This is a genomic window from Lactobacillus sp. A27 (assembly GCF_016742815.1).
Taxonomy (GTDB): Bacteria; Bacillota; Bacilli; order Lactobacillales; family Lactobacillaceae; genus Lactobacillus; species Lactobacillus gallinarum.
Window position 1 is genome coordinate 1 of sequence record NZ_JAEHNT010000050.1, and the last position, 44,811, is coordinate 44,811.

Sequence of the window (44,811 nt, forward strand, 5' to 3'; positions counted from 1 at the left end):
TAAATAAAAGAACTTAAATAACCGTCTCAGTATAACAGTAACTGGGACGGTTTTTAAGTACACTATTTTATTTGACGCTTACTTTTATACTTTCAAATTTATTATAATAATATATCTACAAAAAAGAGCAGATTTTTTAATCTACTCTCTAATAATACTTTTTAAATATGCATGTACTTTCTGTTCTTCTGTCTTCATTTGAGTCACAAAATCTGTATAATCTTTATAATTTTGAGGTATCTTTAGACTTATTTTAACTACCTGCGCACTATACCCCTTCAATGCACCTATTACATTTAAATTAGTTTCATACTTACTAGGGTAAATTACCCCTATATTTTTAGCTGTAAAAAGATAACCATATGATATAAGTTGTCTTAAATCATCAAGCCTTAATTTTTGATCATCATATATTTTATATTTTGCATCTAATACAATATGTTGATTTTCATTTAAAAAATCTGGGCAACATTTTTGATATTCATTTTGATCATAAAGGTCTTGATATACAGATATAAAATCTGATTGCTTTCGATTGTCTAAATGAATAAACATATCACCTAATACGCTAGTTAAATAATTTTCCCATAACCAAGAAACATCAAACAAAAAGCCTGTTATAGAGGAATTGCCCAGATTCAATTTAATACCTCTATGCCGTAAAATCAACAAACAAATTAATTGTAGATTTCTATATTCTTTAAAATATATTTGATGAAATGGATGCCGTAAATTATAATTAATAATTTGTTTTCTTTTTTTAAAATTATAATTGGGTGTTAATTTTATAATCGATCGAATATTATTATGTGTTAATTTATCAGCATTCATAATAATTTTTCTATCATTAGAATTACGTAAATATTCGATAGTGTGACGAACTAATTCAATTAAAGGATTATCATCCGTTAGTTCTCTACTTGTATACGCAATTTTATTTATAAATGGTATATCATCCTTTATAAGCCGAGAGAAATCAATGGTTCCTCTAATATTTAAATCATTATACTTAAATGTATTATATTGTTTAAATATTCCCTTTTTTAGCGCTTCATTCAAATAATAAGGAAAAAGATATTGTACTAAATACCAAACCGGTTGCTGCCAAAACGAATCAATATCTAAATTTGTTAGGTTTATGGAGATTGCCTTTTGTATCAAATAAATCAAAAAATAATCTTTAGCTTGTTTCTCATTAGCAAACCGGGAATGTATTTCTAATCTTTCAGTATTATATCCTAGAAAACCTATTAGATTTCCGACTTTTATTTTGGATCCATATTCTGCAAATAACCTACTTTTTTTATTTAGATCTTCACTATCACTTAAAGAATTAGGAAAGATAATAATATGTTTCTTATATAAGTCTTGAACAGTTTGATTTTCCAGTTGAACTAACAACTGAGGAATATCTTTGTTAAAGTCTTCTCTGTTATAAAAATTATTATCTTCAATTCTCATAAGCTGTTTCCAATTTTTTTAAAACTTCTTGCTCTTGTTCATTATCAAACAGATAATCTTTCAATAATGGCTCTAAATAATCTGTCCATAAAATTTCATAATTATAATTTAAGTCAGCAAGATTTAAGAAATAACTAGGGCCAATCTGATAATCTTCTGATAAGTTATCAGTTCTAGCAATTTGATCATTAAGTGATTGTACACGTTGTTTTGCTTCATCTACTTTATCAGGAGCCAATACATCCAACATTGCTAAAATATCCGGATCATTTGCTTTTAGCGTTATAAATCTAAATCGTCTTCTGGTAGCAAAATCAAAACTATCAATTGAACGATCAATATCATTCATCGTACCAATCAAATACAAATTATCTGGAATATAAAATTGCTTTTCATTTTTATAAAACGAATTAGTATCATGTAAATTACTATATTGAGTTTCAATTGCTCCTTTTTTCCCACGATAGCCTGGATCCAATGCATAAAACAATTCACCCAGAATTTTATTAATTTCTCCACGATTGATCTCATCTATTACGAATACAAATTTCTTATCCGGATTATCTTTTGCATTTTTTACAAATTTTTCAAAAATTCCTGGTCGTAAAGTGAATTTTAATTCATTATTTTCTCCAAGCGTGGGACGTAATCCCTCTACAAAATCTGTATAGTCATAACTAGGGTGAAATTGCACAAATGCAAATTGGTTACTATCACTTAAGTGCTCCAAATCTGTTCCAATTAATCCAGCAGCTACTACTTTGCTTAAATATGTTTTTCCAGTACCAGGTGCTCCATGTAAAATAATGTTTTTAGAAGCAAGAAGATCATCACTTATCCTTTGAGTTAGGTTACTAATAATAGATTTATACTCGTAATAGTAATCCCAAAAATTTTTTGCAATGCTAATAGTATCTCCCCGCTCTGGCCATGAATTTGTACAATTTACAGTTCTAACAATTTCGTTAGAACTACTGTCAGCATAATTGGGATGTAACTCTAAAGTTAGTTTTCGTGTATTTGTATAATAAACGATATTAAGTAATTCATCATTTATTGTACAATTACTGGTAATAATTATTTTATTATCACGAATATAATTAGAGCTATACACTAAATACCAGCTGAAATCAAAACCATTGTATTCTTTAGTACCTTTTTTTACACTTACACTATCAAATACTACATCATACATTTCTGAATTTAGCTGCAATATACCTTGTTCATCTGTAGGAAAACGTCCACCATAATTTTCATCACAAATTTTTGCACACGTTGTTATATCATGAATCAAATTACTTATATTTTGAACTCTTATATCATTATTATTCATTGTTTTCACTTTTTCATTTTAAATACTTTACTACCATGTCTGCATGTTAATTATGAAACTGTCAAATTTTTTGTGTAAATAGATTTTTCTCGTAGATCGATTTTTTAATCTTTTATTTAATCAAAGTAGGATTCTAAGGTATCCTGAACCTGACCAAAACCTTTGTGGATTCGATTGAAATAGCGTTCGTTGTAGCTCATTGCCTGAATGCCAATAAAAGTATCAAGCAACTGTTCAGTTGGGAACTCTGCTTTAAGCTTAGCTTTACGCTTGATAACGTTGTCAAAGGATTCGATCATATTGGTGGAGTAAATTGAGGTCCTGATTTGTTTAGGATAGTCATAAAAGACCAGCAGATCAGGTTCAATCCCCTTGAGGTTTCTTATGACATGGTTGTACGCTCTGTTCCACTTGTCATAGAAGGCGTGCAAGACTTTGATCGCAGCTTCTTTATTTGGCTGTTGATGAATTTGCTCGAATTCATTCATGATCGTTTCGCGATCATCTACGCGTACTTTAGCGCAAATATTGCGCATGACATGAACTAGACAGCGTTGAAAATGAGCTTTCGGATAAGTCTGCTCCAGCACTGTCTTCATGCCCACAACGCCATGAAAGAAAGAGCTCAACCTGTTCTAGACCGCGAGACTTCATGTCTTGAAGCATTTCCGTCCAATTCTCGACGTTTTCGCTGGGAGCAATGCGGTAATCGATGACTTCCTTGTGGCCATCAGGCTTGATGCCAATGGCAATATAAACTGCTTCACGATCAAGGGTTACGCGACGCAAAGGAATGTAGGTAGCGTCCAAATAAACGCAGAAGAACTTGTCACTGAGTTTGCGCTGATGATAGGCCTCGACTTTTGGAATCACCTGCTTGGAGATGTTAGATACCTGAGCTGGGCTGTAATGACTGCCATACATCTTTTCAATCAAGTCGGCTATTTCTCTGGTGGTTATGCCTTTAGAGTAAAGCTTGATGATCATATTTTCCGACACATCTGCATGCTGCTTGTAGTCAGGCAGCGTGTGCTGATGAAACATGCCGTTGCGGTCCCTAGGCACCTGAATTTCAATCTCGCCAAATTACGTATCAACTTTGCGGAAGTAAGCACCATTGCGTGAATTGCCTGTATTCCAACCAGCTCTGGCATAAGGATCATAGCCTAAAAACGCAGTCAGTTCAGCCTCTAATAGGTCATTAACTGCTTACTGGAGTTCTTTGCGCAATAAATCGTTTATTTTGTCTTGATTGAATAGAGCTTGTGCCATATTTTTGGTAAAATCATTCATGAAGGAGTTCTTCTTTCTGTATGTATTTTTTGTTCAAACCAATCATACAAGAAAGGAACTCCTTTTTCTAATGTTTTAAGAAATTAATTTAAGGAATCATTCATCCTTACACAAACTATTTTACGGTCTCTTAATTATAGTAAATATATACGAATAAATTAGATTTATTATTCTAAAAATATAACTTTAAGTCATATAATTAATTTCAAAACGTTATTCAAGCTTAGATATAAAAACACGATAAATTTTAGTAATAGATTTCTACAATACTCTATCACCCCCAGTTTTAATTTTATATAAAAAAGCAATCAAATTAATGATTGCTCTCTCTTATCTGTTTACAATTTTAGGTTCAACCCATTTTTTAACAAATAATATATCGCATAAGCCAAACACTAAGTTAACTATTAATAAAAGAAGATCATCTAACCAGATTGGATCATATGACTGAAGTACTTTATTAGTATCAACCAAGTTTTGTAAGTGAGAAAGGACGATTAACCAAACATAAACAGCAATAATTACTAAAATCGCCATGATCAAAAGTCTAATCCATAAGGTGCTCTTTACAGGGAGTTCATTAGAAACAATTCTTGAAACAAAGTTGGCAAAACTTACAAAGAAATAAATAAACAAAATAACTAATACTACAAATAGCCAATAGAATTCAAAAGATACATTGATTCCTGGCACATTTGGTGTAAGAGGAGATAAGCCAAATTGACTAAATGCTTCTGCCACACAATTTGGTCCCATAGTAGGAATAAGCAGAAGAATATTTATAACTTGTTGCAATAAGAAGAAAACACCACATGCAATTAAGCTACTGAATACATTAGCTAAATAAGTCTTTCTTTCATCTACAGCAGCTAAGTGCCAAGTTTGACTCATATTAATCTTTTCGTTTTGCCAGCAAGTAACTGCACAAAAAGCAATATCAAAATAAATAGTTAAAGTAGCCATATTATAGCGCCAAAAACTACCTAAATTATGAGTCGGTGTATAAAAGAAAGTTAAATCATAATTACCGGTTCCCCAAGCGAATATTGAAAGAAATGCTATTGTAAACAAGTTAATGACGAAAAGTAAATAAATATATCTACTTTTCTGTACCCACATTTGTTTGAAAAGATTACCAAAATTAGTCAACTCATCCATCCCCTTCTAACGATTAATGATTTTAGGTTCAACAAATTTTTGAATAAGAAGACAATTGATGATGCCTAATAAAATTGAGCCAATCCAATATTCAAGTGCAGCCAAACCAATGTTGTCCATATCAATGGTTTCAGAATGTGCCGCTAAGTGATTATAATAAATGGTCATCATTTGATCATTAATTTGCATTGCGATAATCACACCAACAATGACCAAGATCGCCATTACAACTAATCTAATCCCAGTCGTATTTTTTACTGGCAATTGATCAGTGATAGTTCTAGTTAAAAAGTTGATCAAACTGACAAACGCAAAAATAATCAAGCAAAGACCAACTAGAGCTAATAGTTCTTCAATTAAAGCCCAAGCACTTTCAACAAAAGATATGTTTGCACCAAAACTTGTACCAGAAAATGGATTAATATGATGACTATAACTGTCAATAATTAGTACGATCAAACCGATTACAACTTGAATCACGAAAATATAAGCACACTCAACTATGCTAGAAATAATATTAAAGATCCAAATTTTGCCGCTGGAAGCTGGAATTAATTGCCAAGTTTGACTCAAATTAATTTTTTCATTTTGCCAACACATTAAACCTAAAAAAGTAATGTCTACAAAAAACGTAGTTAGCACGCCTAGCCCTAATATCAAGTCCCAAATATTATCATTTCCAGCAAATACACTAGAAATATTATTAATAGGATTACTATTACCTCTAAAGATGATTCCCATCAGAAACATAAATGCTACAGCAAAAACTTGCACTAGTAAAACCAAATCAGCATAGCGACGTTTTTGCAAAAACATTTGTTTAAATAAGGCTTTATTACTTGTCATAATCAGCCTCCATTAATTTTGCTTTGCTTCGACGAACTTATTCAAAAGCAAAATATCAATTAAAGTTACAATCACATCAAAAGCTAGAAATTCAAGCACAACCGACCATACTCCTGAATCACTGGACCCAAAATCAAATGGAGTAAATTGGCCAATTACAGAAAACAAAGTGCTAGCTGCATATCCTAAAAGCCAAATGATCATGACAGTAATGATCAATCTTACCAAGAACATTAATGCCTTACTTGAACCACTTGGTAAGAAGTCCATAATGCTTCTACTACTTAAATTAATCAGACTAACTACTGCGTACCAAGCATAACCAAGCAAAATAATTAGTAACAATCCGCCTAATAATTGACCCCAATCTTGAGCACTGAAATCAAAATGACTTCTTTGAAGTGCTTCTTTAATTTCTTTACTTGATAAAAGCAAAGGCAAAGAGGTAACTACAGAGGTGGCAACTTCCAAAATTCCAAGCCAAATATAGGTGATGAACGCCGTACCAAAGTTGCTAAGTAAAAACTTAGTATCACTGATTGGAATTAAACGCAATGTTTGGCTACGATTGATTCTCTCGTTTTTTACTGAAGAGATAATCCAATAAACAAAAGCTGCTACAAATGATGTCATAAGCATCATTATTGCAAACATGAATAAAAATTCAACGATAGGATTAATTGTCTCTCTAGCTCTTCCCACTACTATTTCTTGGGAATGACCACCAACAGAGACAGTCATCATAACTGTAAAGCACAAACTTGCAAAAGTCTGGATTAAGTAGATCAAATAAACTGACTTGCTTTTTTCTTGAAACATTCTATTGAACAATGTGTTAAAACTAGTCATTATTCATCATCCTCATCTGCATAAAAGCTTTCATAGTATTCTTCAATTGACTTGTGGTTTTGTCTAATATCATCGGCAGATTTATGTTCTAGAACTGTATGATCTTTTACAACAACTACTTCATCAAGCAATGATGAAATTTCGTTGACAAAGTGATCTGAAATTAAAATTGTGGCCCTTTCTTCTTTCCAAAGAATAATAGAGTTGATGATCTTCTTACGTGCCATCGCATCAATTCCACCAAAAGGTTCATCAAGTAAGTACAAATCAGCTTTGCGTGCAAAGGTCAATGCAATAATCAACTTTTCTCTCATACCACGTGATAATTGACTGAGTTTCATTTCTGGATCAAGCTTCATGAACTTACGTAATTCAGTAAATTCATTTTCATCAAAATCTTGAAAAATGATGGCATAAAACTTAACCACGTCCTTAATCTTAGTGGAGTCACTGAAACCAGTTAAGCCATCAGTAAAGGACAATTTAGCCTTTCTCTCGGCTTCTTTAGTTGAACCTTCAAGATTGACTTCACCGCGATAATTCTTTGCGACGCCGGCAATAATTCGCATCAGAGTCGTCTTACCAGCACCATTTTCACCTAATAAAGCAACGATTTTACCTGAAGATAGATTTAAATTTACATCTTTTAAAATCATCTTCTGATTCTTTTTATAAGATAAATCTTTGACCTGTAATAAATCTGACATTTTACTCCTCACTTTCCTTTAAATACTTTTCCAAAACTGTCACTAAACTATCTCTTTCAACACCTAACTTAGCCATATTCTGAACAAACTCATCTAATTGATTATCAATCAATGTTTGCTTAGTTTTGGCTAATAATTCTATATCTTCAGTAACAAAATTACCTTCGCCTCTCTTAGTGTAAAGAATGCCTTGATCGTTCATCTGTTGCAAAGCACGTTGAACTGTATTAACGTTAACTGTCAATTCAAGTGCTAACTTTCTTACAGATGGGATTTTCTCTCCTGCTTTCATCTTTCCCAAAGCAATTTGACGATATAAATATTGTTCAATTTGAAGATAAATGGGAATATTATCTTTAAATTCCATTTACTCACCTTCTGTTTTTAGCTGTATTACATATCTATTACACTAATAATATAACTATCTTTTTGCCTTTTTGCAAGCATTAAATTTGTTTCACAATTTAGAAAAATAATAAAAAAAGCTTACACATCCTATTAATAAAGGATGTATAAGCTTTTAATAATAGCAGTGAATTATTTTTATAAGATAAAGTTCAAAACAATTCATTGGTTTATCAATGATTTCATGTTGTTTAAAAGTATATATTTTAAATGATTATGACTAAAATAGTTTCACTACTTAGCTCTTTCCGCATTTAATTCTGCCATCTTAATCATGACATCGACCGCTTTATACATTGATTCAAGCACAGTATATTCGTAGCGGCCATGCATGTTTTCTTCACCGGCAAAAATATTAGGACATGGCAGACCCATGTAAGTTAATTGAGAGCCGTCTGTACCACCACGAACTGGATCTTCATTAACTTCTAAACCTTCTGCCTTGTATGCATCCCTAGCTAAATCCACAATATCCATGTGCTTCTTCAATTCATCAGCCATATTGTAGTATTGATCATTCATTTGAAGCTTAATACGTTCAACGCCAAATTCATCGTTCATCTTTTTAACGATTGACTTGACCAAATTCTTACGGTCTTCAAGTCCATCACGTTCAAAGTCACGAATAATGTAATCCAGATGAGCGTTATCAACAGTACCATTAAAACTCAACAAATGGAAGAAACCTTCACGACCATCGGTGTGTTCTGGACGATCGTGTTCAGGTAACTGATTATGAAAATCAATTCCGACTTGCACAGCGTTAGTCATTTGGCCTTTAGCTACAGCTGGGTGAACGTTAACCCCTTGAATATCAAGGCTAAATTGTGCTGCTGAGAAAGTTCCCCAGTCAAGCTTACCAGGTGCTTCACCATCGACAGTAAAGGCAAAATCGGCTCCGAAATCTTTTACATCAAAGTGTTCAGCACCAGTACCAATTTCTTCATCTGGAGTAAATGCTAAGCGAATCTTGCCGTGCTTAACTTCTGGATGATTCATTAAGTATTCCGCAAAGGTCATTAATTCAGAAACACCACACTTGTCGTCCCCACCAAGCAAGGTATCGCCTGAGGCAGTAATTATAGTTTGACCCTTGTAATTCTTCAAGTGTGGAAAGACCTTTGGATCAAGGTAAAATTCTGAATCGCCTAATTGAATTTTGCTTTCACCATCGTAGTTCTTATGAATTTGTGGCTTAACATTTTCTGAATTAAAGTCAGCTGTATCACTATGTGCTAAAAAGCCCATGACAGGCACATCATAATCAACGTTTGAAGGAATTTCAGCGATTACACTACCTGCTTTTTGGTTGTAATGAATGTCACTTAAACCTAAGTCTTCAAGATCCTTCATAATGACGTTCTTTTGGAAGTTTTCTTCTCTTTCAGTTGAAGGAAAACGGTCAGAATGTTCATCTGAACGTGAATTTACTTTTACATACTTTAAAAATCTTGGCAATAAGTTTGGGTATTCCATTTACTCTGTCCTCTTTCTACCTAAAATAAATCTTGAAATGGATTGGTTGAAACTTCCGAAAATTCAACACCAACATTCCAATTATTTTCTTCGTTCCATTTCTTGAGACGATCATATACCTTATATTTAAACAATTTTTCAGTATAATGACCAGGGTCAACAACTGTTAAGCCTGATGAAATCATATCATGACCTACGTGATAGTAAACGTCACCAGTAATAAAGGCATCTAGATTATCATCTAAAGCGCTAGTCCAATATTTACCACCATCACCGCAAATAAAACCAACAGTAGAAATTTGTTTTTCATTATCTGCAGTAATCAGTCTAGCCATCTTAATGTTCATTTTATCTTTAACATAATAGGCAAAATCATAAGCTGACATTGTTTTAGGCAACTTACCTTTACGTCCCATTGCAATGCCATCATCATCTAAACAAAATGGCTCTACATCTTTTAATCCTAATTCTTCAGCCTGCCAATCGGCAGAACCATTTTGAGCTTTATCAGAATTGGTATGAATTGAATAAACAGTAATTCCATTTTTGATAATCTCGCCATACATTGCATTTTGCGCATTGGCAAAGTTCAAATTGCGAGCTGGTCTAAACATTACTGGGTGATGACTAACAATAAAATTAATACCTTTTTTGACAGCTTCTTCAACTACTTGCGGACGTACATCTAAAGTAGTCATTACTTTAGTAACATCCGCATCCATTGAACCAATTTGCATGCCAACAGGATCGCCCTTAGAAGCAATGTCTTCTGGGAAATCTTGTCTCAAGCGTTCTACTATATCTTTAACTTTAGTCATCGCTTAATTCCTCCTTAATCAGTTGAATATTATGTTCAACTTCATTAATACGGTCTTCATCTTTCTTGCGTGCTTTATTCAAATTTTGCAGCAATTTTTCATAATATTGCAATTGCCCTTGCCACTTTTGATAAAAGACTGGATTTTTTTCACGCATGATAAATGGGCCAAAGAAAATCTCTTTTTCAGTTAAATCATGCTTGTCTGAAGTTAATCTTGCCTTAATTAATTCATAAGTGTGGCCTGCTTCCGCAATTAACTTTTCAGCTACAATTTGATAATTATGCATCATTAGCCAATTACGTACGCCTGCTTCACCGATATTAGGCTCAAGCACTAAATTCTTAAATTGAAAATCTTTACTCCAAGCTGTATCTAAGATATCTACCATTAATTTACCGCCCATACCAGCAATAACAACAGTATCTACTTGATCTTGATGAGTAATAGTCTCCAAGCCATTGCCTAAACGCGTTTCAATTTGGTTACTTAAACCTGCCTCTGCAATATCACTTTTAGCATTTTCAAGCGGACCTTCAGATACATCACTTGCAATGGCAAATTTTATTTTTCCTGATTTAACTAATTCAATTGGCAAATAAGCATGGTCGGTTCCAATATCTGCAACTTTGCTGTCAGGATCAACCATTTTTGCCAGCGTATTTAATCTTAAGTTCATTTAATCCTCCATAAAGAGTATGTTTAATCAAATTTTAGCATATTTAGTAGTTGTTTTTAGTCATGTTTTGCTATAATCGTACAGAGAAAGTGGGTTTTTGCATTGAAAAGAACTGAAACAGTAACTTTAACTAACATGTGCATGATCAAAAATGGAGATAAAATTCTAGTTTTGGACCGCAACGATCCAGTTTGGCCAGGTCTTACATTTCCTGGTGGTCATGTCGAACCACATGAGTCTTTTTGTGATTCAGTTATTCGAGAAATTAAAGAAGAGACAGGACTAACAATTTCTCATCCACGACTTGTTGGAGTAAAACAGTTTTATGATCACAATCATGAGCGTTATTTAGTTTTCTTCTATACTGCCGATAAATTTACGGGGACAGTCAAGGCATCAGACGAAGGGACTTTAACTTGGATGACTAAAGAAGAGCTGCAGCAACATAAACTAGCTTATAATTTTGATCATGATTTACCAGTGTTCTTTGATCCCAATGTTAGTGAACATATGCTTGATGGAAAACGAGATGAACTTTTTTAGATGAAAAAAACAGAAAGCAAAGTATCGCTTTTTATTGCATTAATTGCAATTATTATTTTTGCTTCGGTACCGCTTTGGCACTTTGATTTAAATGCCAATAGACCTCAGACTCAAGTCGTAAAAAAGAAAAAGCCTAAAAAGAAGAAAAAAGTAGTTCATAAGGTTACCTGGGGTTATCCTTTTAAACGCCTTTACGAAAAGAAAATAAAATTTAAATCAGGCCAAAAATTCGGTGAAACTGACGTAATTAGACGTTACTACCCTACTAAGAGTTACTTCCACGATGGTTACGACTTCGGCTTCAGCGAAGTAGGACACTCCACTGTTTATGCTGTGCATGCTGGGACAGTTCATAAAGTTAAGTATGCTCCAGGCCTTGGCTTATATGTTTGGGTGATTTCTGATGATGGCTATGTAGAAATCTATCAAGAAGGTTTTCTCAGCATCACAGATATTTACGTAAAGAAGGGCCAAAAGATTAAGTTAGGCCAAAAGATCGGTCGCTTAACCGGTTCTCACATCCACTTAGGAATAACTAAGACAGACAAGAAATACATTGATAAACATGGTGTACCATGTCGCTACTACTGGAAAGACAATGGTACTTGGCTCAACCCAATGAAGATCATTGAAGATGATATCGCTAAAGGAAAAGTCAGCAAACAATAAAGCAAATCAAAAAAAGACGTTAAGCAAATGCTTAACGTCTTTTTTATAGATCTAGATAATTAATCCATAAAGTCACGCAATTGATTTGAACGACTTGGGTGACGAAGCTTTCTTAAAGCCTTAGCTTCAATCTGACGAATACGTTCACGAGTTACGCCAAATACCTTACCTACTTCTTCCAAAGTACGAGTACGGCCATCATCAAGACCAAAACGCAAACGTAAAACATTTTCTTCACGGTCAGTCAAAGTTTCAAGTACTTGTTCAAGTTGTTCCTTAAGCATCTCATAAGAAGCATGTTGTTCTGGACTAGTTGCATCCTTATCCTCAATGAAGTCACCTAAGTGTGAATCATCCTCTTCACCAATAGGAGTTTCAAGAGAAACTGGCTCTTGTGCAATTTTAAGAATATCACGAACCTTATTGGTTGACATATTCATTTCAGCACCAATTTCTTCTGGAGTTGGTTCACGACCTAAGTCTTGTAACAATTGACGTTGAATTCTAATCAACTTGTTGATCGTTTCAACCATGTGGACAGGAATTCTGATTGTACGAGCCTGATCTGCAATAGCACGAGTAATAGCTTGTCTAATCCACCAAGTAGCATAAGTAGAGAACTTAAATCCAAGACGATAATCAAACTTATCTACGGCTTTCATTAGCCCCATGTTACCTTCTTGAATCAAATCAAGAAATGACATTCCACGTCCCACATAACGCTTAGCAATAGAAACTACCAAACGAAGGTTAGCTTCAGCCAATTCTTGCTTTGCTTCTTCGTCCCCTTCTTCAATTCTTTTGGCAAGTGCAATTTCTTGATCAGCAGTAAGAAGAGGTACACGTCCAATTTCTTTCAGGTACATCCGCACTGGATCGTTCATTCGAACGCTGGATGGTGCAGACATATCTTTTAATTCAGCCTTTTCAACATCTTTTTGTTTCTTTAAGGCTAGTCGTGATGGATCCCCATTCTCATCTACAATACTAATACCGTTATCTTCAAACTCTTGTACTAGTTGATCGACAGCCTTACCCTGCAAATTATATGGCTTAATCAGACGAGCAGTGAAATCTTTTTCTGTGATTATCTTGTCTTTTTTAACGTCCTTAACGACTTTCTTAACCATCTTGTCTAAAGATAGTTTTTGTGTAGTTTCTTTTTCTGCCACTAAAAAGCCTCCTTAATTAACCTAAGATTCTCTTCAACTCAATAATTTTTTGAGTAACTTCTATTGTTTTTTGAACATCTTCTCTGCGCTTAGCATCCTGCAATTGATTTTGAAGCTCATTCAGCTGGGAATAAATGCTGCGCTTTTGAAGTGCAAACACGTGCTCATTAATTTCTTGAATTGTAAAATCCTTCGGCATATGTGCTAGTTCAGCATCTACTATTATACCTTGAAGTTGCTCAGGAATAAAATCTAAAAAACTATCAATTTGTGGATTCTCATGCGTTGCAGCAAATTTTAGCCATAACTGGGATAAAGTTTCATAATCTTGATCAGGAAAATGAAACTTACCTTCCTGTAAATACTGTTGAGCATTTGCCGAATGAATAAATAAATAAAGCAAACGTGACTGACTGGGATGTTTTTGCACTTCTGTTTGCTGAATCGGCAATGTGTCTACACTCGTAGCAGGATCACCAAGATTTAAATCATTTGGTTGTTGAGCATAATAATCACGATTACGAGTTCGAGTATGACTGCGAGCACGATTATTTTTCCGCCGCTCACGAGCTAAGTTAGCTTTTAAAGAATTAAGCGATACACCAGCTGATCTAGATAATTTTTCCAGATACATATCTTGTTCAACTGGGTTTTTAACCTGACCAATTTCTTTAACTGCTTCATTTAAATATGTAATTTTTTCGCGATCATTATCTAAATTGTATTTCTGAGCTAATCTCTTAAGAAAGAAATCTGTAGGAGTTAAAGCACCCTTTATTTCTCCTCGATACTTCTCAGCGCCATATTTTCTTACATATTCATCTGGATCAAGCTTCTCTGGCAGGACAACAATTCCTAAATTAAAATTGCCGTCTTTACTAAACATTCGTGCTGCACGTTCTTCAGCGTGAACCCCCGGATCATCACCATCATAATTGACAATAATATTTGGAGTTACACGACGCAACATGTAAACTTGATCATCAGTCAAACTAGTCCCCATTGAAGCAACACCGGATTTGATTCCAGCTTTATAAGCAGCAATTACATCCATATACCCTTCATATAGAACTAGATGATCTTCACTACGAGCCGCTTTTTTGGCTTCCGCAAAATGAAATAAAACTTTAGACTTAGTAAAAACTTCAGTCTCCGGACTATTCATATACTTAGCTTCAGTTTTATCATTTGAAATTCGACGTCCAGAAAATCCAATAGAATGACCATTTTCATCTTCTAGAGGAAACATAAGGCGATCGCGGAAACGATCAAATAATCGACCGTCCTGAGTTTGTACAAATAAACCACTTTGCGCTAATTCGTTATCCTTATACCCCTTACCTCTTAGATAAGTTATTAAAACATTATCTTCTTTAGGAGCATAGCCTATTTTAAAATGCTCAAGTGTATCAGAATCTAATTGACGTTTTTTTGCATATTGCAACCCCCGCTCACCAGCTTTGGTAGTTAACAACACACGATGATAAAAGTCTACCGCGTCCTTATTAATACGCATAATGGGACTTAATTTTGTTCCACCATTTGCATTATAACCAGCTGGCATTGCAATGTGAGCAAATTCAGCAACTCGTTGAACACTTTCAGGAAAAGTTAGATTGTCTTTATACATTAAAAACTTAAAGACATTGCCACCCTTACCGCAACCAAAGCATTTAAAAAACTGTTTTTCCTCGTTCACCGTAAAAGATGGTGTTTTTTCCTGATGAAAAGGGCAAAGACCGATATAGTCTTTGCCTTTCTTTTCAAGTGAGACGTATTGGCTGATTACATCCACGATATTAACGTTACTGCGAACTTCCGCAATAAAATCTTCAGGAATTCGTCCAGCCATATGAAACACCTTTTCTATCTAATTATTTAATAACCAACTTACTCAAATCGCCTAAACGATCAGCTAATTCACTAATAGCAAACAATTGAGCTAAACGATTATTCTTAACTTTTTCATCTTTATCCATAATCATATTAGCTTCGAAGTATTGATCAATTACTGGTTGTAAATGAACAAATCCTTGGTACAAATCAGCTAAGCTGTCAATATTTTGTAAGTTTTGAACACCAGCATAAAGTTCTTTTTCACTATTATCAACAAATAAGCTTTCATCAACAGCAACCTTGCCAGTGAACTTAGCCTTCTTCAAAATGTTGTTAATTCTAGTCAAACTTTCTACCACTGGCTTAAATTCTTCATCATCATGGTGAAGTTGCAATACATTAGCAGCAGCTAAAATTTGACTTGGATCTTGTTGACTTGAAGCAAGAACAGCATCAACAATATCATACTTAAATTTATTCTTTTGTAAGTATTGCTTTACACGATCACGAATAAAGTCGGCTATTTCTTGTTCAGCATCGCCCTTAGGAAGCTTAGCTGGAGTTACACCACCAAGCATGTTAATGATTTCTGGTAATACTTCATTAAATGGAAGTGACCATTTTTCATTAAGCAAAATTCTAACAATACCATAAGCATAACGACGAAGTGCATATGGGTCATTAGATGATGTAGGAATCATACCTGCACCAAAGAAGGTAATGATAGTATCAATCTTATCTGCAACTGATAATAATGAACCTACTGTAGTTTCTGGAAGTGGACCTTCTGCTGTAGCTGGCATGTAGTGTTCTTTAATAGCAACTGAAACTTCTTCATCTTCGCCAGCAAGACGAGCATAATGCATCCCCATTACACCTTGAAGTTCTGCAAATTCACCTACCATTTGAGTTACTAAGTCAAACTTGTAAAGTTCACTTGCACGATCAAAATCAGTAACTACATTTTCAGGTAAATTCCAACGCTTTGCAAGGTAATCACCAATCATGCGAACACGTTGCATCTTTTCAGCCATTGAACCAATCTTATCGTGGAATGAAACATTCTTAAGACGATCAACAAAGTGGCTGAGTGGATACTTACGGTCTTCATCATAGAAGAATTGAGCATCGTCTAGACGAGCAACCAATACCTTCTCGTTACCAGAAATAACGTTGTCAAGGTAATCCTTGTTACCGTTACGAACAGCGATAAAGTGGTTAATTAACTTGCCATTTTCATCGTAAACTTCGAAGTATCTTTGGTTATCCTTCATTGAAGTAATTAAAACTTCATCAGGAATGTTTAAGTACTTTTCATCGAATGAACCAGCAAAAACAGTTGGATATTCAACAAGGTAAGTAACTTCTTCAAGTAAATCTTTATCTGGTTTAATTTGCCAATGATTCTTCTTAACCAATTCGTTCATTTGGTTAACAATCATGTCTTTACGTTCTTCTGCATTAGCGATTACGTATTGATCCTTCAATGCGTCTTCATAGTCGTCAGCATTAGCTAAGACAACAGAATCACCTAAGAAGCGGTGGCCTTGAGTCTTACGACCTGCAGTAATATCCAAAATCTTAACAGGAATTACATCGCTACCAAATAATGATACAAGCCAGTGAATTGGACGAACAAATTCAAAATCATTTGAATCCCAACGCATCTTAGTTGGGAAAGTCATTGCCTTAATAATATCGCTCATGCCAAGCAAGATATCGCTAGCTTTTTTACCTTCTTTTTGTACGTGAACGTAAGCATATTCAGTACCCTTAAGTTCTTCGAAGTAAATATCATCAGTAGTCATACCTTGACCGCGAGCAAAACCTTGTGCAGCCTTGGTCCAATTACCATCAGCATCTTGGGCAATCTTCTTTGCAGGACCTTTTTTAATTTCATCGATATCATCTTGCTTTTCAGCTAAGTCTTCTACCAAAAGAGTTAAACGACGTGGAGTTGAAAAAGTCTTGATATCTTTGAACTTTAAGCCATTTTCTTTTAAAAACTTTCTCGTTCTGTCAGCTAATTGCTTAACGCTGCGTGGAACAACGTGAGCTGGCATTTCTTCAGTACCAATTTCAAATAAATAATCTTTAGCCATTTTCTACCCCCGCTTTCTTATCTTCTGCACTCTTAAGTAATGGGAAGCCGCGCTTTTCACGTTCTTCGACAAACTTAACAGCAACTTCGTGAGCCAAGTTTCTAATTCTTGATAAGTAACCAGCACGTTCAGTTACTGAAACAGCGCCACGAGCATCAAGCAAGTTGAAAGTATGTGAACACTTCAAGATATAGTCGTATGCTGGGTGTACAAGATTTTGACTAAGTAAACGCTTAGCAGTTGATTCATAAATATCGAAGAATTTAAGAAGTTGTTCTTGATCTGATTCTTCAAAAGCATACTTAGAATGTTCATATTCGGGTTGCTTAAAGATATCGCGGTAAAGTACGCCGTCGCCCCATTCAAGGTCAAAGACATTGTTAACGTCTTGAATGTATGATGCAAGTCTTTCAACACCATAAGTAATTTCACTCATAGTTGGCTTAACATCTAATTCACCAACAACTTGGAAGTAAGTAAATTGGCTAACTTCCATACCATCAAGCCATACTTCCCAACCAACACCGGCACAACCCATTGATGGATTAGCCCAGTTGTCTTCTACGAAACGAATATCGTGTTCCAAAGGATCGATACCTAAAACCTTCAAACTGTCTAAGTAATATTGTTGAATATCCTTAGGAGCTGGCTTAATAACAACTTGGAATTGGTGGTGTTGGAATAACCGGTTAGGGTTTTCACCATAACGACCATCTGCAGGTCTTCTAGAAGGCTCTACATAACAAGCTGCCCATGGTTCTGGACCAACTGCACGAAGAAAAGTGTAAGGACTCATAGTACCTGCACCCTTTTCAACGTCATATGAAGGCATAATCATACAACCTTTGGAGGACCAGAATTGTTCCAGCTTAAAGATCATATTTTGAATGTTTAATTTCTTATCTGCCATTTTCCTTAATTCTCCTCCTGCGCTAGGCCATAAAAAAAGCCTATGCAAAATTTTGCATAGGGACGAAATATTATCGCGGTTCCACCCTAATTCAGGAAGTATTCTTCCTGCACTTAATTGAATATGACTAGAGGTGCCTTTTCCTAATATGCCCTTCCACCTATCGACACTCGCTAAATTAGTACTTTTTTAAATCCTCATCATCGTCAAATACGTGTTTATTTTAACACATGAATTAGGTTAAAACCAGACTTTAAAACAGCTTTATTTCATCTAAAAATTTTTTAGTTTTCAGATTTAAATCGATTGTTTCTCTATAGATACGATCAATTGCTTTACGAGTTGCTTTTTTAGTCTCAGCATTTAATTCAATATTGCCCAACCGATTAATAGGTAAAAGTCCGATTGTGCGCAATACTGCAGTCTGCTTAGGCATTAAATGCAGCCGACTATTTACTACTGCAAAATGATCACTGCAAATAATTCCGCCTAATTTAATCGAATAATCAAATGTACCTTTTTCCTTGCCACAAATAACGCAATGACGCAATTCGGGCTCAACTCCAAAAGCACTTAACATTTTCATCTGTACGATTTGCGTAATCATTTCATTATCTACACCAGCATCAATCTTCTTCAGGGCAAAAACCGCTAAGTCATAATATTTACCAAGAGGTTGATATTCGACAAAAGCGTGATCAATTAAGTCAAAAATAAAAGAAGTGTAAGCATTCTTCGTCAAGTCACGGTACAAACCGTCAAACTGCTTCACTTCTTTATATGTACGCAGATTGCTTAAACCATGACCGTTTGTATAAATGACATATGTACCCATTGAGAAATTCAATGTCGCTGCACTCAATTGTGATTTTGGTCTCAATGCCCCTTTCACAATCAATGTAATAATGCCATCTTCTTTAGTCATGATCTTAGCTAATAAGTCTGCTTCTTTATATTTTTGCCTTTTAAAAATGATGCCCTGAACTTCTTTCAGTTCACGTGCCATCAACTAAGCTCCTTCTTGTCGTAGCCAATAAGTTTCAAAAAGCTTGGATCTGAACGCCAATTGTGTTGAACTTTAACCCAAAGGCGTAGATTTACTTTTTCACCAAGTAAATGCTCTATTTCTTTACGTGAATTAATACCGATCTGTTTGAGCATTTTACCACCTTTACCGATAATAATGCCTTTTTGACCATCTTTCTCCACATAAATAGTAGCTTCTATTAGTAACTTGCCATTTTGATGCTTATTCATTTGATCAACTGCAACTGCGGTAGCATGTGGCACTTCCTGGGAAGTTAGTCGCAGAATTTGTTCACGAATAAGTTCGGCTACCACAAAATATTCTGGGCGATCTGTGATCTGGTCAGCACCATAATATTGTGGGCCCTCTGGCAAATACTTATTAATTGTATTAAGTAAATCTTCAATACCAATACCCTGAGTAGCAGAAATTGGTAGTATTTCTTTAAAACCCTCAAGTTTATGATATGAATCCATAATTGGCAAAAGTTTATTAGGATGAATTTGATCAACCTTGTTAATTACCAAAAATACTGGTACCTTAACTTCTTTTAACAAGTTAGCAATATATTGATCACCTTTACCAATTTCCTCAGGTTCAACCATGAATAAGACTAAATCAACGTCATTCAAACTAGATAAACTAGCCTTATCCATATAATCGTCAAGTTTTGAATGAGGTTTAAAGATACCTGGCGTGTCAACAAATACAACTTGCATTTTATTTGAAGTATAAATACCTGAGATACGATTACGCGTTGTTTGTGGCTTACTTGATGTGATTGCTACTTTTTGACCTACTAAATAGTTCATTAAAGTTGATTTACCTACATTTGGTCGACCAACTAAAGCAACAAAGCCAGATTTAAATTGTTTTTCTTCCATCTATTTACCTCTGCCTTCATCTAATTGATCAGGATATAATGGCAACCCATATTCTTCCAATACCTTTCCTTGAATGCCAAACATTTCTTTCGCTTCATCTGGCTTGATATGATCATAGCCATTCAAGTGCAAGAATCCATGAACTACAGTATAACCAAATTCTCGGTCAAACCCAGTGCCATATTCCTTGCTATGACGTTTGATGACACTTGGACACATAAACAAATCCCCGATATCTTCTTGAAAATCAGGATCATCCTCAAAGGCAGCTAAGTCAATTGAATCCTCACCATCTTCAATTGCAAAAGAAATGACATCTGTTGGACGATCTTTATCACGATACTTCAAGTTAATTTCGTGACTACGATCTTCGTCAACAAAGTTAATACTCATTTCTAAGTTATTATCTTTGCCAATTTCTTTTTTGGCTAAAAGCAAAAGCTTCATAATCCAGTCTTGCCAGTCGCGTTTTTTATCATCTAAAAAACCAACTTCATCATTATAGGTAATATCAATTGGATCCATTTTTAGTGTTTAGCGTCCTCTTTTTCATAAGCAGTAATAATTTTGGCAACTACAGGGTGACGAACAACATCCTGTGCAGAAAAGTTGATGAATTTGATTTGGTCGATGTTCTTCAAAATTCGTCTAGCATCGATTAAACCGCTATGCTGTCGTCCCGGCAAATCGACTTGAGTCATATCTCCGTTTACGACCATCTTGGAGTTAAAACCAAGACGTGTCAAAAACATCTTCATTTGTGCATCAGTAGTGTTTTGGGCTTCATCAAGAATTACAAACGCGTCATCAAGCGTACGTCCACGCATATAAGCAAGTGGAGCCACTTCAATTACGCCACGTTCCATTAAGCGGTCAGTAGTATTAGTACCAAGAATAGCGTACAAAGAATCGTAAATTGGTCTCAAATATGGATCAACTTTTTCCTTCAAGTCGCCAGGCAAAAATCCAAGTGATTCCCCTGCTTCAACGGCTGGTCTAGTCAAAATTATTCTGGAAACTTCGCCCTTTTTGAATGCAGCAATTGCACACACAACTGCCAAGAAAGTCTTACCAGTCCCAGCTGGCCCTATTCCAAAGACAACATCAGATTTATCAATGGCCTCGACATAACGCTTTTGACCCATATTTTTCACCCTGATCGGTCTACCTTTAGCATCCCGAATCAAGACTTTCTTATACAGATCCGCAAAGTACTCTGTGGTACCCTTGTCGGCCATCTTCATCGCACTAACCGTATCGGGCGCGCCAACGTTAACGCCGGCATTCACGACACTGTCAAGTGCCTTTAAAACAGCGACGGCTTTCTTTACGTTTGCCTCATCATCCCCTGCAATAACAATGTCATTGCCAGTATCGGTAACGGACAAATCATAGCCTTCAGAAAGAAGCTTCAGATTTCCATCATTAACTCCAACTAATTTTTGAATATTCTCTGCTTTTTGAGGTGTAAAAGTTGTTTGAGCCAAAAAGACCCGCTCCTTCTTGTTACTACTAAACTTAGTTTAGTTGATCACGAACTGCTTGAGACGCAGCCTTACCATCGGCACGTCCCTTGATCTTTGGCATTAATGCTTTCATAACCTTACCAAAATCAGACTTGCCTTTGGCACCAACTTCATCAATCGTTTCCTTAACAGCAGATTCCAACTCGTCCTTGCTCATTTGTTTAGGCAAGTACTTTTCAACTACTGCTAATTCTTTCTTAGTTTCTTTCACTAAATCATCACGTTTAGCTTTAGCAAACTCTTCGATTGATTCTTCTCTTTGTTTCTTTTCGCGATTAAGAACAGTTAATTCTTCATCTGCATTCAAATCATGTCCCAACTTGATCTTTTCATTCATCAAAGCAGATTTGATCATGCGGACAGTGTTAAGAGTTGTCTTATCGTGATTCTTCATGGCTGTTTTCATATCAGTCATGATCTTATCTGACAAACTCAATTTATAATTCCTTCTTTCTATTAAAAACCCAATAATATTATAGCAAACTATGTACATAACTATTAAGTTTTCAACGGAATATATTGAAGTTTTTTGCATAAAAAGCAAATATTTTGTCTTATTTCAATGATTTATGTGCGGAAAGCAAAAAATCTCAGGAAAAAACCTGAGATTTACAATTTATTCTAAATATGAATGCCTAAAGTAAGTCTTGCAACTTGACTCATCATTTTAGGTGTCCATTGAGGATAGTAGACTAATTTAGCTTCACACTTTTCTACTCCATCAACTTGAAGTGCAGCTTTCTTAATCATATCTTGCAACAATTCAATAATCGGACATCCCATCGTAGTTAAAGTCCAATTAATATGGCAAACATTTTGATCATCAACTTCAACTGAATAAATCAAACCCAAATCAACTAAACTTACACCTAATTCAGGATCAATTACATTTTTTAAAGCATCATAGACTGCTTTTTCTTTTGGCAACAGACTTTCTTCACCCATTAGCCAATTGCTCCTTCCATTTGAAAACTGATCAAGCGATTAAGTTCTACAGCATATTCCATTGGCAATTGCTTAGTAAAAGGTTCTACAAAGCCCATAATAATCATCTCAGTTGCTTTTCTTTCTGGAATTCCACGACTTTCAAGATAATAAAGTTCTTCATCCGAAATTTTTGAAACTGTTGCTTCATGTTCCATTGCTACATTGGAATTTTCAATTGAATTAGTTGGAATCGTATCTGACGAAGACTTATCATCCATAATAATTGTATCGCATTCAACATGAGACTTAGAACCTGAAGAATTCTTACCAAATGTTACGCTACCACGGTAATCAGTTGAACCGCCACCTTTAGCAATTGATTTTGAAACGATTGAACTAGATGTATTAGGTGCATTATGAAGCATTCTTGAACCGGAATCTTGGTGAATGCCTTTATGAGCAACAGCAATTGAAAGCATAGTGCCACGTGCACCTTCCCCATTTAAATAAACACTAGGGTATTTCATGGTAACTTGGGCTCCCAAATTACCATCGACCCATTCCATCGTTGCATGACTAGCAGCTACTGCCTTTTTGGTTTCAAGACTATAAACATTATCCGACCAATTTTGAATAGTTGTATAGCGGCAATAAGCATCTTTTAAGACGTTCACTTCAACACCGGCTGCATGAAGAGAATCTGATGAATACTGCGGAGCAGTACATCCCTCAACGTAGTCAAGACTAGCTCCTTCATCAACGATAATTAAAGTTCTTTCGAATTGTCCTGAATTTTCAGCGTTCAATCTAAAGTAAGCTTGAATTGGAGTTGGTACTTTTACGCCTTTTGGCACATAAATAAAGGACCCACCGGACCATACAGCACAATTTAAAGCCGCAAATTTATTGTCCGTTGGCTTTACTAATTTACCAAAATACTTCTTAAACAATTCAGGGTATTTCTTTAAAGCTGTATCAGTATCCGTAAAGACAATCCCCATCTTGTCGAATTGTTCTTTCATGTTGTGGTAAACCATTTCTGATTCATATTGTGCACCAGATCCAGCCAGATACTTTCTTTCTGCTTCAGGAACACCTAACCGCTCAAAAGTTTCTTTAATTTCATCTGGCACATCGTCCCAATCACGATACTTTTTCTTTGTATATTTTTGATAGTAAAGCATATCGTCTAAATTCAAATCAGATAAATCAGGACCAAAATCAGGCATTGGCATCTTCTTATATATTTGATATGCCTTTAAACGGTAGTCGAGCATCCACTTAGGTTCATTCTTTTCCGCAGAAATCTTTCTAACAACTTCTTCAGTTAAACCACGTCCTGTAGAGTATTCCGGCTGAATATCATCATGAAAACCATACTGATATTCTTCATCTTTCACTATATCTTCTGCTTTAGTCATTTCTATCCTTTCTTAAGAAGTGCTTGTTCTAGTGCCCACCAGGAAATCGTGGCACATTTGATTCTGGCAGGAAATTGCATCACTTGTGTTAACACTGCCGCATCGCCTAATTTTTCTATCTCATCAGATGTGTGTTCTTTTCCAATTGCAAGGTCTGAAAAGATTTTCGTCATTTCTAATGCCTCAGAAACGCTTTTATCTTTAACACTTTGAGTCAACATACTAGCCGAAGCCTGACTAATCGTGCATCCCGAACCCGTAAAAGATACATCTACGATTTTCTCATTCTGTACCTTTACAAAAATATTAACCGTATCGCCGCAACTTGGGTTATGGACAGTTTGCATTGCTGTAGCCTCCTTCATCTCTTTTTTATTACGGGGATGACTACCATGATCAAGAACCAGAGCTTGATAGAGAGTACGTAAATTATTTAGTCCCATTGAAAAACTCCTCTGTTTCCGAAATACCTGCAATTAATTGATCAATGTCTTCCTTATTATTATAAAAACTAAGGCTAGCTCTTACTGTAGATTCAACACCTAATCTACGCATCAAGGGCTGAGCACAATGATGTCCCGCTCTTACCTCGATCCCTTGCATATCAAGTGCTGTAGCCACATCATGAGGATGAATATTTTTCAAATTAAATGAAAACACCCCTGTATGGTTTTCTTTTGGGCCATAAATAGCGATAAAATCTAATTTCTTTAATTTTTGCATCAAATACTTGCTTAGCTCTTTTTCATAAGATTGGATCTCATTCATACCAATATTTTGCAAATAGTCAATAGCATAGCCTAAGCCAACTGCACCAATTATGTTAGGCGTCCCTGCTTCAAATTTTTGCGGCAAATCCGCCCATATTGCATCGTATTTAGTTACATTACTGATCATTTCACCGCCCAAACGATATGGTGGCATTTGATTTAATAAATTCTTTTTACCATATAAAACACCGATCCCTGTTGGTGCGAGCATTTTATGACCAGAAAAAGCATAGAAATCTGCGTCCATCTTTTGAACATCAACTGGGAAATGACTCACGGCTTGTGCACCATCTACTACCACTACAGCTCCAACTTGATGAGCTATCTTAATTACTTCCTCAATAGGATTCATCATTCCTAATATATTAGAAGCATGGGCAATTGCCACAATTTTAGTCTTGGCGGTTATCTTTTTCTTGACATCATCCAAATCCAGAGTCTGACTTTCAGTCAAATCAATATATTTAAGGATGGCACCTTTTCTTTTCGCCAATTGTTGCCATGGTAAGAGATTAGAATGATGCTCCATTATGGTTAACACAATTTCATCCTGTTCATGAATGTTTTGTTCGCCGTAAGTTGCAGCTACCAAGTTCAAACTATCTGTACAACCACTAGTAAAGATTATCTCATTTGTATCAGCCGCATTAATAAAGCTCGCAACTTTCCCTCTGGCCTCTTCATATTGCTTAGTTGCATTAAAGCCTAAAGTGTCAACACTTCGGTGCACGTTAGCATATGAAGTTTGATAAAAACTGTTGATTTTATGCAAAATTGGCACAGGCATTTGCATGGTAGCGGCATTATCCAGATAAGCTAATCTATTGCCATTAATCTTTTGTTTTAAAATAGGAAAATCATTTCTTATTTTTGTAATAGCTTCTTTGTCCATTAATCAATTTTCTTTCCAAAATTGCGAGCATTCGATCCTTTACTTTTCCCTTAGGAATGGCACCAAGTACTGGATCTAAAAAGCCATGGATAACCATTCTTTCAGCTTGAGCGTAAGGAATGCCGCGACTCATTAGATAATTCATCTGAATTGGATCAACCGGGCCAACACTAGCCGCATGCGCTGCAATAACGTCATTTTCATCAATCAACAAAAGTGGGTTAGCATCCCCTTGTGCCGTATCAGACATCATCAAAACACGATTTTGTTGATCAGCTTTTGATCCATGCGCTCCGTGAACAATTTGGCCAATTCCATTAAAAATCAATCTAGAATCTTCAAGCAAAACTCCGCGTTGATTAATTAAGCCGGTTGAATGAGGTCCACGATTAATTACTCGGTTATTGACCGCAACTTTTTGATTTCCAGTCGTAATAGCAATTGCTTTTGAATAAGCATAACTGCCTTCACCTAGAAGTTCTGAAGCTAAATCTCCGACTGTGTTACAGTCATTCATAAAAGCAACATTCCATTCAATATGAGCATCTCGCGCCAAATTAGCGCGGCGATTGAAGTAAAGTGTAGTATTTTCTTCCATTTCATCAAGCGAAGAAAATTCAACGTTGCTTCCAGCCACAGCCTGAACTTCAACAACTAAATTGGCTAAATTTTTCTCATGACCAACTGTAGACAGATGCTGGATAAACTTAGCTTTACTATTTTTGCCAACCACAATTACAATGTGTGAAATTAAAGCACTTTTGCTCATACTATTTTGGACAAGTTCAATTTCAATTGGTTCCTGTATTTCGACATTATCAGGAATATATAAGAAAAGGCCGTTGTTCATAAAAGCAGTATTGTATGCTAGCAACTTATCTTCATTAAAATGAGAAACTGAATTTAAATATTTTTGCACTAGCTCAGGATATTGCTTACTAGCCTCGAATATATCTTGGCAAATGACTTTATTTTCTTCTAACTCTGAATTATCGCTAATTTTTAAAGCAGACTGTTCTAAAGCAAAGTCATTGTTAACAGTTAGTGGCCAATCTGAGTACTTAAATTGCTGCATCTTAGGTAGTAGCAATTTTTCAATTAAATTAAAAGCTTCTAAGCGCTCATTAATAAGCCAATCAGGGTCGTTATATTTTGAACTTAGTTCTTGAAAAGTAGTTTTAGAAAACATTTTTATCCCCTAATCTTCATCAACCAATTTAATATCAAGACCTAGTTCATCACGAAGACCTGCATAACCTTCTTGTTCAAGCTTTTTAGCCAAATCAGGGCCGCCGTCTTTCACAACTCTACCGTCCATCATGACGTGAACCACATCTGGAACGATATAATTTAATAATCTTTGATAGTGAGTAATCATTAGGGCACCAAAATTATCACCGCGCATGGCATTTACACCGCGTGAGACGACACGAAGCGCATCGATATCAAGACCTGAGTCAATTTCATCAAGAATGCCAAAAGTTGGCTTAATCATTAACATTTGCAATATCTCATTACGCTTTTTCTCACCACCGGAAAAGCCTTGATTAAGATATCGTTCAGTCATTGAATCATTCATATCAAGTAAAGCCATGTTCTTATTAAGCTCTTTAATGAAATCCATGACAGGAATAGGATCATCTTTAGGTCGACGTGCATTAATTGCTGCACGAAGGAATTCAGCGTTTGTAACTCCAGGAACTTCAGCTGGGTATTGCATTGCTAAAAAGAGTCCTTTTCTAGCCCGTTCATCGACTGCCATATCAAGAACATTTTCACCGTTTAACAAAATTTGACCTTCAGTAACACGATATTTAGGATTGCCCATGATTGTTTCAGATAAAGTTGATTTACCTGTACCATTTGGTCCCATAATGGCGTGGATCTCGCCTGTATGCATAGTAAGATTTACGCCTTTTAAAATTTTCTTGTAGGCTTTTTTTTCTTCGTCTTTAACTTCAACATGTAAATTTTTTATCTCTAAAGTTGCCATTTTATCTCCCGAATTCTAAAAAAATACATCTCTAACGTTAACGCTAATTGGAATTGTTTTTAAGACTTGACTTTTAAAAAATATTTGCTTCACCTACAAGATATAGTGAGCACTGGCAACTTTGATATCTACATATAGTTATTAACTCATTTGATAAAAAAACACAGTATCGAAATACCAATTATTTCAATACTGTGTTTATCAAATATTTTTGAAAATAAAAAGCTCACCCATTCCCGGGTGAGCTTTTCAGATTATTAATAATGTCTACGCTTGCGTGCAGCTTCTGACTTCAATTTTCTACGAACACTTGGTTTTTCGTAGAATTCGCGCTTGCGGTATTCTTGTAAGGTACCACTTCTTGAAACGGAACGCTTGAAACGACGAAGAGCATCATCAATAGACTCGTTTTCGTGAACGATTGTCTTAGCCATGTGTGATCCCTCCTTCCATTTCTTGGCGTTACGCCATACATTTACTTAAATTATACCAAACAAATCTTAAGGGTCAATACATTCTTATAATATTTTTTATAAAATCCGGGATATTTTTAAGCCCTTACATTTTATCAGTTTTATTTAGCCTTAAATTTAAATCTAATCATTCTATATAATTGTTACATGTTAGCTTAACGAATTTCATTGTTAATCCGCTTTCATTAATAGTATAATTATTTCAGAAAGAGGTGCTATTATATGGCAGAAACAAAAGACCAAAATGAAGTAAATATCATCATTATTTCAGATGCCGCTGGTGATACTGCATTCAGCAACGCTACTGCTGCTGCTGCCGAATTTCCAAAGGCCCAAATTAATTATCGTCGTTATCCATTTATTACTAGCAAGGATAAACTTGATGAAGTCTTGGAGGAGATCGAAAAATATCCTAATTTAGTGATCATTTATAGTTTAGTAAAAGATGAGATGCAAATGCCCGTAATTAAATTTGCACGTGAGCATAACATTCAATGCGTTGACATCTTTTCACCAGTAGTTGAGGCAATTCAACAAACTACTCATATGACTCCTGATCAAAAGATCGGAGCACAACACAGCTTAAACCAAAAGTACTTTGACAGAATTTCTGCAATGGAATTTGCCGTAATGTACGATGATGGTAAAGATCCAAAAGGATTCTTAGAAGCAGATGTAGTGTTACTTGGGGTATCACGTACTTCAAAGACTCCACTTTCACTATTCTTAGCTAACAAGAATTTAAAAGTTGCTAACTTACCTTTAGTTCCAGAAACTCATATTCCAAAGGAAATCTACGAAATCGATCCTAAAAAGATTATCGGTTTAACCAATGACCCATCTGTTTTAAACGAAATCAGACGTCAAAGAATGATTGCTTATGGTCTAAACCCTGATACTACTTACTCCAACATGGATTCAATCAACAAGGAACTTGAATCAGCTCAAGAACTTTACAAGAAGCTAGGCTGTTACGTAATCAATGTTGCTCACCGTTCAATTGAAGAAACAGCAGCTCTTATTCTGGAACACTTGGGCATTGATGACTATGCAAAATAATCAGATAACTAAATAATTTCAAATCACTCTTGAAGTTCTTTCAGAGTGATTTTCTTTTGGACTAATTTTAACTTATATACGTTAGAAAGAAATTTGTAACTATCTCGTAAAACAAATGCGCTACAATAGTCTAGATCATATAGAGAGGATAAATAATCAGGCGCAACCTGAAATTACTATAGATGAAATTTCGTAAAACAATTATTACTTTATTGGGGACAGTTTTAGTAGGTTCAAGTTTTAATATTGCAAATGTCGTGTCTGCAGACACAGCGGAAGACTCTTCCCTTGCAGTCACTACATAAAATGTTAAAGAAAAGAAAACATATAAATGGTGCTATCCATTCAAAGCTTGTGAAAAACATGGCGTGCGTCCAATGTTTAAAGCTCAAACTTTTGGTATGACTGATTATATGCGTTCTTCTAACCCACCTTATTATTTTCATGATGGTTGGGACTTTGGTTATTCTGAAGTTGGACGTTCTAACGTTTATGCTATTCACGCAGGTACTGTTAAAAAAGTTGCTTACGGTAGCGGACTTGGTTGGTTCATTTGGGTAATCAGTCCTGATAAATACGTTGAAGTTTACCAAGAAGGATTTACTAAAAAGAAAGACATTTACGTTAAGAAAGGTCAAAAGATTAAAGCCGGTCAAAAGATTGGCAAAATGACCGGCTCTCATTTACATTTAGGATTAACTAAAACCAACAAAGATTACATTAATAAACATGGTTTCCCATGCAAAAACTGGAACGTTGATAATGGCACTTGGCTAAATCCTATTAATGTAATCAAAAAATATTATAATGAAAAGAAATAGTACTTAACATAATCACGGATATTCAAAGTAAAAATTTCTATACTCGGCAAATAAAATATTTGTAGTATAGGAATTTTTTATTGGTCCCTGACACAACTTTTGTTAAACTTAGTATATCATTCATTAAACATAATTTCGTTGTACAAATGTTGCATAATATTTGTCGCAACTAAAAAGGAACATATATGGATCAATTAGATAAATTTAACAGACGCTATAATTTTCTTTCAAAATTATCTGCTGCTTTCTTTTATTCAATTGCTGTTGCTATTGCATTGAATTTTTTCTGGACACCTGGACACATGTATTCATCCGGGATCACAGGATTTGCTCAGTTAATCAACACAGTCAGTGAACGTTATCTTCCCTTCACATTAACAACATCATTTATGTACTTTATATTGAACTTTCCATTATTCATTTTGGCATGGTTCAAAATTGGTCATAAATTTACATTTTTTACTATTGTAGCCGTTGTTTTAGGTTCGTTCATGATGCATTGGATTCAGCCATGGCAAATGCGTCTAGACCCACTTGTCTGTGCCATCTTCGGTGCTTCAATTAATGGTATCGGTACAGGTTTAGCACTTAAAAATGGAATTTCAACCGGTGGTTTAGATATTATCGGAATTGTCATCAGACAAAAAACTGGGATTAGCTACGGTAAATTCAATATCTTTATCAATCTAATCATTATTGCCGCTGCTGGTTACATGTTCGGTTGGACACGTGCTTTATACTCCGCCTTAACAATTTTTATCAATGGCCGAGTAATCGATGCTGTCTATACGCAACACCAGAAGATGCAAGTAATGATTGTAACTCAGCATCCCCAACATATTATCGATGGTATTCAAAGCCGGATGCACCGCGGGATAACTATTTTGCATGATGCTGAAGGTGCATATAGCCATATTGAAAAGACTGTTTTGATCACGATCATCGATCGTTACGATATGTATGACATTCGTCAAATTGTTCAAAAAGCAGATCCATATGCCTTTATGAGCGTAAGTGAAGTTGAGAAGGTCTATGGACGCTTCAAGGAGCAAGAGATTGTTTAAATACAATTTATTAATAAGCCTATATTGGTTAGATATCGCCAATGTAGGCTTATTTTATTTATTCAATTTCTTCAAAAGTTTGCCCCTTTTCTGCCGCTTCATTTAATTAAAGTTTATAATTTAGTTAAATAGAAAGGCGGATTTCGATGAGTTCATATTATCAATTAGTTTGGCGAGAAAATGAGTTAGAGTCTTATCCTACAGATAAGCTAAACTTTATTTTCAATATTATTAATCGTCCCTTCCCCGTTAGTTACAGACAGCTATATCCTAGTAGAATCGAATGGCAAAAAGCTGTTAAAAAACACGAAGATTTAATTAAAAGAGTTAAAAATATTATCTTAAAACGTAGCGATGCTCATGATATAAGGCAGGCATGGCTCAAGCACCATCGTGAACAAGCAGATACTACTAATGGCTTTACAATTGAACAATTAGCTAACAAATTACCTCACATGGCTAATCAACTTGGTGCATTTATGGAAATTGAAAATATTGAAATAAAATATTTTGATGATGACTTTAAACCTAGATACGATCTCTCCGATTTTCAAGATATTACTATAGATAATTACCCAAGTAGCGGCTTCAAGAAAAATGGCATGACCAAAGAAGCTTTTCTTAAACTTTATCCTCAAGTTCCAGAAAATAAATTAGATGAAGTTCTAGATATAGCCGATTGTGAATTAGAAAAAGAAGATAATACTGTAGTTATTCCATATTGGTACGCTGTCAATGCCAAACGAGTACTTGTAGACGGCGATTCATTTATCGAAACTTTCGATAATTAAAAAATGACCTTGATTTTAGTTAATCAAGGTCATTTTATTAATCTTCAATTATTTGGACGCCATTATTATCTGGTTTAAGTACTAATGTCTTATCTTTTAATCCGTGTTTTCTCAAACCTGATAAAAAGCCTTTAACATGTTCATCTTCAATCCAGGTCATAATCGTTGAACCTGCACCACTTAAATATGTTGCTAAAGCATGCTTTTGATGTGCAACCTCACGGACTTGCAAAAGCTCTGGTACAAGCCGTTCACGATACTTTTCATGAAAAACATCATTTTCCATGAGCTCGCCTGCCATTTGATACTCTTGTGTAAATAAGCTTGCTACCAGAGTATTAGCAATAGCTGAACCATGTGTAGCTGTCTTAAAATCCAGATGTTCAGGCAAAACATTACGTGATTTCTTTGTAGGCAAATTATATTCCGGCACATAAGCCACCAAAGAGAAATTAGGCAACGGTGCTTTAATAGTATCAAAATGATTGTCAATTTCCGTTCCAATAATTAAACCACCTAAAATTGTTGGCGCAATATTATCTGGATGGCCCTCAATTTTTGCTCCAATTTGTACTTTTTCTTTATCTGACAAATTTAACTTACCAAAATGATTAGCCAATTCAATTCCTGCAGCAATTGCACTAGAGCTGCTTCCTAAGCCATGCGCTAATGGAATATCACTTTTTACTCGTAAATGAAGAGGTTGCAATCCTGGATAAACTGTTAAAGCCGTTTTCACAATTAAATTATTTTCATCATGGGGAATATCTGGCATCACATGATCCACCTGAAAATGATCAGAGATGTTTAATACTTCCACTTCTAAATAAAGCGATACGGCCATACCTAAAGAATCGAAACCCGGTCCTAAATTGGCAGTTGAAGCTGGTGTCTTAATAATCATTTTTATAACTCCTCCATTATAAAATCTTATATTTGGCCATTAGTTTTACATTAGCAGCGCTCAATTTCTCTAATTGCAGTTGATTAATAGCCTTAGTTATTACGATAGTTCTATCCTCTATTTGCTTTAATTCTTGAATCTCTATCCCTAATTCATCAAGAATATTAGTCAAATGAGCAACTTTTTCTTGTTTAAACGATAAATAATATGGATTTTTAATATCTTTAGTAATAATCAAAGAATCTTTACTAGAAAATCGGTTGAATAATTGGCCATTAGTTTTATTAACCAGATTTTTAACTTCACTAACAATATCATTCATAACCGAATTGGCAGTGGCTAAACTACCTGCTCCCGGTCCGGTTAATAATGCCGTTCCCAAATTTCGACTTTTAATTTGTAAAGCATTAATCTCATTTTCTATATTTGCCATTAAGCTATCTGCAGGCAAAAGACACGGAGCAACTTCTACAAATAATTTATCCGCCACCTTTTTAGCAATGCCAATTAGCTTAATCGGATATCCCAATTCTTTAGCTTGTTGCAAATCAAAGTCTTGTAAATGGTCTATTCCCTCAACATTGAAATCAGTAATCTTAACATGTGCACCAAAAGCAAATTGACACAACAAAATCATTTTATATGCAGCATCTTTACCTGTGACATCATTAGTTGGATCTGCTTCCGCAAAACCCAGTTCTTGCGCATGTTTCAAGGCAGTTTCGTAGCTTAGTCCCTTTTTATTCATTTGCGACAAAATATAATTTGTTGTGCCATTAACAATACCTTGAATTTCTAAAATATGGTCTCCAACATAAGAATCACTTAATGTTCGTAAAATCGGGATGCCTCCAGCAACACTTGCATCATACATTAAGTCACAACGATTATCTTGGGCCAGTTTAATTAATTCCGTTCCAAAAGCAGCCATCAGATCTTTATTAGCGGTTACTACATTCTTACCGGCACGCAATGCCTCACTAATATATTCTTTTGCGGGATGTAATCCACCCATCAATTCTGCCACGATTTCAATTTCGGGATCGCTTAAAATATCATTAAAATCAGTAATTATATTAACTGAATGTGCAAATTTTTGATACTTTTCTTTATTTCGAACGAGGGCTTTTTTAACAACAATCTTTTGCCCACTTGTCTGTTCAATTTTTCCATTATCACTTTTTATAATGTCTAAAATACCAGAACCTACTGTTCCTAACCCAAGTAACGCTATTTTTATTGTCATCTTTATCTATCACTCTTTTTTAATTCTTTTCTTATTTTTTATGATTGTAACATATGGTAAAAACAAGTTACAATGTTTAATATATTAATTAAGACTTAAGAATAGGAAGATGCTTTATGAAATATCGTAGTACTCGAGGTTCAAAAGAAAATACGTTAAATTCAGCTGCCGCTATTATTCAAGGCTTAGCGCCAGACGGTGGCTTATATGTTCCAACAGATTTTCCTCATGCAAATTTTAAATTAGAAGATTTGCCAAAATTATCTTATAAACAAATAGCTGCAATGGTAATTAGTTTGTTTTTTGATGATTATTCCAAAGAACAGATTCAAAGCGCTGTACTTAATGCATACAGTGAACAATGGGATGATCGCAGCATTGTTCCGATTGAAAAGCATGATCATAACTTCTACATGGAATTATTCCACGGACCAACTCTTGCCTTTAAAGATATTGCTTTGCAAATGTTGCCGCAATTAATGACACGTGCTGTGCAAATCGAAAAAATTGATCGTGACATTATTATCCTGACTGCAACCTCTGGAGACACGGGGACCGCTTCTATGCGTGGTTTTGCCAATCAACAAGGTACTAACGTTATTGTCTTTTATCCTGAAGGTGGCGTTAGTCCAGTTCAACTTCGTCAGATGCTTAGTCAACACGGAGACAACCTCCAAGCAATCGCTATTAAAGGCAATTTTGATGATGCACAAACCGAAGTAAAGAAAATCTTCAATGATACTAAATTTAAGACTCAGTTGAATAAAAATGGCTATCAATTCTCTTCAGCCAACTCAATGAATATTGGTCGTCTTGTACCACAAATCTCATACTATCTTTATACATATGGTCAATTAGTACGCAGACAAGAAATTAAATTAGGTGATCAGATTAACTTTTCTGTACCTACTGGCAATTTTGGAGATATTTTAGCAGGTTATTATGCTAAAAAACTAGGTTTGCCAATTAAGAAACTAATTTGTGCTTCAAATGAAAATAATGTACTGACTGATTTCTTTAAAAATGGTGAATATGACCGTCGTCGCAAATTCCATTTGACCAATGCACCTGCAATGGATATCTTAGTTTCCAGCAATCTTGAGAGACTATTATTTGACCTTTACGACGGCGACCATCAACAAATCAATAGTTTAATGAATCAATTAACTCAACGCGGCCACTATCACATTAGTGATGACATCCTTTCAAAACTTCAGGACATTTTTGCAGCTGATTTTGCGACGGAAAGACAAGTAGTTAAAGAAATTAACCGCATCTACAATTATGATCGCTACGTCATCGATCCCCATACCGCTGTTGGCTCATATGTTGCTCATCAATACCAAGAAAAAACTGGTGATACGACTCCAATGGTAATTGTTTCAACCGCAAGTCCATATAAATTTCCAGAAACAGTGTATGAAGCTATCACAGGACGCGTTTGTCCTCAAACAGGTATTGCCGCAATTAAAAAGCTCTACGAGGAATTAGGCGGTCAATTATCGATTGGCGTGCGAACATTATTTGATCGTAAACCAAGCTTAGAAAAAGTAATCGATCCACAAAATATGGAATTAGTAATTAGTTCAATTTTAGACTTAAAATAATTCGAGGGAAAAATATGAAAGTTGTAAAATTTGGTGGTTCATCGCTTGCTACAGGCAACAACGTAGATAAAGCGTTAAAAATCATTAAAGATGATCCAGAACGTAAAGTAATTGTGGTTTCTGCACCTGGTAAAAGAAATGACGATGATATTAAAGTAACTGATCTATTAATTACATACGCCTATGCTAGTTTAAGAAGCAACAATTACAATGATATCGCTAATAAAATTTTCAAGCGTTATGAATTAATTGCTCAATATTTTAATCTACCTGAAAAAGAACTAAGCGAAATTAAGCGACTGCTATTAACTTTACCTCAACTCGATTATCCGAATGCTGACTATAGAATGGCTGCTTTTAAAGCACATGGCGAACGCCTAAATGCCATGTTAATTACTAAAATCCTTAACCATCAAGGGATCAAAACTCGTTTTTTAGAACCTAAAGATGTTGGTTTGATAGTTACTGGTACTCCTAATAATGCAGAGGTTAATCCTGAGACATATGTAAATTTGAAAAGAATTAAATTAAATAAAGACGAGCGAATTATTTTCCCAGGTTTTTATGGTATTACTCCGTCAGCACATATTGCCACATTTTCACGGGGAGGTTCTGACATTACTGGTGCCATTCTAGCTCGTGGATTTAATGCAGATTTATACGAAAACTTTACTGATGTTGATGCCATTTTCTCCGCAAATCCTAATATCATTGACCATCCTAAGCCTATTAAAAAAATGACCTACCAGGAAATGCGAGAATTATCATATGCCGGTTTTTCCGTTTTTCATGACGAAGCTTTGATTCCTGCCATTCAAGGAGAAATTCCAGTTAACGTTAAAAATACAAATGCTCCAGAAAAGCCCGGTACTTTAATTGTACCAGAAGAAGGATTCACAGCTAAAAAGACGATAACCGGCATCGCTGGTGGCAAAAATTTTGCAGCTCTTTATTTAAGAAAATACATGTTGAATAAGGGCGCTGGTTTTACTCTAAAATTAATGGAAATCTTTAATCGACACCACGTCTCTTACGAACATATGCCCTCTGGGATTGATGATTTAACTGTAATTTTTAAGAAGGATGCATTAAATGACCAATTAATTGACGTGATTTGCAATGAAATTCAAACTAGTTTGAATCCAGATCAAATGCAGTGGATTGATGATTATGCTATTACAATGGTCGTTGGTGAAGGGATGAAAGATAAACTAACCCTTTGTGCCAGTCTTCTTTATCCTCTTGGTAAAAAAGATATTTCTATTCAAATGATTAACCAAGGTGCATCACAAATTTCAATTATGATTGGCACTAGACGTAAAGATGAAGAAGCAGTTATTAAAACCATTTACGAAAACTTTATCGCTGAAGATTAGTTTACATAATCATGATTACGTAATTGTATATCAACTTTAAACAAAAAAGCCAATCATTTACTTTTAGTAAATAGATTGACTTCGGGAATAGCATTAGACTTGACTCTAATACAATTTTACTTGGTAAGTTTAATTTTGCATAGTCCTATTCTTAATCATTCTATTAATTTTTCAATATAAATTCTTAAGATTTGATTGTTACATTATAGATAACTTATTGAAAGGAAAATAATATTGATTAAATTAATAATTATTGCAGCTACTTTGGCAACTGCAGGGATTATGGCTATTAGTTCTACATTAGTTAATAAACCTCTTCCCGTTAAAATAAGAAATCATAATAATCGTAGATAATTTAAAAGCAAGCTATTTCAATCAAATAACTTGCTTTTTTGTTATGGTCTATAAAAAATTTCTCCCTGATCTACTATACAGTCAGGCTTAAGCAAATGTAGTCCCTTACTTTCTACGGAATACTTAGTAGCTTCAAGATACTTTTTAAAATGCTTGGTCTTTAGATGCTTTTCATATGCTTCTTCAGTCCGGTATACCTCTAGTGAAAACCATTCATTAGGTTGATTCATAATAGTACCGGCAATCATAGCCAAAATTCCATCTTCTTTTTCAACCGCAGTTTTCATTTCTTTCATTACCGCATTGGCAAATTCATCACCTTTGCCCAATTGTACACCAATTTCGGTTAAATAAACCACGTAATCATTGTCGTGCGTAACAGCTAAATTTTCAGGTTTAGTTGAGATAAATTCAGGATATAATTCAACTTTAACTTGACTAGTCACAATATCTTTCAGATTATGTTCAAATTGTTGAACCTGACTTGTATCTTCGTGTTGTTGATAAGCAGCATCATCTTGGTAGCTTTCGATCAAGTAGTTCTTATATTCTTTTTGATCTTCATGACCACTCTGCATAAACAAGGCATGATCGGCATTTAACATATACTCTTCTACTTTTTGAGTATAATTTTCATGATTTTTTGGATCTATTTCTAATCTAAATAAATTTAAAACAGGTGCCTTTTCTAATTTCATTTTTCTTTCCTACCAATTTTAATTTTTATTGATATTATATGCTATTTTCACAAAAAGTGACTACCAAAATTAACTTAACATAATTTATTTAATTTGAAGTAAAATACCATTAAAAAATGCTTCAAATCTTTTCGTGATCGAAGCATTTTCTTATTATTCAAATTTTACAAATGATAGTCTACTTTTTTAAACTTATAATTTTTCATTTGTTTAGCTAATTTTTTGCTTCTGTAGTAATTACCACCATCATATCTGCTTGAATATAGCAAAACATTATGTTTTTTACCATTAATTTTTTGCGGCATTACTCTATAAAGGCTCCAATTTTCAAAACTAATCCATGGATTAATTTCATAAAATAGATGATTTTTCATCTTAGTCGTTTGGCCCGACATCCAATTTTTAGTTACATGATCAAAATCGGTTTGATTTTGGATATTACCATTAAAGTAATCACTAATAATCGATTTATCTTGAGTGTAAATAATTTTTCCATTAACCGTATGTGCAGTAAAAGTAATTTTTCTACCATTATGAGCGTTACGGTCATATGAATACCATGTACCTTGCATCTTTTTAGGCACTGTAATAATTGCTCCATTACCATAAGTATTATCAGTGGCATTTACATGAGTTGTTAATACACTCAAGCCTAAAGCCAATACCATTGCAGATAAAGGCAATAACTTTCTTATTAGCATAAAAATCATCTCCAGTTGTAAAATTATGGATTCGCTTTCATTACTAATTCTACAGCATTTTGTTACTTAAAGATAGATTAATATAATTTTTGAACTAATGAAATGAAATCTTTAATTTTGGCATCTTCATTTGTATAGAAGGCTGCGATTTTTTGCCACATTTGTTGTCCATTAGACAATAAAAATAATTGCTGCAAAGTATCATTACTGATCAAACCAGCAGTCGCTTCATTCATCAAGAAATATCCTGATCCAGAGGCTACTAATAATGCTGCTTCTTCTACAGAATTTGAAGCAATAAATGGACTTTGAATCTGATAAATATCCTTAAATAAATGAAGTTCTGCGGCCTCTTCTTCTGGTTTAGCGACAATAAAACAAGTTAAATCAACTAAATCATCTTTATTAATCATCTGGATACCGCTAGGATAACTACCCTTTTGTAGAATAGCCATGACAGCTTTTTGACCTAAGATTTGTGAATTAAAATCAACCTGTTCATCCCGCAGATCATTAATTGCTAAATCAACATCTTGCTCAGCTAGTTTATCAAAGACTTCATCATGTCCCATACCAATTAGACTAATTTTTATATTAGGATATTTTTGCGTAAACTGGTCTACAACTCGATCTAAATCTTTTCTACCAAGCTGGTTAAAATATGCTATTTTTAATGTTTTCATAGTTAATCTTCATCCAAGGGAGCATGACCTTCGTCAGCTATCTGCTTTTTATCTTTTCTAATTTGGTACTTATTGAGCATGATCAGCAGCGAAATAACCACATTTATCCCACTAATCACTACGCTTAAAAATTTTAGTAATCTAACTTTCTTTTGCTTACTCATTTTTAATGCCTTCTTTCCTTAAAAATAATCATAAAATGAAACTTTGCCTTTTACAAAATCTAACTTTTTAATACGATAATTTGTTATTAGACCCAATTCAATAGCAGCCTTTAAAGTTAAACGGCCTAAAAGAACTTGGGTCCATGCGGTGATTGGCCCAGAAAAATCAACTAATTCATCTTCTTTACGCTCACACGTAACTTCACGATTGTGATTATTCAATTGCCAAACGCCAATATTCCAAGGACATTGATCATCATAATTAACTTCAATGTTAAAAGTACCTTCTTGCAGTGGCCGCATGCATGACAAAACTTTTTGAAAATCAATAATTCTACTCATCATATATGGATGAAGTTGAATGTCTAATTCATTCTGTTCTGGGAAAAGCTCGGCCAATAATGATTTCTCAGGTAGCATCATACAAAACTCTTTAACTGAACCTATATGAGATGCCATAAAGCCTAATATGCTTGATAATCCTTGAGGGGTAATTGAATATAATTCATCTGCCATAAAGCAATTATCAACTATCCGATAAATCAAGTAACTCATTGGACGACCGGCATTATCAAAATAAACCGCAATATCTCGATGATGGTAGTAACTATCTAATCTATTCCACCACCAAGCTTCTCTAATAATAGTATTTCTCTCGTCATCAGTATGTAATTGACGTTCATATAACTGAATTACGCCATTTTGAACAATCAAATCACCCCATTTTCCGCGAATCACCTTACCCTTACGAGGTAATTTAAAGGAAGCTAAAGCATCCCCAGAAAAGCGATATTCTTTTTGATAAATACTATTGCTAAAGCCATAATGACGATAAAAATCTTCTGAAAAAGGAGCTAAATTTGCCACCAGAATTTTATTTTCATGCAAATCATGAATAACTTCTTCCATTAATTTAGAAATATGGCCCCGTCCTCTACATTCAGGATAGGATGATACATAGCCAATCCCAGCTATTGGAACATGATGACCAAATATTTCACCCTTAAATTGATTTACCATCATATAACTAGTCAATTTTCCTTGATCAAAATATCCATATCCATCACTATGATCATACCGACTCATAAAATTGGCATCTGTAGTTAAATCAGAATCTTTTAAAAAAGCGTATTCAATCAATGAAGCAATTTGTTTTAAATTGTCTTGGTTTTTCTTTAATTTCATAATTTTCCTTATAAAAATATACTGTCTTAATAATCTTACTTATATTTTAGATCATTTTATGTGTTTTTCGTTAGCTTTTCTTAAGATTTAGATGAAAAAACGGGATGAATATACCTGTCATCCCGTTTTACTTATTAACATACTTGGTATATAAACTAGAAATATACTTTTGCATTTCCTGTACTGAATGTCGACGTGATCGTGCACATTCTTTAGCAGGACGATCACATAAGTAGCAACGGCGACTTGCATAATTTAATTCTTTACGTGAAATCGCAGGTCTGCCTTTAACTAGTACGTCGGCATCGAATAATCGACCAACCGAACTATTCTCTTCAAATGAAATAGTCGATAATTTAACCTTCTTGCTAGATTCCTGCAAAATATAAAAATTTTCACATCCAGCATCAATATTCAATGCTTTTACCAATCGATAATTATAATTTTTATCCTGCCACTCTTTTTCTAATTGCTTGATTCCATAATTAAACAGTTCAATCAAATATTGATTATTCTTAATTGGACCCGGAATATTTAAATTAATATCAACTAACGTAGTATCGGGATATTTTTGAAAAATCTTTTGTTGTAAAGCTACACGATAATCCTTTGCAGCTAACACTTGAGCAATATCTTGCGGATTTCCTTCTTGAAAAATATTCATTATTATCTCACCGCAATTAATTATAAACGATTGTACCTACTCCATCATCAAGTTTACTTGCATTTCTTAAAGAAGTAATGATTGCAGTATTTCCTGTTTTCTCTACGAAATTAATGACAGCTTCAATTTTAGGTTTCATGCTACCTGCTGCAAATTGACCAGCTTCTAGATACTTCTTTAGTTGATCTACTTTTACTTTTCCAATAGGAGCTTGATCAGGCTGATTATAGTTCACATAAGCATTATCAACAGTAGTCAAAATAACTAACTCATCTGCTTGAATATCTTCAGCTAATTTTGCGGCACTAAAATCTTTATCAATTACTCCTGCTACCCCTTGCAAATTATTATCCTTTATTACTACAGGGATGCCGCCACCTCCCGCAGCAATTGGGACAAATTTACTCTTCAGTAAAGTATCAATAACTGGTGCATTAATAATCTTGACGGGCTTTGGGGATGAAACTACTTGCCGGTAACCTCGACCTGCATCTTGCTTATAACTATATTCAGGATGATAGATTTTTTGTTTCTGCATTTCATTAAAAGTATAAAACGGGCCAATTGGCTTAGTAGAATTCTTGAAAGCCGGATCATTAGCATCAACTATTATCTGAGTGATTAGGGCAACGGCTTGATGTGGATAGTCGGTATGCTTAAATTGATCATCTAAAGCCTTTTGCATCCAATAACCAATACTGCCTTGAGTCATTGCGACTACGGTATCAAGTGGCATTGCAGGATTATCTTTGCTAGAGCCTTTATATTGCTGCAAAAGCAAATTACCAACTTGTGGTCCATTACCATGAACAATCGCTACTTGATCTCCCTTTTCAATCATTTTAGCAACGACTTTTATTGTCTTTTCCACTTGCTTTTCTTGAGCAGCTGCACTATTATCACCTGCTTGAATAGCATTGCCACCCAAAGCTACAACTATTCTTTTCATTTTATTTACTTCCTTCATTAACTGATGGAATAAATAAATTGCCTAAAGTAGCGGCCATTATTGCTTTGATAGAATGCAATCTATTTTCCGCTTCAGTAAATTGCCAAGCGTATTGAGAGTTAAAGACTTCATCAGTAACTTCCATTTCACTTAAACCATACTTTTCATAAATTTCTTCGCCAACTTTAGTAGTGCGATCGTGAAATGCTGGTAAACAGTGCATAAAGATCAATTGATCATCTGGAGTTCCCGTCATTTGCATCATTTTCATTGTGACCGTATAAGGCTTTAATAACTTAATTCTCTCGCTTCAGTCATTTTCACCCATTGATACCCAGACATCAGTGTAAATAATATTGGCTCCTTTAACGCCTTTTTCAATGTCATCAGTAATCAAATTCTTAGAACCAGAATCTTGGGCAAAATCCTGCGCAATCTTTTGTACATCTGGATGAGTAAACAAAGGCTTTGGCGTAACTATGTGGACGTTAACTCCCAACATACTTCCAGCTACTAAAAGACTGTCGGCAACGTTATCGCGGCCATCTCCTACATAAGCTAAAGTAAGCCCCTTTAGGTGACCAAACTTTTCTTTAATGGTCATAAAGTCGGCTAACATTTGCGTTGGGTGCCATTTATCGGTCAATCCGTTCCAGACAGGTACACCAGAATACTTGGCCAGGTCTTCTACATCCTTTTGAGCAAAGCCACGATATTCAATACCATCAAACATACTGCCCAAAACTTTTGCAGTATCTTCAATGCTTTCTTTTTTACCTAAGTGAATTTCACCAGCACCCATATATTCAGGATTTACGCCTAAGTCATTGCAAGCAACAACAAAGGCTGAGCGCGTTCTTGTTGAAGATTTTTCAAATAAAAGAGCTATATTCTTGCCCTTTAAATATTCGTGAGGAATATTTTCTTTCTTTAGTTCCTTTAAATGAAGTGCAAAATCAATTAAGTAATTAATCTCTGCTGGAGTATAATCCTTGCATTTTAATAAACTTCTACCTTGAAAAACGTTTTATAAATATTTCATTTTTCTGCCTCTTACAAATCTTCACGAACAAGTGGACATGACATGCATCTTGGTCCTCCGCGACCACGAGAAAGCTCACTTGAATGAATCTTATGAACTAAAATGCCATGTTTTCTTAACAAATCATTTGATACATAATTACGATCATAAGTAACGACTTCACCTGGTGCAATAGCCAAGGTATTTGAGCCGTCATTCCATTGTTCACGAGCAGCCGCAATCGGATCACCATTGCCAGTCGGAATTAAGTCAATCTCTGATACGTGTAAGTATTTCTTTAAAACTTTAACCAAATCATTTTCTGGCGTAATTTTAACCTCACCATGATCGTCTTGCTCTAAAACATAAATATCAATTTTCCCTGCTTTATCTAAAATAAAAGGATGAACGGTGAATTGATCATAATTAATCATTGTAAAGACCGTGTCTAAGTGCATCATAGCATGATTGTACGGTATTTTGATTGCTAAAATTGTGTCATAACTAGAATGACCAAAAAGACTATGAGCAAGATCGGTAATGGCAGCTGCTGAAGTTCTTTGAGAAATACCAATCGCTAAAACATGATTGTTCAAAACTAATTCATCGCCGCCCTCTAAGCGCCCATGAGTATAACGATCTCGCCAGACAGGAATATTGGCATCTTTAAATTTGGGATGATGCTTCAATATAGCTTCCATAAATAAAGATTCACGTCTTCTAGCTCTAAATGTCATCCTATTAATAGTCATGCATTGCCGCTTGTTGATCACGGGTAAAATATACATTTGGCATCGGATCTAAGTAAAATGGATAATCTGGATCTTCAGCTAGATCGGCTAATGAAGGTGTTATATTTTGTATTTCATTTTTTCTAATTCCAGCAATTATCTGTTTAACCATGTCATTTACTGGCAAGGCCATTAAATAATCCATTAACAGTTGATGTAATGGATCTTCTTTTTTGATGTTAGATTCTTCTAATAATTGATCTACAAATTTCGTGCGGACATCTTTATTAGTCAAAGATTGTGCTAATAAATCTTCTAAATAAACGACATGAACTCCCTGTTTTTCCAAAGTATGGGCAAAATAATCATGTTCTTTTTGTGCAATTTTCAAATACGGAATATCATCAATTAACATCCGATTTAAAATATCCGGTGAAAGATTTTCTAATTCTTTTCCTGGCCGATGTAACATAACTGTTTTCAATTTGCCAATTTCGGAATAAACATGAATTAAGTCAGTCATTATACCGTCTCCTTGTATCCGCTTACAATAATTATGGATCAATTAGTTACAAGTTACAATCTTAAAGGCTTAAAGCATCAATTATTCTTTTCATTAATGG

General features: G+C 34.7%; 42 protein-coding genes and 4 pseudogenes. 8 read left to right on the plus strand and 38 right to left on the minus strand.

Going from position 1 to position 44,811, the window contains the following annotated elements; genetic code table 11:
- Positions 1 to 141: 141 nt before the first annotated feature.
- From JEM49_RS07050 to JEM49_RS07100, 11 genes and pseudogenes are all read right to left on the minus strand, one after another.
- On the minus strand, positions 142 to 1,461 hold the full coding sequence (locus tag JEM49_RS07050) for a 5-methylcytosine restriction system specificity protein McrC (RefSeq protein ID WP_201874364.1): 1,320 nt from the start codon (positions 1,459 to 1,461) through the stop codon (positions 142 to 144).
- On the minus strand, positions 1,451 to 2,794 hold the full coding sequence (locus JEM49_RS07055; protein WP_242509798.1) for an McrB family protein: 1,344 nt from the start codon (positions 2,792 to 2,794) through the stop codon (positions 1,451 to 1,453). Before JEM49_RS07055 ends, JEM49_RS07050 begins: the two co-directional genes overlap by 11 nt.
- A 116-nt stretch (positions 2,795 to 2,910) precedes the next feature.
- A pseudogene (locus JEM49_RS07060) lies at positions 2,911 to 4,087 on the minus strand (IS256 family transposase).
- Positions 4,088 to 4,417: 330 nt separating this feature from the next.
- Positions 4,418 to 5,245, minus strand: coding sequence for a hypothetical protein (locus JEM49_RS07065; protein WP_201874365.1), 828 nt, complete (start codon positions 5,243 to 5,245; stop codon positions 4,418 to 4,420).
- A gap of 6 nt (positions 5,246 to 5,251) precedes the next feature.
- A complete protein-coding gene (locus tag JEM49_RS07070) occupies positions 5,252 to 6,091 on the minus strand; it encodes an ABC transporter permease (protein WP_201874366.1) in 840 nt (279 codons plus the stop codon).
- 12 nt (positions 6,092 to 6,103) lie between these two features.
- The gene (locus JEM49_RS07075) at positions 6,104 to 6,940 is read right to left on the minus strand and encodes an ABC transporter permease (RefSeq protein WP_201874368.1); all 837 of its coding nucleotides are present in this window, start codon (positions 6,938 to 6,940) and stop codon (positions 6,104 to 6,106) included.
- Positions 6,940 to 7,647, minus strand: a complete 708-nt coding sequence (locus JEM49_RS07080; RefSeq protein ID WP_201874370.1) for an ABC transporter ATP-binding protein — start codon at positions 7,645 to 7,647, stop codon at positions 6,940 to 6,942. Before JEM49_RS07080 ends, JEM49_RS07075 begins: the two co-directional genes overlap by 1 nt.
- A 1-nt stretch (position 7,648) precedes the next feature.
- Positions 7,649 to 8,014, minus strand: a complete 366-nt coding sequence (locus tag JEM49_RS07085) for a GntR family transcriptional regulator (RefSeq protein ID WP_025005650.1) — start codon at positions 8,012 to 8,014, stop codon at positions 7,649 to 7,651.
- Between the two features lie 272 nt (positions 8,015 to 8,286).
- Positions 8,287 to 9,528, minus strand: a complete 1,242-nt coding sequence (gene pepT, locus JEM49_RS07090) for a peptidase T (protein ID WP_201874371.1) — start codon at positions 9,526 to 9,528, stop codon at positions 8,287 to 8,289.
- 20 nt (positions 9,529 to 9,548) lie between these two features.
- Positions 9,549 to 10,346: a Nif3-like dinuclear metal center hexameric protein gene (locus tag JEM49_RS07095; protein WP_098036331.1), complete on the minus strand. Its 798-nt coding sequence runs from the start codon at positions 10,344 to 10,346 to the stop codon at positions 9,549 to 9,551.
- Positions 10,339 to 11,025, minus strand: a complete 687-nt coding sequence (locus JEM49_RS07100) for a tRNA (adenine(22)-N(1))-methyltransferase (RefSeq protein ID WP_201874373.1) — start codon at positions 11,023 to 11,025, stop codon at positions 10,339 to 10,341. The genes JEM49_RS07095 and JEM49_RS07100 overlap by 8 nt, the downstream gene beginning before the upstream one ends.
- A gap of 102 nt (positions 11,026 to 11,127) precedes the next feature.
- On the opposite strand from JEM49_RS07100, the gene JEM49_RS07105 reads away from it, so the two are divergent.
- Both JEM49_RS07105 and JEM49_RS07110 read left to right on the plus strand, forming a co-directional pair.
- Positions 11,128 to 11,568 (plus strand): 8-oxo-dGTP diphosphatase, encoded by a 441-nt coding sequence (locus JEM49_RS07105; protein WP_201874375.1) that lies wholly within the window; start codon positions 11,128 to 11,130, stop codon positions 11,566 to 11,568.
- On the plus strand, positions 11,569 to 12,237 hold the full coding sequence (locus JEM49_RS07110; protein WP_191451458.1) for a M23 family metallopeptidase: 669 nt from the start codon (positions 11,569 to 11,571) through the stop codon (positions 12,235 to 12,237). It abuts the gene before it with no gap.
- A gap of 59 nt (positions 12,238 to 12,296) precedes the next feature.
- Here the strand turns inward: JEM49_RS07110 and rpoD are convergent, their stop codons facing one another.
- The 16 genes from rpoD to rpsU all read right to left on the minus strand — a co-directional run bounded on the left by rpoD (position 12,297) and on the right by rpsU (position 28,131).
- Positions 12,297 to 13,409, minus strand: a complete 1,113-nt coding sequence (gene rpoD / locus JEM49_RS07115) for an RNA polymerase sigma factor RpoD (protein WP_056945521.1) — start codon at positions 13,407 to 13,409, stop codon at positions 12,297 to 12,299.
- Between the two features lie 16 nt (positions 13,410 to 13,425).
- Complete coding sequence (dnaG, locus tag JEM49_RS07120; RefSeq protein WP_201874377.1) at positions 13,426 to 15,261, minus strand: DNA primase; 1,836 nt, start codon at positions 15,259 to 15,261, stop codon at positions 13,426 to 13,428.
- Positions 15,262 to 15,283: 22 nt separating this feature from the next.
- A complete protein-coding gene (gene glyS, locus JEM49_RS07125; protein WP_098043999.1) occupies positions 15,284 to 17,347 on the minus strand; it encodes a glycine--tRNA ligase subunit beta in 2,064 nt (687 codons plus the stop codon).
- The gene (glyQ, locus tag JEM49_RS07130; RefSeq protein WP_056945522.1) at positions 17,340 to 18,257 is read right to left on the minus strand and encodes a glycine--tRNA ligase subunit alpha; all 918 of its coding nucleotides are present in this window, start codon (positions 18,255 to 18,257) and stop codon (positions 17,340 to 17,342) included. Before glyQ ends, glyS begins: the two co-directional genes overlap by 8 nt.
- 253 nt (positions 18,258 to 18,510) lie before the next feature.
- Complete coding sequence (gene recO / locus JEM49_RS07135; protein ID WP_025005644.1) at positions 18,511 to 19,263, minus strand: DNA repair protein RecO; 753 nt, start codon at positions 19,261 to 19,263, stop codon at positions 18,511 to 18,513.
- The gene (era, locus tag JEM49_RS07140) at positions 19,263 to 20,168 is read right to left on the minus strand and encodes a GTPase Era (RefSeq protein WP_025005643.1); all 906 of its coding nucleotides are present in this window, start codon (positions 20,166 to 20,168) and stop codon (positions 19,263 to 19,265) included. Before era ends, recO begins: the two co-directional genes overlap by 1 nt.
- On the minus strand, positions 20,169 to 20,693 hold the full coding sequence (gene ybeY, locus JEM49_RS07145) for an rRNA maturation RNase YbeY (RefSeq protein WP_201874384.1): 525 nt from the start codon (positions 20,691 to 20,693) through the stop codon (positions 20,169 to 20,171).
- 2 nt (positions 20,694 to 20,695) lie between these two features.
- On the minus strand, positions 20,696 to 21,655 hold the full coding sequence (locus tag JEM49_RS07150) for a PhoH family protein (protein ID WP_201874386.1): 960 nt from the start codon (positions 21,653 to 21,655) through the stop codon (positions 20,696 to 20,698).
- 31 nt (positions 21,656 to 21,686) lie between these two features.
- On the minus strand, positions 21,687 to 22,130 hold the full coding sequence (locus JEM49_RS07155; RefSeq protein WP_201874389.1) for a GatB/YqeY domain-containing protein: 444 nt from the start codon (positions 22,128 to 22,130) through the stop codon (positions 21,687 to 21,689).
- A gap of 185 nt (positions 22,131 to 22,315) precedes the next feature.
- A complete protein-coding gene (locus tag JEM49_RS07160; RefSeq protein WP_065990622.1) occupies positions 22,316 to 22,639 on the minus strand; it encodes a metal-sulfur cluster assembly factor in 324 nt (107 codons plus the stop codon).
- A complete protein-coding gene (gene sufB, locus JEM49_RS07165) occupies positions 22,639 to 24,042 on the minus strand; it encodes a Fe-S cluster assembly protein SufB (protein WP_201874391.1) in 1,404 nt (467 codons plus the stop codon). The genes JEM49_RS07160 and sufB overlap by 1 nt, the downstream gene beginning before the upstream one ends.
- Before the next feature lie 2 nt (positions 24,043 to 24,044).
- The gene (gene sufU / locus JEM49_RS07170; RefSeq protein ID WP_191451660.1) at positions 24,045 to 24,485 is read right to left on the minus strand and encodes a Fe-S cluster assembly sulfur transfer protein SufU; all 441 of its coding nucleotides are present in this window, start codon (positions 24,483 to 24,485) and stop codon (positions 24,045 to 24,047) included.
- Entirely contained in the window at positions 24,472 to 25,704 is a 1,233-nt protein-coding gene (locus tag JEM49_RS07175) for a SufS family cysteine desulfurase (protein ID WP_201874393.1), read from the minus strand. Before JEM49_RS07175 ends, sufU begins: the two co-directional genes overlap by 14 nt.
- Positions 25,670 to 26,893, minus strand: coding sequence for a Fe-S cluster assembly protein SufD (gene sufD, locus JEM49_RS07180; RefSeq protein WP_013642036.1), 1,224 nt, complete (start codon positions 26,891 to 26,893; stop codon positions 25,670 to 25,672). The genes JEM49_RS07175 and sufD overlap by 35 nt, the downstream gene beginning before the upstream one ends.
- Before the next feature lie 9 nt (positions 26,894 to 26,902).
- Positions 26,903 to 27,697: a Fe-S cluster assembly ATPase SufC gene (gene sufC / locus JEM49_RS07185; protein WP_056985023.1), complete on the minus strand. Its 795-nt coding sequence runs from the start codon at positions 27,695 to 27,697 to the stop codon at positions 26,903 to 26,905.
- A gap of 257 nt (positions 27,698 to 27,954) precedes the next feature.
- Entirely contained in the window at positions 27,955 to 28,131 is a 177-nt protein-coding gene (rpsU, locus tag JEM49_RS07190) for a 30S ribosomal protein S21 (protein WP_002880182.1), read from the minus strand.
- Between the two features lie 261 nt (positions 28,132 to 28,392).
- Between rpsU and JEM49_RS07195 the strand changes: the two genes are divergently transcribed.
- From JEM49_RS07195 to JEM49_RS07210, 4 genes and pseudogenes are all read left to right on the plus strand, one after another.
- Positions 28,393 to 29,229, plus strand: a complete 837-nt coding sequence (locus JEM49_RS07195; RefSeq protein ID WP_025005640.1) for a pyruvate, water dikinase regulatory protein — start codon at positions 28,393 to 28,395, stop codon at positions 29,227 to 29,229.
- 182 nt (positions 29,230 to 29,411) lie between these two features.
- Positions 29,412 to 30,050: pseudogene (locus tag JEM49_RS07200) on the plus strand (M23 family metallopeptidase).
- Positions 30,051 to 30,235: 185 nt separating this feature from the next.
- Entirely contained in the window at positions 30,236 to 31,114 is an 879-nt protein-coding gene (locus JEM49_RS07205; protein WP_025005638.1) for a YitT family protein, read from the plus strand.
- Between the two features lie 146 nt (positions 31,115 to 31,260).
- On the plus strand, positions 31,261 to 31,905 hold the full coding sequence (locus JEM49_RS07210; RefSeq protein ID WP_191450970.1) for a temperature-sensitive replication protein: 645 nt from the start codon (positions 31,261 to 31,263) through the stop codon (positions 31,903 to 31,905).
- A 37-nt stretch (positions 31,906 to 31,942) separates the two neighbouring features.
- Here the strand turns inward: JEM49_RS07210 and thrB are convergent, their stop codons facing one another.
- Together thrB and JEM49_RS07220 are read right to left on the minus strand one after the other, a co-directional pair.
- Positions 31,943 to 32,809, minus strand: coding sequence for a homoserine kinase (thrB, locus tag JEM49_RS07215; RefSeq protein ID WP_056945524.1), 867 nt, complete (start codon positions 32,807 to 32,809; stop codon positions 31,943 to 31,945).
- 16 nt (positions 32,810 to 32,825) lie between these two features.
- The gene (locus JEM49_RS07220; RefSeq protein WP_191450969.1) at positions 32,826 to 34,055 is read right to left on the minus strand and encodes a homoserine dehydrogenase; all 1,230 of its coding nucleotides are present in this window, start codon (positions 34,053 to 34,055) and stop codon (positions 32,826 to 32,828) included.
- Between the two features lie 116 nt (positions 34,056 to 34,171).
- On the opposite strand from JEM49_RS07220, the gene thrC reads away from it, so the two are divergent.
- Both thrC and JEM49_RS07230 read left to right on the plus strand, forming a co-directional pair.
- Entirely contained in the window at positions 34,172 to 35,662 is a 1,491-nt protein-coding gene (thrC, locus tag JEM49_RS07225; RefSeq protein WP_087176052.1) for a threonine synthase, read from the plus strand.
- A 14-nt stretch (positions 35,663 to 35,676) separates the two neighbouring features.
- Entirely contained in the window at positions 35,677 to 37,038 is a 1,362-nt protein-coding gene (locus tag JEM49_RS07230) for an aspartate kinase (protein WP_025005635.1), read from the plus strand.
- 395 nt (positions 37,039 to 37,433) lie between these two features.
- Here the strand turns inward: JEM49_RS07230 and JEM49_RS07235 are convergent, their stop codons facing one another.
- From JEM49_RS07235 to arcA, 9 genes and pseudogenes are all read right to left on the minus strand, one after another.
- Positions 37,434 to 38,090: a putative quinol monooxygenase gene (locus tag JEM49_RS07235; protein WP_087235471.1), complete on the minus strand. Its 657-nt coding sequence runs from the start codon at positions 38,088 to 38,090 to the stop codon at positions 37,434 to 37,436.
- 164 nt (positions 38,091 to 38,254) lie between these two features.
- Entirely contained in the window at positions 38,255 to 38,800 is a 546-nt protein-coding gene (locus JEM49_RS07240) for a hypothetical protein (protein ID WP_098036262.1), read from the minus strand.
- A gap of 68 nt (positions 38,801 to 38,868) precedes the next feature.
- Positions 38,869 to 39,474: a LysR family transcriptional regulator substrate-binding protein gene (locus tag JEM49_RS07245; protein WP_098036261.1), complete on the minus strand. Its 606-nt coding sequence runs from the start codon at positions 39,472 to 39,474 to the stop codon at positions 38,869 to 38,871.
- A 2-nt stretch (positions 39,475 to 39,476) separates the two neighbouring features.
- Entirely contained in the window at positions 39,477 to 39,638 is a 162-nt protein-coding gene (locus tag JEM49_RS07250) for a hypothetical protein (protein ID WP_087176048.1), read from the minus strand.
- 18 nt (positions 39,639 to 39,656) lie between these two features.
- Positions 39,657 to 40,823 carry a GNAT family N-acetyltransferase gene (locus tag JEM49_RS07255; protein WP_191450965.1) on the minus strand — a complete coding sequence of 389 codons (1,167 nt, stop codon included), beginning with the start codon at positions 40,821 to 40,823 and terminating at the stop codon, positions 39,657 to 39,659.
- A 127-nt stretch (positions 40,824 to 40,950) separates the two neighbouring features.
- Complete coding sequence (gene citX / locus JEM49_RS07260; protein ID WP_025005957.1) at positions 40,951 to 41,487, minus strand: citrate lyase holo-[acyl-carrier protein] synthase; 537 nt, start codon at positions 41,485 to 41,487, stop codon at positions 40,951 to 40,953.
- A 16-nt stretch (positions 41,488 to 41,503) separates the two neighbouring features.
- Positions 41,504 to 42,436, minus strand: a complete 933-nt coding sequence (arcC, locus tag JEM49_RS07265; protein ID WP_201874399.1) for a carbamate kinase — start codon at positions 42,434 to 42,436, stop codon at positions 41,504 to 41,506.
- Between the two features lies 1 nt (position 42,437).
- Positions 42,438 to 43,478, minus strand: a pseudogene (gene argF, locus JEM49_RS07270) (ornithine carbamoyltransferase).
- 11 nt (positions 43,479 to 43,489) lie between these two features.
- A pseudogene (gene arcA / locus JEM49_RS07275) lies at positions 43,490 to 44,711 on the minus strand (arginine deiminase).
- Positions 44,712 to 44,811: the final 100 nt, after the last annotated feature.

Excerpts from the sequence above, each read along its gene's own strand:
- rpsU (WP_002880182.1), bottom strand. The coding sequence starts at position 28,131 with ATGGCTAAGACAATCGTTCACGAAAACGAGTCTATTGATGATGCTCTT.
- thrC (WP_087176052.1), top strand. The coding sequence starts at position 34,172 with ATGAAATATCGTAGTACTCGAGGTTCAAAAGAAAATACGTTAAATTCA.
- JEM49_RS07110 (WP_191451458.1), top strand. The coding sequence starts at position 11,569 with ATGAAAAAAACAGAAAGCAAAGTATCGCTTTTTATTGCATTAATTGCA.
- JEM49_RS07065 (WP_201874365.1), bottom strand. The coding sequence starts at position 5,245 with ATGGATGAGTTGACTAATTTTGGTAATCTTTTCAAACAAATGTGGGTA.
- JEM49_RS07080 (WP_201874370.1), bottom strand. The coding sequence starts at position 7,647 with ATGTCAGATTTATTACAGGTCAAAGATTTATCTTATAAAAAGAATCAG.
- JEM49_RS07250 (WP_087176048.1), bottom strand. The coding sequence starts at position 39,638 with ATGAGTAAGCAAAAGAAAGTTAGATTACTAAAATTTTTAAGCGTAGTG.
- JEM49_RS07085 (WP_025005650.1), bottom strand. The coding sequence starts at position 8,014 with ATGGAATTTAAAGATAATATTCCCATTTATCTTCAAATTGAACAATAT.
- JEM49_RS07100 (WP_201874373.1), bottom strand. The coding sequence starts at position 11,025 with ATGAACTTAAGATTAAATACGCTGGCAAAAATGGTTGATCCTGACAGC.
- JEM49_RS07175 (WP_201874393.1), bottom strand. The coding sequence starts at position 25,704 with ATGGACAAAGAAGCTATTACAAAAATAAGAAATGATTTTCCTATTTTA.
- JEM49_RS07230 (WP_025005635.1), top strand. The coding sequence starts at position 35,677 with ATGAAAGTTGTAAAATTTGGTGGTTCATCGCTTGCTACAGGCAACAAC.
- JEM49_RS07195 (WP_025005640.1), top strand. The coding sequence starts at position 28,393 with ATGGCAGAAACAAAAGACCAAAATGAAGTAAATATCATCATTATTTCA.
- sufC (WP_056985023.1), bottom strand. The coding sequence starts at position 27,697 with ATGGCAACTTTAGAGATAAAAAATTTACATGTTGAAGTTAAAGACGAA.
- JEM49_RS07075 (WP_201874368.1), bottom strand. The coding sequence starts at position 6,940 with ATGACTAGTTTTAACACATTGTTCAATAGAATGTTTCAAGAAAAAAGC.
- glyS (WP_098043999.1), bottom strand. The coding sequence starts at position 17,347 with ATGGCTAAAGATTATTTATTTGAAATTGGTACTGAAGAAATGCCAGCT.
- JEM49_RS07240 (WP_098036262.1), bottom strand. The coding sequence starts at position 38,800 with ATGATTTTTATGCTAATAAGAAAGTTATTGCCTTTATCTGCAATGGTA.
- JEM49_RS07235 (WP_087235471.1), bottom strand. The coding sequence starts at position 38,090 with ATGAAATTAGAAAAGGCACCTGTTTTAAATTTATTTAGATTAGAAATA.
- sufB (WP_201874391.1), bottom strand. The coding sequence starts at position 24,042 with ATGACTAAAGCAGAAGATATAGTGAAAGATGAAGAATATCAGTATGGT.
- JEM49_RS07255 (WP_191450965.1), bottom strand. The coding sequence starts at position 40,823 with ATGAAATTAAAGAAAAACCAAGACAATTTAAAACAAATTGCTTCATTG.
- arcC (WP_201874399.1), bottom strand. The coding sequence starts at position 42,436 with ATGAAAAGAATAGTTGTAGCTTTGGGTGGCAATGCTATTCAAGCAGGT.
- JEM49_RS07070 (WP_201874366.1), bottom strand. The coding sequence starts at position 6,091 with ATGACAAGTAATAAAGCCTTATTTAAACAAATGTTTTTGCAAAAACGT.
- JEM49_RS07210 (WP_191450970.1), top strand. The coding sequence starts at position 31,261 with ATGAGTTCATATTATCAATTAGTTTGGCGAGAAAATGAGTTAGAGTCT.
- JEM49_RS07245 (WP_098036261.1), bottom strand. The coding sequence starts at position 39,474 with ATGAAAACATTAAAAATAGCATATTTTAACCAGCTTGGTAGAAAAGAT.
- sufD (WP_013642036.1), bottom strand. The coding sequence starts at position 26,893 with ATGTTTTCTAAAACTACTTTTCAAGAACTAAGTTCAAAATATAACGAC.
- recO (WP_025005644.1), bottom strand. The coding sequence starts at position 19,263 with ATGGCACGTGAACTGAAAGAAGTTCAGGGCATCATTTTTAAAAGGCAA.
- JEM49_RS07220 (WP_191450969.1), bottom strand. The coding sequence starts at position 34,055 with ATGACAATAAAAATAGCGTTACTTGGGTTAGGAACAGTAGGTTCTGGT.
- pepT (WP_201874371.1), bottom strand. The coding sequence starts at position 9,528 with ATGGAATACCCAAACTTATTGCCAAGATTTTTAAAGTATGTAAAAGTA.
- JEM49_RS07095 (WP_098036331.1), bottom strand. The coding sequence starts at position 10,346 with ATGACTAAAGTTAAAGATATAGTAGAACGCTTGAGACAAGATTTCCCA.
- JEM49_RS07160 (WP_065990622.1), bottom strand. The coding sequence starts at position 22,639 with ATGGGTGAAGAAAGTCTGTTGCCAAAAGAAAAAGCAGTCTATGATGCT.
- ybeY (WP_201874384.1), bottom strand. The coding sequence starts at position 20,693 with ATGGATCCAATTGATATTACCTATAATGATGAAGTTGGTTTTTTAGAT.
- thrB (WP_056945524.1), bottom strand. The coding sequence starts at position 32,809 with ATGATTATTAAGACACCAGCTTCAACTGCCAATTTAGGACCGGGTTTC.
- JEM49_RS07205 (WP_025005638.1), top strand. The coding sequence starts at position 30,236 with ATGGATCAATTAGATAAATTTAACAGACGCTATAATTTTCTTTCAAAA.
- dnaG (WP_201874377.1), bottom strand. The coding sequence starts at position 15,261 with ATGGCTGGACGAATTCCTGAAGATTTTATTGCGGAAGTTCGCAGTAAC.
- glyQ (WP_056945522.1), bottom strand. The coding sequence starts at position 18,257 with ATGGCAGATAAGAAATTAAACATTCAAAATATGATCTTTAAGCTGGAA.
- citX (WP_025005957.1), bottom strand. The coding sequence starts at position 41,487 with ATGAATATTTTTCAAGAAGGAAATCCGCAAGATATTGCTCAAGTGTTA.
- sufU (WP_191451660.1), bottom strand. The coding sequence starts at position 24,485 with ATGGGACTAAATAATTTACGTACTCTCTATCAAGCTCTGGTTCTTGAT.
- JEM49_RS07055 (WP_242509798.1), bottom strand. The coding sequence starts at position 2,794 with ATGAATAATAATGATATAAGAGTTCAAAATATAAGTAATTTGATTCAT.
- era (WP_025005643.1), bottom strand. The coding sequence starts at position 20,168 with ATGGAAGAAAAACAATTTAAATCTGGCTTTGTTGCTTTAGTTGGTCGA.
- JEM49_RS07050 (WP_201874364.1), bottom strand. The coding sequence starts at position 1,461 with ATGAGAATTGAAGATAATAATTTTTATAACAGAGAAGACTTTAACAAA.